52 protein-coding genes and 2 pseudogenes (1 of these 54 cut by a window edge) are annotated in these 57486 nt (G+C 61.6%); 26 read left to right on the plus strand and 28 right to left on the minus strand.

Translation table 11 applies throughout. The features are described from left to right. The first annotated feature begins 181 nt into the window (after positions 1–181). The 6 genes from P3T42_RS29375 to P3T42_RS29400 all read left to right on the plus strand — a co-directional run bounded on the left by P3T42_RS29375 (position 182) and on the right by P3T42_RS29400 (position 6749). Entirely contained in the window at positions 182–2743 is a 2562-nt protein-coding gene (locus P3T42_RS29375; protein WP_429308021.1) for a type VI secretion system Vgr family protein, read from the plus strand. 23 nt (positions 2744–2766) lie between these two features. After that, positions 2767–3726, plus strand: a complete 960-nt coding sequence (locus P3T42_RS29380) for a VRR-NUC domain-containing protein (RefSeq protein WP_429308022.1) — start codon at positions 2767–2769, stop codon at positions 3724–3726. A 13-nt stretch (positions 3727–3739) separates the two neighbouring features. Further along, positions 3740–4765, plus strand: a complete 1026-nt coding sequence (locus tag P3T42_RS29385) for a type VI immunity family protein (RefSeq protein WP_429308023.1) — start codon at positions 3740–3742, stop codon at positions 4763–4765. 52 nt (positions 4766–4817) lie between these two features. Beyond that, complete coding sequence (locus P3T42_RS29390; protein ID WP_429308024.1) at positions 4818–5843, plus strand: type VI immunity family protein; 1026 nt, start codon at positions 4818–4820, stop codon at positions 5841–5843. A 181-nt stretch (positions 5844–6024) separates the two neighbouring features. Continuing rightward, a complete protein-coding gene (locus P3T42_RS29395) occupies positions 6025–6306 on the plus strand; it encodes a hypothetical protein (protein WP_074301128.1) in 282 nt (93 codons plus the stop codon). Next, the gene (locus P3T42_RS29400) at positions 6303–6749 is read left to right on the plus strand and encodes a DUF2471 domain-containing protein (protein WP_253190234.1); all 447 of its coding nucleotides are present in this window, start codon (positions 6303–6305) and stop codon (positions 6747–6749) included. The genes P3T42_RS29395 and P3T42_RS29400 overlap by 4 nt, the downstream gene beginning before the upstream one ends. Before the next feature lie 136 nt (positions 6750–6885). On the opposite strand, the gene P3T42_RS29405 is transcribed toward P3T42_RS29400, so the two are convergent. Continuing rightward, complete coding sequence (locus P3T42_RS29405; RefSeq protein WP_074301129.1) at positions 6886–7371, minus strand: GNAT family N-acetyltransferase; 486 nt, start codon at positions 7369–7371, stop codon at positions 6886–6888. A gap of 268 nt (positions 7372–7639) precedes the next feature. On the opposite strand from P3T42_RS29405, the gene P3T42_RS29410 reads away from it, so the two are divergent. From P3T42_RS29410 to P3T42_RS29430, 5 genes and pseudogenes are all read left to right on the plus strand, one after another. After that, entirely contained in the window at positions 7640–8302 is a 663-nt protein-coding gene (locus tag P3T42_RS29410) for a GntR family transcriptional regulator (protein WP_171991758.1), read from the plus strand. Beyond that, positions 8286–9476 (plus strand): annotated as a pseudogene (locus P3T42_RS29415) (dicarboxylate/amino acid:cation symporter); the annotation flags it as partial. The gene P3T42_RS29410 and the pseudogene P3T42_RS29415, both read left to right, overlap by 17 nt. A gap of 322 nt (positions 9477–9798) precedes the next feature. Next, positions 9799–10314: a hypothetical protein gene (locus tag P3T42_RS29420; protein ID WP_429308025.1), complete on the plus strand. Its 516-nt coding sequence runs from the start codon at positions 9799–9801 to the stop codon at positions 10312–10314. Between the two features lie 81 nt (positions 10315–10395). Beyond that, positions 10396–11055 carry a PadR family transcriptional regulator gene (locus P3T42_RS29425; protein WP_429308026.1) on the plus strand — a complete coding sequence of 220 codons (660 nt, stop codon included), beginning with the start codon at positions 10396–10398 and terminating at the stop codon, positions 11053–11055. After that, positions 11052–12401: an FAD-dependent oxidoreductase gene (locus tag P3T42_RS29430; RefSeq protein WP_074301132.1), complete on the plus strand. Its 1350-nt coding sequence runs from the start codon at positions 11052–11054 to the stop codon at positions 12399–12401. The genes P3T42_RS29425 and P3T42_RS29430 overlap by 4 nt, the downstream gene beginning before the upstream one ends. Positions 12402–12408: 7 nt before the next feature. Here P3T42_RS29430 and P3T42_RS29435 read toward each other — a convergent pair whose 3' ends face one another. The 5 genes from P3T42_RS29435 to cadR form a co-directional block, all read right to left on the minus strand. After that, positions 12409–13191: an ABC transporter substrate-binding protein gene (locus P3T42_RS29435; protein ID WP_074301133.1), complete on the minus strand. Its 783-nt coding sequence runs from the start codon at positions 13189–13191 to the stop codon at positions 12409–12411. A 76-nt stretch (positions 13192–13267) separates the two neighbouring features. Then, positions 13268–14422 (minus strand): pyridoxal phosphate-dependent aminotransferase, encoded by a 1155-nt coding sequence (locus P3T42_RS29440; protein WP_429308027.1) that lies wholly within the window; start codon positions 14420–14422, stop codon positions 13268–13270. 306 nt (positions 14423–14728) lie between these two features. Beyond that, positions 14729–16129, minus strand: a complete 1401-nt coding sequence (gene dbpA / locus P3T42_RS29445; RefSeq protein WP_429308028.1) for an ATP-dependent RNA helicase DbpA — start codon at positions 16127–16129, stop codon at positions 14729–14731. Positions 16130–16163: 34 nt separating this feature from the next. Further along, a complete protein-coding gene (locus P3T42_RS29450; RefSeq protein WP_074301136.1) occupies positions 16164–16364 on the minus strand; it encodes a hypothetical protein in 201 nt (66 codons plus the stop codon). A 99-nt stretch (positions 16365–16463) separates the two neighbouring features. Further along, the gene (gene cadR, locus P3T42_RS29455) at positions 16464–16895 is read right to left on the minus strand and encodes a Cd(II)/Pb(II)-responsive transcriptional regulator (RefSeq protein WP_074301137.1); all 432 of its coding nucleotides are present in this window, start codon (positions 16893–16895) and stop codon (positions 16464–16466) included. A 79-nt stretch (positions 16896–16974) separates the two neighbouring features. Between cadR and P3T42_RS29460 the strand changes: the two genes are divergently transcribed. After that, the gene (locus P3T42_RS29460; protein ID WP_429308029.1) at positions 16975–19386 is read left to right on the plus strand and encodes a heavy metal translocating P-type ATPase; all 2412 of its coding nucleotides are present in this window, start codon (positions 16975–16977) and stop codon (positions 19384–19386) included. Here P3T42_RS29460 and P3T42_RS29465 read toward each other — a convergent pair. Beyond that, complete coding sequence (locus P3T42_RS29465; protein ID WP_429308030.1) at positions 19367–20494, minus strand: helix-turn-helix domain-containing protein; 1128 nt, start codon at positions 20492–20494, stop codon at positions 19367–19369. The genes P3T42_RS29460 and P3T42_RS29465 overlap by 20 nt on opposite strands. A 157-nt stretch (positions 20495–20651) precedes the next feature. Between P3T42_RS29465 and P3T42_RS29470 the strand changes: the two genes are divergently transcribed. The 3 genes from P3T42_RS29470 to P3T42_RS29480 all read left to right on the plus strand — a co-directional run bounded on the left by P3T42_RS29470 (position 20652) and on the right by P3T42_RS29480 (position 22876). After that, a complete protein-coding gene (locus P3T42_RS29470; RefSeq protein ID WP_429308031.1) occupies positions 20652–20804 on the plus strand; it encodes a hypothetical protein in 153 nt (50 codons plus the stop codon). A gap of 11 nt (positions 20805–20815) precedes the next feature. Further along, positions 20816–22336, plus strand: a complete 1521-nt coding sequence (gene adh / locus P3T42_RS29475) for an aldehyde dehydrogenase (RefSeq protein WP_429308032.1) — start codon at positions 20816–20818, stop codon at positions 22334–22336. Between the two features lie 147 nt (positions 22337–22483). Next, positions 22484–22876: a DUF779 domain-containing protein gene (locus P3T42_RS29480; protein WP_429308033.1), complete on the plus strand. Its 393-nt coding sequence runs from the start codon at positions 22484–22486 to the stop codon at positions 22874–22876. A 30-nt stretch (positions 22877–22906) separates the two neighbouring features. Here the strand turns inward: P3T42_RS29480 and eutC are convergent, their stop codons facing one another. Genes eutC through eat form a run of 3 tightly spaced genes read right to left on the minus strand, consistent with a single transcriptional unit; the run spans position 22907 to position 26545 of the window. Further along, a complete protein-coding gene (eutC, locus tag P3T42_RS29485) occupies positions 22907–23707 on the minus strand; it encodes an ethanolamine ammonia-lyase subunit EutC (RefSeq protein WP_429308034.1) in 801 nt (266 codons plus the stop codon). Continuing rightward, positions 23704–25098: an ethanolamine ammonia-lyase subunit EutB gene (locus P3T42_RS29490; protein ID WP_074301142.1), complete on the minus strand. Its 1395-nt coding sequence runs from the start codon at positions 25096–25098 to the stop codon at positions 23704–23706. Before P3T42_RS29490 ends, eutC begins: the two co-directional genes overlap by 4 nt. Before the next feature lie 43 nt (positions 25099–25141). Further along, positions 25142–26545 carry an ethanolamine permease gene (gene eat / locus P3T42_RS29495; protein WP_074301143.1) on the minus strand — a complete coding sequence of 468 codons (1404 nt, stop codon included), beginning with the start codon at positions 26543–26545 and terminating at the stop codon, positions 25142–25144. Positions 26546–26869: 324 nt separating this feature from the next. On the opposite strand from eat, the gene P3T42_RS29500 reads away from it, so the two are divergent. Beyond that, on the plus strand, positions 26870–27724 hold the full coding sequence (locus P3T42_RS29500; RefSeq protein ID WP_429308035.1) for an AraC family transcriptional regulator: 855 nt from the start codon (positions 26870–26872) through the stop codon (positions 27722–27724). 335 nt (positions 27725–28059) lie between these two features. Here the strand turns inward: P3T42_RS29500 and P3T42_RS29505 are convergent, their stop codons facing one another. Beyond that, positions 28060–28971, minus strand: a complete 912-nt coding sequence (locus P3T42_RS29505; RefSeq protein WP_429308036.1) for a LysR family transcriptional regulator — start codon at positions 28969–28971, stop codon at positions 28060–28062. A 99-nt stretch (positions 28972–29070) separates the two neighbouring features. Here P3T42_RS29505 and P3T42_RS29510 point away from each other — a divergent pair, with 99 nt between their 5' ends. Genes P3T42_RS29510 through P3T42_RS29520 form a run of 3 tightly spaced genes read left to right on the plus strand, consistent with a single transcriptional unit; the run spans position 29071 to position 32065 of the window. Then, entirely contained in the window at positions 29071–30375 is a 1305-nt protein-coding gene (locus tag P3T42_RS29510) for a CitMHS family transporter (protein WP_429308094.1), read from the plus strand. Positions 30376–30390: 15 nt separating this feature from the next. Further along, positions 30391–31752: an acyclic terpene utilization AtuA family protein gene (locus P3T42_RS29515; protein ID WP_429308037.1), complete on the plus strand. Its 1362-nt coding sequence runs from the start codon at positions 30391–30393 to the stop codon at positions 31750–31752. Position 31753: 1 nt separating this feature from the next. Beyond that, positions 31754–32065, plus strand: coding sequence for an AtuA-related protein (locus P3T42_RS29520; RefSeq protein ID WP_074301147.1), 312 nt, complete (start codon positions 31754–31756; stop codon positions 32063–32065). Between the two features lie 31 nt (positions 32066–32096). On the opposite strand, the gene P3T42_RS29525 is transcribed toward P3T42_RS29520, so the two are convergent. Beyond that, complete coding sequence (locus tag P3T42_RS29525; protein ID WP_429308038.1) at positions 32097–32681, minus strand: DUF3592 domain-containing protein; 585 nt, start codon at positions 32679–32681, stop codon at positions 32097–32099. Between the two features lie 285 nt (positions 32682–32966). Here P3T42_RS29525 and P3T42_RS29530 point away from each other — a divergent pair, with 285 nt between their 5' ends. Then, complete coding sequence (locus P3T42_RS29530; RefSeq protein ID WP_429308039.1) at positions 32967–34304, plus strand: reverse transcriptase family protein; 1338 nt, start codon at positions 32967–32969, stop codon at positions 34302–34304. Positions 34305–34415: 111 nt separating this feature from the next. Then, entirely contained in the window at positions 34416–35288 is an 873-nt protein-coding gene (locus tag P3T42_RS29535) for a hypothetical protein (protein ID WP_143788500.1), read from the plus strand. An 84-nt stretch (positions 35289–35372) separates the two neighbouring features. On the opposite strand, the gene P3T42_RS29540 is transcribed toward P3T42_RS29535, so the two are convergent. The 8 genes from P3T42_RS29540 to P3T42_RS29575 form a co-directional block, all read right to left on the minus strand. After that, positions 35373–36047 (minus strand): hypothetical protein, encoded by a 675-nt coding sequence (locus P3T42_RS29540; RefSeq protein ID WP_429308040.1) that lies wholly within the window; start codon positions 36045–36047, stop codon positions 35373–35375. Then, positions 36044–36511 carry a hypothetical protein gene (locus P3T42_RS29545; protein WP_429308041.1) on the minus strand — a complete coding sequence of 156 codons (468 nt, stop codon included), beginning with the start codon at positions 36509–36511 and terminating at the stop codon, positions 36044–36046. The genes P3T42_RS29540 and P3T42_RS29545 overlap by 4 nt, the downstream gene beginning before the upstream one ends. Before the next feature lie 45 nt (positions 36512–36556). Further along, positions 36557–37450 (minus strand): WD40/YVTN/BNR-like repeat-containing protein, encoded by an 894-nt coding sequence (locus P3T42_RS29550; protein ID WP_429308042.1) that lies wholly within the window; start codon positions 37448–37450, stop codon positions 36557–36559. Positions 37451–37551: 101 nt separating this feature from the next. Continuing rightward, positions 37552–37893: a hypothetical protein gene (locus P3T42_RS29555; protein ID WP_074301154.1), complete on the minus strand. Its 342-nt coding sequence runs from the start codon at positions 37891–37893 to the stop codon at positions 37552–37554. Positions 37894–37968: 75 nt separating this feature from the next. Then, positions 37969–38745, minus strand: coding sequence for a class I SAM-dependent methyltransferase (locus P3T42_RS29560; RefSeq protein WP_429308043.1), 777 nt, complete (start codon positions 38743–38745; stop codon positions 37969–37971). Positions 38746–38783: 38 nt separating this feature from the next. Then, positions 38784–39209, minus strand: coding sequence for a hypothetical protein (locus P3T42_RS29565; protein WP_143788502.1), 426 nt, complete (start codon positions 39207–39209; stop codon positions 38784–38786). Positions 39210–39332: 123 nt separating this feature from the next. Then, entirely contained in the window at positions 39333–39794 is a 462-nt protein-coding gene (locus tag P3T42_RS29570) for a hypothetical protein (protein WP_429308044.1), read from the minus strand. A gap of 34 nt (positions 39795–39828) precedes the next feature. After that, entirely contained in the window at positions 39829–41313 is a 1485-nt protein-coding gene (locus P3T42_RS29575; protein WP_429308045.1) for a fatty acid desaturase, read from the minus strand. A gap of 49 nt (positions 41314–41362) precedes the next feature. Here P3T42_RS29575 and P3T42_RS29580 point away from each other — a divergent pair, with 49 nt between their 5' ends. After that, entirely contained in the window at positions 41363–42088 is a 726-nt protein-coding gene (locus P3T42_RS29580) for a hypothetical protein (RefSeq protein WP_429308046.1), read from the plus strand. After that, a complete protein-coding gene (locus P3T42_RS29585) occupies positions 42028–43221 on the plus strand; it encodes a hypothetical protein (RefSeq protein WP_429308047.1) in 1194 nt (397 codons plus the stop codon). The genes P3T42_RS29580 and P3T42_RS29585 overlap by 61 nt, the downstream gene beginning before the upstream one ends. Here the strand turns inward: P3T42_RS29585 and P3T42_RS29590 are convergent. Continuing rightward, positions 43180–44145 (minus strand): hypothetical protein, encoded by a 966-nt coding sequence (locus P3T42_RS29590; protein ID WP_429308048.1) that lies wholly within the window; start codon positions 44143–44145, stop codon positions 43180–43182. The two genes, P3T42_RS29585 and P3T42_RS29590, sit on opposite strands and share 42 nt — an antisense overlap. Positions 44146–44182: 37 nt before the next feature. Next, the gene (locus P3T42_RS29595) at positions 44183–45007 is read right to left on the minus strand and encodes a metal-dependent hydrolase (RefSeq protein WP_429308049.1); all 825 of its coding nucleotides are present in this window, start codon (positions 45005–45007) and stop codon (positions 44183–44185) included. A 147-nt stretch (positions 45008–45154) separates the two neighbouring features. Between P3T42_RS29595 and P3T42_RS29600 the strand changes: the two genes are divergently transcribed. From P3T42_RS29600 to P3T42_RS29610, 3 genes are read left to right on the plus strand one after another with little or no spacing between them, the layout of a single operon-like run. Further along, positions 45155–46093 carry a fatty acid desaturase family protein gene (locus P3T42_RS29600; RefSeq protein WP_429308050.1) on the plus strand — a complete coding sequence of 313 codons (939 nt, stop codon included), beginning with the start codon at positions 45155–45157 and terminating at the stop codon, positions 46091–46093. After that, positions 46093–47679: a GH3 family domain-containing protein gene (locus P3T42_RS29605; RefSeq protein WP_429308051.1), complete on the plus strand. Its 1587-nt coding sequence runs from the start codon at positions 46093–46095 to the stop codon at positions 47677–47679. The genes P3T42_RS29600 and P3T42_RS29605 overlap by 1 nt, the downstream gene beginning before the upstream one ends. Positions 47680–47682: 3 nt before the next feature. Further along, positions 47683–48813 carry a Rieske 2Fe-2S domain-containing protein gene (locus P3T42_RS29610; protein WP_429308052.1) on the plus strand — a complete coding sequence of 377 codons (1131 nt, stop codon included), beginning with the start codon at positions 47683–47685 and terminating at the stop codon, positions 48811–48813. Between the two features lie 29 nt (positions 48814–48842). Here the strand turns inward: P3T42_RS29610 and P3T42_RS29615 are convergent, their stop codons facing one another. From P3T42_RS29615 to P3T42_RS29640, 6 genes and pseudogenes are all read right to left on the minus strand, one after another. Then, positions 48843–49766: a fatty acid desaturase family protein gene (locus tag P3T42_RS29615; RefSeq protein WP_429308053.1), complete on the minus strand. Its 924-nt coding sequence runs from the start codon at positions 49764–49766 to the stop codon at positions 48843–48845. A 56-nt stretch (positions 49767–49822) separates the two neighbouring features. Further along, a complete protein-coding gene (locus P3T42_RS29620) occupies positions 49823–50083 on the minus strand; it encodes a PAAR domain-containing protein (RefSeq protein WP_429308054.1) in 261 nt (86 codons plus the stop codon). 12 nt (positions 50084–50095) lie between these two features. Then, positions 50096–51568 (minus strand): type VI lipase adapter Tla3 domain-containing protein, encoded by a 1473-nt coding sequence (locus P3T42_RS29625; protein ID WP_429308055.1) that lies wholly within the window; start codon positions 51566–51568, stop codon positions 50096–50098. 128 nt (positions 51569–51696) lie between these two features. After that, positions 51697–53865 carry a T6SS effector phospholipase Tle3 domain-containing protein gene (locus P3T42_RS29630; RefSeq protein WP_429308056.1) on the minus strand — a complete coding sequence of 723 codons (2169 nt, stop codon included), beginning with the start codon at positions 53863–53865 and terminating at the stop codon, positions 51697–51699. A 20-nt stretch (positions 53866–53885) separates the two neighbouring features. Next, a complete protein-coding gene (locus P3T42_RS29635) occupies positions 53886–56666 on the minus strand; it encodes a type VI secretion system Vgr family protein (protein ID WP_429308057.1) in 2781 nt (926 codons plus the stop codon). Between the two features lie 601 nt (positions 56667–57267). Beyond that, a pseudogene (locus P3T42_RS29640) lies at positions 57268–57486 on the minus strand (PAAR domain-containing protein) (it continues 32 nt past the right edge of the window).

Here is a 57486-nt window from a genome sequence, read left to right on the forward strand (position 1 = left end):
GACATCGCGTCAGGTCTCGAAGATGAGCCCCAACTGGTGAGCGTCCTCGCCAGTTTGCGAGACATGCGTCTCCGATCCAATCTCACCATTTGCGATGACGTTTTCACGCGCGTGTCCACTCGCGTCGCTTTAGCGTTTGTGTCTTTCCGGCACGTCATACCTGCTGAGGAAAATGCATTTCATGAAATCGATGGTTGTGCCGTCTCAGGCTTACGAGGTCAAGCTCGCGCCGCATCCGGCGCCGTTCTCGGTCTTCAGGTTCGAAGGCGAGGAAGCGCTCAGCCGCCTGTACAGGTACGAGATCGAGTTCACGAGTCCTGTGGCCGAGATCCCGATGGATCAGGTACTGGGTCGGCCTGCGAAGTTCATCATCGATCCCATTGATCCGGATGCCGACTATCTGCGCAGGATGTTTGGTGAGAACGCGGAGAAGTTCAGCGACAAGCCGCCGGCGTGCACGATCCACGGCATCGTGACGGACTTCGACGAGTTGGAGACGTCGGTAGACGAGACACGCTACAGGCTGGTGATCAGGCCGCGTACCGCTGACCTCGACCGCGCGGTCACGAGCCGTCTGTTCCAGAAGCAGTCGGTGCAGGAGATCGTCACCGACACGTTGCGTCACTACGGCTTTCGCGAGGGCGTCGATTTCAGGTTCAACCTGCGGGCGAAGTACAGGCGCCACGAGTACATCACCCAGTACGACGAAACCACGTTCGCGTTCATCCAGCGTATCTGTGCCGATGAGGGTGTCTGGTTTCGGTTTGAACAGGCAAAGGACCGCGAGGTGATCGTCTTCGGTGACGACCTCGACGCGTACCTGCGCAATCAGCGTACCGTGCCGTTCCGGCGTGATGCCGGGCTGAACAGCGTCGGGACCGAGGCCGTCAAGTCGCTCAGGCGTCACATGCAGCGTGTGCCTGAAGCGGTGCAGGTGAACGATTACAACCATCGTCGGGCGGACGTGTCGCTGCTTGTCGAAGAGAACGCGGTGCGCGATGACAGGACCACGAACGCCGTGGATTGCCGCTGGGGTGAGCACTACGAGACGCCGGAAGAAGGCAGGCGCATTGCCCGGCTTCGGCATGAGGCGCATCTGGCGCAGCAGATCGCTTACACGGGTAGGGGCAACGTTTTTGCTATCGAAGCAGGCGAGGTACTTCGACTAGACCGCAATCCCAAGGATGCACCGCATGGTCTCTTTATCACCTCGGTCTCATCTAGCGGTGGGCGGCGTGAAACGTATTCGAACACCTTCACCGCGATTCCGTCGGACCGTGTCTGGCGCACGCCGGTTGATCCGTGGGCGCAGCCGGTCATCAGCGGCATCCTGCCGGCGCGTGTCACATCGCCCGGGGACTACACCCGCGCGTATCTGACACCGGAAGGCTGGTATGTGATCAAGCTGCCGTTCGACCTTGACGAATGGAGCCCGGGCGGCACCAGCCGACCCGTGCGCTTCGCGAAGCCGTACAGCGGTGACAACTACGGACACCACTTCCCGCTGATCGACGGGGCGGAAGTCGCGATCACCTTTACGCAGGGGAATCCGGACAGGCCCGTCATTATCGGCGCGATGCATGACAGCCTGCATCCGGATCTGGTGAACAACCTGAACCACACCCGGAACCTTATCCGCACCGCGGCGCAGAACGAGATGCGCATGGAGGACAAGGAAGGCAACGAGCATATCCACCTGACCACGCCATTCCAGACCAGTGAGCTGAACCTTGGGCATATGGTTGACGCCGACCGCAAGGAGCGGGGGCAGGGAGCGGAACTGCGCACGGATGGGCACGTCGCCGTGCGAGGTAAAAAGGGGGTACTGATCTCGGCGGATGCGCAGTCCTCGGCAAGCGGCAAACAGCTCGATATGCAGGCGGCCGTCCAGGAGTTGGAACAGGCGATGCAACAGATGCGCGCATTGGACGACGCAGCGAAAGCCGCACAGGCACTCGCAGCCGATGTGGCCGGGCAGCAGGCACTACTGGACGACACGCTCAAGGGACTGGCGCGCGCGGGCGTGCTGATGAGCGCTCCTGAAGGCATTGCCATGGTCTCGGGCCATCACCTGCAACTGACGTCGCAAAGGAGTCTGTTTTTTACAGCCGGTGGCAGCATGGACATCGGAGTACTAAAGAAATTGACGGTCGCGGCCGGTGAAGCGGTGTCGCTGTTCGCGCAGAAACTCGGAATGAAGCTCTTCGCGTCGAAGGGTAAGGTGGAGATTCAGGCGCAAGGCGATGAAATGGCGCTGGCGGCACTGAAGGACGTCACGATCACCAGCACTGAGGGCAGGCTGGTACTGAGTGCGAAAAACGAAGTCTGGATTGGCGCAGGTGGGTCGTATATCCAGATCAACGCCAATCACATCGAAAGCGGTACCCCTGGCGATATCTACGAGAAGTGCGCGTTCTGGGGCAAGCAGGGCGCGGCATCCATGCAGCCGACTTTTCCCATCATGCCTGACGGCAATCTCTACGAGCAGGACTTCAAGCTGGTCAACCACGCCGATGGCAGTCCACTTGCAGGTGCCGCGTATCAGATTACGACGGCGAGCGGCAGACGGTTTTCCGGGACGGCCTCAGAAGCCGGCGTGACCAAGCTGGTCGTCACTAGCCCGGCAGAACGACTTCAGGTGAAGGCTACCGGCACGGCGATTGACGATTACCACCTGCACTATTGCGACGGTCGTGGAAACCAGGTCTGCGATGGTGACAACACCATTAACCGCATCGACTGACACGTATTTCTTCAAGGACAGACATGGGATCTCGCCCTCCAAAACGTGCCGAAGAACCGCAGTATGGTGGTGACCAGACGCGGCCTGAGGCCACCACGCCGGTGGCGCCGCTCGCCAACCCGCTCGATAAGGGCTACCTCTGCGGCAAGTGCTGCCCTGCGCTCCTTGAGCCGATGACCAATCGCCGCGGCTATCCCATGTATCAGCGCACGGTGACCCGCTCGATATGGGATGACAACCGGCTCAAGAAGCAATACTGGCGATACAAGGGTGAGGTGGGTTACGACATGACCAAGGAACCGCCTGCCCCGATCATGTCAGCAAGCGAAGAAACTCGGCCGAGCACATTTCCGCTCTCGGCATTGCAGTCCATCAATCGGGCCGCCCAGGCGGCGGCTGAAGCCGCTGCCGATGCGGCCGGGGATCCGCTTACCCGGCAGGATCTGGAGGCGGCTGGCGGTAAGTCCCTGCGCATTCCTGACGTGATCGTCCTTAGGTGTCCGTCTGAATTACTAGGGGAACTCAAGGCCGGCACTGCCGATATCCGGCACTTCATCCCGGTGCAACAGAACATCGAGCGCATCGTCGAAGTCAAGTTTGACGGTGATTCTCTCGACGAGTTGCAAGCAAAGGCGTACGCGACCATAGCCGGCGAAGGCGAATTCAACCTGCTGCAACCTGAGCACCCGGACCCCGAACTGGGTTGCCGATGCCGCACGAGACGGCGGCAGCCTAAACAGGTTCCGGTTTCGGTTCCGTCACGTGCGCCCGCGCGTGCAACCGCAAGGCGTCTGGCCTTGGTACGACCGCAGCCCGTAACGTATCCGCAGGGGATGCGTCCGCTCGGTGAAACACTGAGTGCAACGCCGACCAGCCACGTGTCCGGCTGGCCTGTCGTGCTGGCCGGCGCACTGGTTGTTCTCGCGGTCGCGGCCGCTCCCGAAACCGGCGGCGCTTCGCTGGTGCTACTTGCTGCTCCCTGATCCAAGGTTCCCCATGACACCCAAAGAGCTTTCCGATTACGCCTATGACTGCGACTACATCGCCCCAGACAGCCCGGAGCCTGACTATCACTACGTTGTCAAACTGGTGCTGCGCGTCACATTGTCTTTCCGCGACGGGCATACGCCGGCGACCCGACAGGCGCTCAGGGCTTGCTTTGACGACTACTTCGCCGTTTTCGGCAAGGAACTGCAATGGGGCTGGGATCCGCAACCCGCCGGAGGCAAACCCACCCCGTGGTATTTCGATGAGCGCCTGGTCGAGCTCACTAACGAGGCTTTCACTGACGTCAAAGCGAACGATGGCATGGTCCTTGGCTTCATGAGCGGCCTGAATCCCGACTACGTAGGTGATTACGGGATCAAATGCCTAACAGTCCCAGACTGGGAGCAGGCCATCGGACGTGATGGCTCTTATCTCAGCTTCTGGGTCGCATGCGACACGGTTCAGAAGGGGCAATGGGATGGAGGGAAATTCCCGCTGCATGACTTTCTGCTCACTTGCTGCAACCGACTTAACGCAACGCACGGGTATGCAGGCTTCGCGCTCGCCCTGCCCCATGAATACGCCCGTTGGGAGCCTTATGAACTGGCGCTTGCGCAACGGTACTGCGCGCTGGAAATCGACAAGACAGTGACAACTGCCGTGATGACAGAGGGCTGGAAGGGCATCAAGGGGGTGAACTGGTACACAGTGCTCGGCGGACATTACGTGGAGAAGCTGGGCGGCAGTCAGGCGATCCGTTCGCACCTCACCGATCCGGCATTCCGGTTCTACGATTTCGCGGGTGGAGGGCTGCTGATCCGAGCAGGCGATGGCCCGGAAATGGGACCGGTTGCCCATGGCGCTCCGCCGCTGTACGTCGCCGTCAACCAGGTCGTCCGCGACGTCAGGACGACGGTAATCCGTTCGATGGGGTTTGGGTCAAACGCTGGCGAGCTGCGTTTTAACCGCCACCTGACCGACCTATGGCTGCGCCGATTCGATGCCCCCGGCATCTGGCCGCCGCATCAACCCTGACGACTATGCCGAGATGCGTTATGACTCGCCTCTCCCTGATCTAACGTTATCCATGACACTCACCGAGCTCTCCGATTACGCCTATGACTGCGGCTACGTCGCCCCAGACAGCCCGGAGCCTGACTATCGCTACGTTGTCAAACTGGTACTGCGCGCCACGCTATCGTTCCGCGACGGGCATACGCCGGCGATCCGACAGGCGCTCAGGGCATGCTTTGACGACTACTTCGCTGCTTTCGGCAAGGGACTGCAATGGGGCTGGGACCCACAGCCTACTGGAGGTAAGCCGACCCCGTGGTATTTCGATGAACGTCTGATCGAGGTCACACGTGATGCTTTCACCAACGTTAAAGCCGATGACGAATTGGAGCTCGGCTTTATGGGGAGCTTTAACCAGAACTACGTTGGCGACCATGCAATCGAGTGCTTAACGGTCCCAGACTGGCAACAGACCATGGGTGATGATGGTTCTTATCTCAGCTTCTGGGTCGCGTGCGACGCGGCTCAGAAGGGACAGTGGGATAGCGGCAAATTTGCCCTTCATGACTTTCTGCTCAAGTGCTGCAACCGGCTCAACGCGACGCATGGATACGCAGGTCTTGCGCTTGCGCTGCCCCATGAATTCGCCCGTTGGGAGCCTTACGAATTGAAGCTTGCGCAGCAGTACTACGGGCTGGAAATCGACGATCCAGTCTCTACTGGCCTAATGACGGAAGGCTGGAAAGGCATAAAGGGCGTGAACTGGTACACGGTGCTGGGTGGGCATTACGTCGAGAAGCTGGGCGGCAATCAGGCGATCCGTTCGCACCTCACCGATCCGGCATTCCGGTTCTACGATTTCGCGGGTGGAGGGCTGGTGATCCGAGCAGGCGATGGCCCGGAAATGGGACCGGTTGCCCATGGCGCTCCGCCGCTGTACGTCGCCGTCAACCAGGTCGTCCGCGACGTCAGGACGACGGTAATCCGTTCGATGGGCCTAGGCTCAAACGCTGGCGAGCTACGCTTTAACCGCCACCTGACCGACCTATGGCTACGCCGCTTCGACGCCCCCGGCATCTGGCCGCCGCATCAACCCTGAATCACACAAAAACTAGCTTCCGAGGAAGACGAGTCCCACCGTTCGTCTGCACGCCCTACCCGCGAACCGCTCGCCCGCATAACCTCCAAACAACCCCGCCACCACCCCAAATCTCCAATCCCCTTGCATCCCACCAAAATACTGTATAAATTTACAGGTGCATGCATATACAGGGTCCGCCATGAACCACCTCATACGCATCTTGAACGACGATGACAGCGAAACGCTTGCCTGGTTGTGCAAGCACGTTGGGGACGTACGCGTGGCGAGTGCCGCGCGGCATCTGGGAGGTCACGGCAAGCCGTATCTGTCCGCGGTGTGCCGCTATCTGGGGGTGCGGCCGCCGGCGCCCAATCAGCGCAGCCGTCCTGTAGAAGACTGCACGGTCGGTGATAGCTACCTCGCCCAGATCCGTCAGTTGCTCGCGCAGCGTGGCGAGACACCGTTAAAGCGTCACGTTTGACGCAATCCGTTGCCCAGCCTTTTGACGAAAACAACATCATGATCAACGCCACTGCACTCGAAACAGAATCCGGTAACGTCAATCAAGTCGCCCTGGAACGTGAACTGCGAGCCGCCTCCCTTGACCTCCAGCAGGTCATCGTCACGGTGGCGAAGCGTCATATCGGCAGTGGCCGGCGCGCCTATCCGAGCGGCTCGGGGTCGCCCACCTGGCGCACGCTGCAAACCATAGACGAGCAAGTGTTCGAGAATCCGGGCTTCCGGGCACGGAACAAAGAAACCATCCGAATGATGTTCGCCAGGTTTGACGACAGTCGCCTGTGCAGTGGCGATCTCGACGAGCCCGTCGACTGGCGGCGCGACGATGACGACCTGCCGGCGGTGTATCTGATCGTGCGAGAGTTAGTGCAGTCCGAGGCAACCAGCACGGCGATGTCTGACTAACGGAATCATGGTGCGCCGAAGTTCGGCGCATCAGAATAGATTTGTCCAGGTGGCGAGTGCCACCTGGACGCGTGTTCGCGCATCGCCATCAACCAGCGCAAACGCGCCCACGCCCCAAAAAACTAAGCAACCCGAATCAATCCACATCCGGCCCGTGCCCACCGGGCAGCACATGGTGCATTTCATAAAACCGAACACCTGCTCTGGACGGCAACGTGAACGGCGGCGTGAAGGAAACGAAGTCCAGCAGCTCATAAAATTTCCGGGCAGTCTCTCTCGCGGTACACCAGGCCAGTCTCCCGCCTTCCTTTTGAACGTGATCGAGACACAGCTTGACCAGTAAGCGGCCAAGTCCATATCCGCGCAACCCTTCCTCCACGGCAATGCCGCGCAAGCGCCATTCGGCGTCGCTAACCGAACCGCTTAGCGCTTCGCGACACACCGTCGCCACCGCAACGATTCGTTCATCCTGATAAACCGCGAGGTGTAGGGTCGACGCCTCATCGTCTCCGCGAAAGCGGCACGAATCGGATCGCCCCTCCAATAAGACGGCGCTGCGTAGCGGATAAACCCATTCAGCCGGAACGGAGCAAACCGAGAAAAGCGTGCGATGCTGGGACATGGTTCGAGAATATCCACGCTGCAAGGTGGAGCAGTTGAGTGACCGATAGCCATCTAGTGCATGGCGAAATTTTCACCTGCCGGCATCGAATGAAATAACCCGAGCGAACTTACCGGGTCCGCTTCAACAGCGCAATACCGTCCAACAAACTTCAGCAGCCGCATCGGGCCATCCTGTCAGGGCTGACAGGTTCGCTTGATCACGCCATACGTTACGCTTGGCTCGTCTCAAATTTGTCCTATAAGAAATTCAACTGAGATCTCAGATGCTGGAAAACGCCCCATCCGATACGCAAGCCGCATACGCCCAGATCCGCTCACGCATTCTGGATGGCAGGCTCGCGCCTGATCAACCGGTATCGCCACGGAGCATCGCAGACGAACTGATGCTCGGGCATACGCCGGTGCGTTCTGCGATACAACGTCTGGTTGTCGAAGGACTGGTGAAGGTGGTTCCGCGCAAAGGCACCTACGTCGCCGCGCCGGACACGAACGACCTGCGCGAAATTTTCGAGGTGCGTCTCGCCCTCGAGAGCACGGCCGCTTATCTCGCTGCGATCAACGGCGCAACTGAAGGAATGATCAAGGCGATCGACCAGTTGCGGCAAATCATCAATACCGAAGCGATCGACCTGATGCACGAGCAGCGAACCGGCTGGACGTTCCATCAAGAGATGTTTGCGGCTTCGCGAAACGAGCGCCTGTTCACGACCTACGCGGGGCTACGGGCTCAAACCGGTCTGGCGCTCAACGAGTTGCCGCGCAGCGACGCCGCTACCGTGCGCCGGGGCACGCTGGAGCATCTGAACATTTACGCCGCCATCGCCGCCAAAGAGCCGGAAGAAGCACGACGTCATATGTGGAATCACATTGTGGATGGAACCGATGCGCGAATCCAGATCATCCGAGGCCAACATGAATCTTCGAACTAAAGGAATCTCCGTTCCGGCGCAAATGCTGATTGCATTGGTGTTAGGCGTACTGACCGGAATTCTTGTTCCGAGCGTAGGCAGCAAGCTTGCGTTTGTCGTCACCATTTTTGGACATGCGATCAAGATGGTCGTCATGCCGCTGATCCTGTTGTCCGTCACTGTCGGCGTGTTCAAGATGGGCGTGGAACGCGGACGTCTGGGAAAAACCGCAGCGTTGAGCATCGCCTTTTTCCTGGTGATGACCGTGGTGTCCAGCGTCCTCGGTCTCGGCTTGAACATGTTTTTCCGGCCGGGCCTTGGGGCGGGTCTCACGCATACCGCCGCGATGCCTGCGAACCTGGCTAGCAGCCTCGACTGGACGCAGTTCGTTGTCGATCTCGTGCCGGCCAATATCGTCGGGGCGCTGGCGGCCGGCAACTCGTTGCCGATCCTGGTCTTCGGTGTCCTGCTGGGCTCGGCGTTATCCGCGATCGAGGAACGGGCCGTGCCCTTCATCGCGGTACTCGAGTCCATGCTGGCGGCCCTCTTCAAAATGACGCAGTGGATCGTCGCGCTCTCGCCGCTCGCAATTTTCGCCGGCATGGCCACGCTGCTGGCATCGAAGGGACTCGCCGGCATCATGCCGTTGCTCAAGCTGCTCGGCGTGGCCTATCTCGGCATGGCCATTCTTGCCGTGCTACTCAGCGCGATCGTCAAGCTGATCGGCCGGTCGCCCATCGCGCTCATCAAGCACGTGAGCGAGCCGCTGATTCTCGCCTTCACCACGCGTTCGTCGGAAATCACGTTTCCGGTTCATCTCAAGAAACTGACGGACATGGGCGTGCCGCCCTCCGTGGCGTCGACCATTCTGCCGTTGTCCTACATATTCAACCGGGACGGGGCCGTTCTCTACACGGCGCTGGCGGTGGGTTACCTGGCGGACGCCTACCACCTCGTCTGGACATGGCCGCTGATGCTGACGGTGGTCGTATTGACGATCATCACGATCGATGGCGCGGCAAACGTTCCGTCCGGAGCGATCGTTGCGATCACCATCGTGCTGACGGCGGTCGGTTTGCCGGTTGAGGCCGTCGTGCTGATCCTCGGAATCGACGCATTCTTCGACATGGGTCGAACCGCCCTGAACGTGTACGGCAGTTCGGTTGCGACCGTCGTCGCAATGCGAATCTCCGGCGTGGACCAACCGCGGTCGGATCAGGACGGATACGCCGGCGGCAGGGAAGCAGGGCTGGGCGACATCCCGGCGGTGGGCGAGTTTTCAACCGCGACACGGTTGGACCGTCGCGCCTGACACCACCCGGCCGCTCACGAAGCATCACGCGGCGATCGGCGTCACGGCAGCAACTGGCAAGCACACCCTCGCGCGACGTCCCAAGGCAAAGCTGCCACGGGCGTTGCGATGGAGAGGTATTGCCCGAGTTTTTGCGGCATAACGGACGGCGCGAAGGTGGCGACCCGAAGCAATCTGACCACGAACGCTTTAACGCGAGAATCCCATGGCTTCTTTTTTTCTCCAGCTACCTGACGCAAGCTCGCCGCGCGGCGCACACACTGCGTTGCAAGGTGACCTCGCGACCGTCCCGCCTCGTGTCTCCGCTCTACGGGATGCCCATCCTTCCATCGACCATGTGCACTTCCTCTGCCGCGACGACCGCGCGCTGCCGCTCTACGGCAAGATGAAAGATGCGCCCCACGGACTCTATCTGGGGCTGCTTCATGGCCGCAACCAGCTCGATACGCCACTGGGCGGACTGGGCTACCCGGGCCCCGCGATTGGACCGCTGTGTCACGTCAGAACCGCGTACGCCGCCCATCTCTACCTGCGCTTCGCGGATCCGGCCACATCGAGACTGTTCTTTCCCGCGCCGAGCGAGACGGAAGGAGAAGACGCCCTGATCGGTGTGCAGGACGAAGTCGTCATCGATATCGTGAACAGCACCATTCCGTACGACGGACGGTTCTTCGGCGACTGGATGGTCTTCTACCACGGCGACCCGATAGAAGAACAATAAAAGGACGTACTCGGAGAGCGCTTGCCAAGCTTATCTCGATAGTTATATTATGACTAGATACATTCACACTAGTCATAGCCCATGGTTCGTCATTCTCCGCTCGCGCTTGCTGTCCTCGCGATGCTCACCGAAGCCCCGATGCATCCCTACCGGATGCAGCAGCTCATCAAGGCGCGCGGCAAGGACGAGGTCATCAACGTCGGCCAGCGCAACAGCCTCTACCAGACCATCGACCGCCTGCTGCGCGGCGACCTGATCGCGATCCGCGAAACCGGGCGCGACGGCGCCTTTCCGGAGCGCACGGTCTACGAAATCACCGAAGCCGGCCGCGACACCGCCCGCCTGTGGCTGCGCGAACAGCTTGCCCAGCCCGCGCGTGAATTCCCGGCCTTCCCGGCCGCGCTCTCCTTCCTGCCGCTGCTGTCCCCCGACGACGTGCGCCGCCAGCTCGAAACCCGCGTCGGCGCGCTCGAGCGCGAACTGGTCCGCATCGACGCCATGACCGACGAAGCCAACGCCGTCCAGGTGCCGCGCCTGTTCCTGCTCGAAGGCGAACTGGTACGCGCGCAATTGACAGCGGAACTGGAGTGGGTACGTACGGTAGTCGCAGACCTGAAGGCCGGCACGCTGACATGGAGCCCTGAGTGGCTGGAAGAAATCGCCCAACGCTTCATCCTGCCCGCCGACGCCACCACCTACAAGCAAGTCAAACCCGCCGCCAGGAAGGAGAGCCCGTCATGAGCCGCGAACCTTTGAATGTCATCATCATCGGCGCCGGCACGGGCGGTTTGTGTCTCGCGCACGGGCTAACGCAGGCCGGCCTCAAGGTCGCCGTCTACGAACGGGATCGCAGCCGGGTCGACGGTCTGCAGGGCTATCGTGTCGGCATCAACGAACAGGGCGTCGCTTCGCTGAAGGCGTGTCTGCCGCCCGATCTGTTCGCGACCTTCCTCGCGACGTGTGCACGCACGCCCCACCACTTCAATATCCTGACCGAGCGCATGACCGAGTTGTTGTCCGTACCGATCGACGACGAAGCGCTGAGCGGCGGCAAATCCGTGAGCCGCATGACCTTGCGGCAGGTTCTGCTCACCGGCCTGGAGGAGCAGATTCACTTCGACAAGACCTTCACCGCCTACGAACAACACGCGGACGGCAGCGTCACCGCGCATTTCGCCGACGGCACCCACGCCACTGCGGATCTGCTGGTCGGCGCGGATGGCGCGCGCTCGAAGGTGCGCCGTCAATTGCTGCCGCACGCGCGGCTCGCCAACACCGGCATCGTCAGCATCGCGGCCAAGGTGCCGATGAGCGCGGCGACGCGCGCGCTGCTGCCGCCCAAGGTGCTGGACGGCATCACGCTGATCAATGCCCCGAAGGGCTTCGGCGGCATCGTTCACGTGATGGAATTCCCGTGGGGAGTGGACGGGCTGAAGGAAGGCATTGGCAGCAGCGACGCCGACCTGCTCGCGCGCTGGCCCGGTCTGCTGTTTGACAACAGCCGCGACTATCTGATGTGGGGTGTGTGGGGCGCGCTGCGCAATCTGCCGGCCGATCCGAAGTCGCTGGGACAACCGGCCCTGCTCGCGCTCGCCACCGAAATCACCGACGGCTGGCATCCCAACCTGCGCGCGCTGATTCGCGCGTCGGATTCGAGCACGGCCTTCAGCGTCGATGTCCGCACCTCGCTGCCGGTCGACGCCTGGCCCACGACCAACGTGACCGTCCTCGGCGATGCGGTGCATCTGATGACGCCAGGCCGCGGCATCGGCGCCAACACCGCCTTACGCGATGCGGCGCTGCTGGCGGCCCGCCTCGGCGACGCGCAACGCGGCAGGCTGTCGGGGCACGACGCGGTCGCGGGATACGAGGCGGAGATGCGCCGCTACGGATTTCACGCGGTCGCGGAATCGCGCAAGCAGTTCGACGATCGCGGTGCGCTGCATCGTCCGGTGGTCGGGCGCGTGGCGCTCGGCGCGATGCGTACCGGTCTGCGCGTGGTGAACAACGTGCCTATGCTCAAGCGTCGCCTGATCAACGCGGAAAACGCGTTTCGCAGCGCCGATCAGACTCCGCAGAACGCATGAGGTCAGCTTACTTCGGCGAGACGTCGATATTGCCCAGATACTTCTGGGCCAACGTCTTCACTGTGCCGTCGGCCTGCACTTTCGCGATCGCCGCGTTCAGTTGATCGCGCAGCGCGGTGTCGCCCTTGCGCAGTCCAAACGCGATGCCGCTGCCAAGAATCTTATCGTCGCGCACAGGCTGTCCGACGAAGGCGAAGTCCTTGCCGTCGGGTCGCGACAGGAAAGCCGCTTGCCCTGCCGGCGCCAGCAGGAGCGTCGCATCGAGGCGGCCGGACACCAGGTCCGCGTAGATCTGGTTCTGATCCTGGTACGACACGACGTTCACGCCCGCGCCTTCCCAATGCGTCTTCGCGTAGGTTTCCTGGATCGACGCCTGCAGCACGCCGACGCGCTTGCCTTTTAGCGACTCGGGTGTGGGCACGAGGCCGCTGCCGTTTTTGGCAATCAACTGCGTCGGCACGCGGTAGATCACGCTGGTGAAATCGATCGCCTGGCGGCGCTTCTCGGTGGCGTTCATCGCCGAATTGATCGCATCGAACTTGCGGCCCTGCAGCGCGGGAATCAAGCCGTCGAACGAAGTTTCGACCCACTTGCACGTCAAGTGCGCCGTGGTGCACACGGCCTTGCCGATGTCGACGTCGAGGCCTTGCAACTCACCGCTCGGCCCTTTCGATTCGAACGGCGGATACTGCGCTTCGAGACCGAAGCGCAAGGTGCCGGCATCGGCGGCGAAAGCAGAGACTGACGCCAGCGCGCATGCCAGCGTGAACAGGGTTTTGAGCAGTTTCATCGTAGCTTCTTCACTTTGAATTTGACGTCGCATCGAATCTGCCGCCCTCGGTGCCGGCGGCGTGATCCGACGTTTCTCAGATCTCACACAACCGCCGCGCGCCTTCGATCAGCGTCGCATCGTCCTTCGAAAAGCTCAGGCGAATCAGGCCGGAATCGGTGCCGTCCGTGTAAAACGCCGAGAGCGGAATCGTCGCCACGCGCGCATCGCGAATCAGGCGCAACACGAAGTCGCTATCGCTTTCCTCGGAGAAGCCGCGAAAGCGCGCGAGCATGAAGAAGCTGCCTTCACTCGGCAACAATTCGAAGCGCGAGTCGCGCAACGCATGCGCCAGCAAATCGCGTTTCTGCTGATAGAACGCCGAGAGCCCGAGATAGGTTTGCGGCTTGGCGAGTGCTTCGACGAACGCGTATTGCATGGGCGTATCGGCGGAAAACACCATGAATTGATGGACCTTGCGGATCTCGTCCATCAGTTCGGCGGGAGCGAGACAATAGCCGACCCGCCAGCCCGTCACGTGATGCGTCTTGCCGAACGACGACACGATCACGCTGCGTTCCGCCAGTTCGGGATAGCACGCCATGCTCTGATGCTTCGCACCATCGAACACGACGTGCTCGTAGACCTCGTCGGCCAGCACCACGATATCGGTGTTGCGGGTCACGGCTTTGAGGCGCTCGATGTCAGCATCGCTGAACACGGTCGCCGTCGGGTTGTGCGGCGTGTTGATGATGATCATGCGCGTCTTCGGCGTGACCGCCGCGGCCACCTCGTCCCAGTTCACCCGGAAATCGCTGAGCGACAGCTTGATCGGAATCGGCGTGGCGCCTTGCAGGCGCACGATCGGCGCATAGCTGTCGAAAGACGGCTCGAAGTAAATCACTTCGTCGCCGGGATGCACGAGCGCGCTAATCGTCGAATACAGTCCCTCGCTCGCACTGGCGATCACGGTGACTTCGGTAGCCGGGTCGTAACGCACGCCGTATAAGGTCTCGACCTTGTCGGCGAGCGCTTCGCGCAGCGCACCGATGCCCGCCATCGGCGCGTACTGGTTATGTCCGGCGCGCATGGCGGCGGCGACGCCGTCCACCAGATGCGGGTCCGGTGCGAAATTCGGCGCCCCCTGCGACAGGTTCAACGCTTCGTGTTGCGCGGCCAACTGGCCGATCACGGTAAAGATCGTGGTACCTACATCGGGCAATTTCGAGCGGGCGTGCAAGGCGCTCTGCATAACGGTTTCTCCATCGGACGGCGAGGCTGCGGAGCGCCTTGTCCCATGCGCTCCAGCCGGTCTGACGATTAGGCATCAGCCAAAGCGCGGTCACAATCGATACTTTGTCATGCGCGGCATGCGTTTACGTCATGGCGAGCGCCAGGCCCTGTGGGGCGGAGGAAAGCAGGAGAGGCTCAGGAGAATCAGGCAGAAACCGGCGGAAGCGGGGCGAACGGCGGATGGCTGCGAGCGAGCCGTGTCATGCAAAAAACGCGAGGGAAACCATCAGGGCTGCGCCCGTGCGAGCGCAGCCGTTCCTGCCGCCTACTCGTCCATCAGACGGACTTTCACCTTCTTGCCCTTCACCTTGCCGGCGCTGAGCTTGCGCAACGCGTCGCGGGCGACGCTGCGCTCGACGGCGACGTAGGTCGAGAATTCCGTCACGTTGATCTTGCCGATCTGCGTGCCGGTGAATCCCGCTTCGCCAGTCAGCGCGCCGAGCACATCGCCCGGGCGGATCTTTTCCTTGCGGCCGCCGAGAATCTGCAGCGTTTCCATCGGCGGCAGCAGGCGCTCGTTGCTGGTCGAGGTCAGCTCCGATAACGGATGCCACGCCACCTCACGCCCCTGCGCCTGCTCAAGACCGCCGACGCGGCCCATCTCGTTCATGCTCGCAAGACTCAGCGCCCAGCCTTCCTGGTCGGCGCGGCCCGTACGGCCGATGCGGTGCACGTGCACTTCCGGGTCCGGCGTCACGTCGACGTTGATCACCGCTTCGAGTTGCGCGATATCCAGACCGCGCGCCGCGACGTCCGTGGCCACCAGCACCGAGCAACTGCGATTCGCGAACTGGATCAGCACCTGGTCGCGTTCGCGCTGATCGAGTTCGCCGTGCAGTGCAAGCGCATGGAAACCCTGCGCGCGCAGCACGTCGAGCAGATCGCGGCACTGCTGCTTGGTATTGCAGAACGCCAGCGTGCTCACCGGACGATAGTGATTCAGCAGCAGCCCGACCGCGTGCAGCCGGCCGTCTTCCGTCACTTCGTAGAAACGTTGGCGAATCTTGCTGTTGTCGTGCCGCTCTTCGAGCTTGATTTCCTTCGGACTGCGCAGGAACTGCTGGCTCAGCTTGCCGATTCCGTCCGGATACGTCGCGGAGAACAGCAGCGTCTGGCGCTCCTTCGGACATTGACGCACAACGGTGGCGATGTCGTCGAAGAAGCCCATGTCGAGCATGCGGTCGGCTTCATCGAGCACCAGCGTGTTCAGCGCCCCCAGCGCGAGACTGCCACGCTCGAGGTGATCCATGATGCGCCCCGGCGTGCCGACGACAATGTGCGCGCCCTGTTCGAGGCTCGTCGTCTGCGGACGCATGGGCGTGCCGCCGCACAGCGTCAGCACCTTGATGTTCTGCTCGGCGCGCGCGAGGCGGCGGATTTCCTGGGTGACCTGATCGGCAAGTTCGCGCGTCGGGCACAGCACCATGGCCTGCACATCGAAATTGCGGGCATCGAGGCGCGACAAAAGCGCAAGCGAAAACGCCGCGGTCTTGCCGCTGCCGGTCTTCGCCTGGGCAATCAGATCGTGGCCGGCCAGCGCAACCGGCAGACTCGCGGCCTGGATCGGCGTCATGTCGACGTAGCCGAGCTGGGTCAGATTGGCGAGCACGGCAGGCGGCAACGACAACTGGCTGAACGGCGCGCCGGCTTGGGTGGGACTATTCATAAGGATGGCTCGCTATCGGCTGAAGGCTAAGGGCTTATTCGGCCATGGGGCCGAGGGACGGACGGCCTTCAATCTGCTCGTAGACCACCGAGCCATCGTCCGCGTCGAAACGTTCGACGTAATTGCGCGCGCCGCACATCGGACAGCGGAACAGGAGCCCCTGGCCCTCGTTCTTGATGACGACATCCGATTGCTCCCACTGCGCTTCGCAGGACTGGTTTCTACACTTGAACACGTTGCTTCTCCAACTTCGATTCGTTTGTTGATTCGGCCCTGCAGCGCTGAGCGCAGAGGCGGCAGGGCGATAAATTCGGCGCGGCGGGGCGATGCCCGCTCAACCCAGATGGGTATGCCGGGAACGGGGTGCGCTCACTTCCATGTCGGTGAGGCCATGGACGATGCCGCAATCCTCGACCGCCTGTTCGGTCTGACATTGCTCGCGCAGCGTGGTCAATTGCGCCTTGAGTTGCTTGAGCTCGTCGATCCGCGTATCGACGTGCGCAATATGCTCGTCGATCAGCGTGTTGATCGCGCCGCAGCCGTCGGCCGGGGCGTCGGTCAGGCGCAGCAGGGCGCGGATCTCGTCGTGAGTCATGTCGAGCGCCCGGCAATTGCGGATAAAACGCAGGCGTTCGACGTGCCGCGCCGTGTAGCTGCGGTAATTGGCTTCCGTACGGTCCGCTTCGGGCAACAGGCCCTCTTTTTCGTAAAAGCGGATGGTTTCGGTAGTGCAGTGGGCAATCTTCGCGAGTTCGCCGATTTTCATGGAGCCTCCCGATTGCGTCCTTGACCTTGTAGTGGCTTCAAGGTGTTTACTAGACCACAAATCTAGCCAGGAAGCCACCATGCCTAACGCCAGCCCCGCCGAAACACACCGTCACGAGCCCGGTGAATCGTGCGCTCATGCCCACCCAGAAAGGGTTTCGGGCGATGTGCGTGTGGATAGGCATAAACATGAGGGCAGTCAGCCGCACGACCATGCGCATGCCGGACATCACGAGCACGCTCATACAGGGCATGACCACGGCCATGACCATGACCATGGCGACGGCCACAAGCATGGCCACGACCACGACCACGCTCATGCCCACACCGACGCCTGCTGCACCGCCGCTCCACCCGTTCTCGCCAAGCTCGCGGGACCGGAAACCATCGGCGACAACGTGCGCACCTCGATCCGCATCATGCAGATGGACTGCCCGACCGAAGAGGCGCTGATCCGCAAGAAGCTCGGCCGCATGCCGTACGTGCGGAGCCTCGACTTCAACCTGATGCAGCGCGTACTCACCGTCGTGCATGCGCCGGACGCCCTGGGTTCGATCCTGGCGAGCCTGCGCTCGCTCGATTTCGATCCTCAACTGGCCGACGCCGCCACGCCGCTCACAGGCGTCCCGGCTGCACCGCCCAAGCCCTGGTGGCCGCTCGCGCTGGCCGGCGCCGCAGCCGTCGGCTCCGAGGCCGCCAGTTGGCTCGGCGCGCCGAGCTGGCTCGCGGCGGCGCTCGCGATCGTCGCCGTGGTTTCCTGCGGCCTCACCACCTACAAAAAAGGCTGGCTCGCGATCCGCAACGGCAACCTCAACATCAACGCGCTGATGAGCATTGCCGTCACCGGCGCGCTGGTCCTGCGCCAATGGCCGGAAGCGGCCATGGTGATGGTGCTGTTCACGATCGCGGAGCTGATCGAAGCCAAATCGCTCGACCGTGCCCGCAACGCCATCAAGGGCCTGATGCAACTGACGCCCGAGCAGGCCACCGTGCAACAGCCCGACGGCAACTGGCGAGCCGTGGACATCAAATCGGTCGGCGCCGGCCAGATCGTGCGCGTGAAGCCGGGTGAGCGCATTGGCCTCGACGGCGAGATCGTCGCGGGGCGCTCCAGCGTGAACCAGGCGCCGATCACCGGCGAAAGCCTGCCCGTCGACAAGACCGAGGGCGACGCCGTCTTCGCCGGCACGATCAACCAGGCCGGCTCATTCGACTACCGCGTGACCGCTGCCGCCAGCAACACCACGCTCGCGCGCATCATCCACGCCGTCGAAGAGGCCCAGGGCGCCAAGGCGCCGACGCAGCGCTTCGTCGACCAGTTTGCCCGCGTCTATACGCCGATCGTGTTCGCCATCGCGCTGGCCGTCGCCGTGGTCCCGCCGCTGCTGTTCGGCGGCGTGTGGCACTACTGGGTCTACAAGGCGCTGGTGATGCTGGTGATCGCCTGCCCGTGCGCGCTGGTGATCTCCACCCCTGTGACGATCGTGAGCGGCCTCGCCGCGGCCGCGCGCCAGGGCATCCTGATCAAGGGCGGCGCGTACCTCGAGCAGGGTCGCAAGCTGAAGTGGCTCGCGCTCGACAAGACCGGCACGATCACCCACGGCAAACCGGTTCAGACGGACTTCGAACTGCGCGCGGATCTCGAACCCAGCCGCTGCCGCAGACTTGCCGCGAGCCTCGCAGGCCGCTCCGATCATCCGGTGTCCCAGGCGATTGCGAACGCGGCCAAAGCGGACGGCATCGTCTCCTCGCCCGTAGAAGCGTTCGAAGCCATCCTGGGACGCGGCGTCAGCGGCACCATCGACGGCATGCCGTATCTGCTCGGCAACCACCGGCTGGTGCATGAACTCGGACGCTGTTCGGCGGAGCTCGAAGCCCGGCTCGAGACGCTCGAGCGCCAGGGCAAGACCGTCGTCATGCTGATGGACGCCGAGCGCGTGCTAGGACTATTCGCCGTCGCCGACACGGTGAAAGACAGCAGCCGCGCCGCCATCGCCGATCTTCACACGCTGGGTGTGCAGACGGCCATGCTGACCGGCGACAACCCGCACACGGCGGCAGCGATTGCCGAGCAGGTCGGCATCGACCGGGCGCACGGCGACCAGTTGCCGGAAGACAAGCTCAAGGCGGTGGAAGGGTTGGCCGCACAAGGTGCGACGGTCGGGATGGTCGGCGACGGCATCAACGATGCGCCGGCGCTCGCGCGCGCCGACATCGGCTTTGCGATGGGCGCGATGGGCACCGACACCGCCATCGAAACGGCCGACGTCGCCCTGATGGACGACGACCTGCGCAAGATCCCGCTGTTCATCCGCCTCTCGCAGGCGACGCATTCGGTACTGGTGCAGAACATTACGTTGGCGCTCGGCGTGAAAGCCGTGTTCCTGGCGCTCACGCTGATGGGCTACGGAACGATGTGGATGGCCGTGTTCGCCGATGCAGGCGCGAGCCTGCTGGTGGTGGGCAACGGTCTCAGGTTGTTGCGCAAGTAAGTACGCTGTCGTGAACGGCGCGAACGAGTGGCGCGTCCCGTCCGCTCATCGCCGCCTTCAAGGTCTCCGAAGGCCGCACACCGAACAGCTTGCGGTAGTCGGTGGCGAACTGGCTAAGGTGCCAGAAACCCCAGGCCGCGGCGACGTCCTGAACCGGCCGCGGGTCACTCAACGCGCCGCACAGGTCGCGGCGCGCACCATTCAACCGGATGATCCGCAGATAAGCGGCCGGCGCCATCCCGAGCACATCCTGAAAGCAATACTGCAACGTGCGCCGGCTCACATGCAGCCGTTCGCACAACTCGGGTACATTCACTGCGCGCTCGCGATTGGCGAGCACATACTCGCGTGCTTCGGACACGATCCATCGACGGCGCGGCCGCGTTGGAATCGCTACGGGTTCGCACGACGTGAGCGAACCCAGATCGAATAACGAGGCCAGCACGGACGCCTGCAGGTTATCGCGCGCCAACGCGGACAAAGGCACCGTATTCGACGCGCTCTCATCGAGCATCTGCCGCAACGAGGCGCACAACTGCTCCTTGCGCGCGAGGCCAATCCGCATGACTTCGGTGTTGGGCAGATGCTCGGCGAGCGCGAGCTGCTCGACCTCGGCCGCATAGCGGCGCAGTACCTCACCCTTCACCACGACGCCGAAAATCTCGAATCCCTCCGGCGTGATCAACTCGAATTCGATGCCACCCGGCCGGCACGCCAGCGCGTCGTCCGCGATCACGCTGGCATCGACGCGTCCGGTTCGTCCGAGGGCGTGTTCGCCGGTTGCATCGCCGCCTGGCTCGCGATACGTCGGAATGCCGAACCAGTACGCGTCCGATTGGACCTCGCAGGTTTGCCGCAGCGTGTGGCTGGTGGTTTCGCAGAACACCTGCATGTGATCGAGCGGCAACTCCGTAATGGTGCCGACGAAACGGCCTGTCGTCAGTTGATCGTAGGTCTGGCTCCAGCCGTGCAGGTTGCGCGCCTGTTCGTCGGCATCGTGCGCGACGCAGGTCTGCACACGAAAACCCGATGCAGCGAATGGCGCTTGCGCCGATACCGCGTCTGCAGCAAGCGGATCAGCGTCAATGCAGGAGAACTCTATGGTCATACCGGATCTGCCAGGAAGCGGAGCACGCAGGAGGTGGAAGCCGAACGCAAGTCTTGTGCCGAACTCGCCTGGGCAGCGGTCGAGCAAAGGCGGACCGCCAGTTGCTCACTTCCTGAACATCCCATGCACACCGTGCTCAGAAACAGCACGCGCCGTCATGAACACCCTGAACAGTGCGGGCCGCGACGCAGCGCGATTGTGCCCACTGGGCCAGCATGACTCCCCAATCGTGTGCATTGGCACGTTTCTGGCGTATGCGACGGGCGGCAAGCGGATCACCGCGCCGGGTTTTCACCATTCGAACATGTGAGGAGCAGACAGATGAATCACGCTGAGATGCAGTTTCTGACCACCGAATTCCCGTACAAAAAGCAGTATGCGAATTTTATCGGCGGTGAATGGGTCAAGCCGGTTGGCGGCGAGTACTTCGACAACATCTCGCCCATCACCGGTGAGCCGTTCACCTCGATTCCACGTTCGCGCGAAGCCGATATCGAACTCGCACTCGACGCCGCGCATCGCGCCAAAACGGCGTGGGGCAAAACCTCGACCACCGATCGCGCCAACATCCTGAACCGCATTGCCGACCGGATGGAAGCGAACCTGCAGAAGCTTGCCGTCGCCGAGACGATCGACAACGGCAAGCCACTGCGCGAAACGATGGCGGCGGATATCCCGCTCGCGATCGATCACATTCGCTACTTCGCCGGTTGCGTACGCGCCCAGGAAGGCTCGATCTCCGAGATCGACGACGACACCGTGGCGTACCACTTCCACGAACCGCTAGGCGTCGTGGGACAAATCATTCCGTGGAACTTCCCGATCCTGATGGCCGTATGGAAGCTCGCACCGGCACTGGCCGCCGGCAATTGCGTCGTGCTGAAGCCGGCAGAGCAGACACCCGCTTCGATCCTGGTGCTGCTCGAACTGATTCAGGATCTGCTGCCGGCCGGCGTGATCAACGTTGTGAACGGCTTTGGTCTGGAAGCCGGCAAACCGCTCGCCTCGAACAAGCGCATCGCCAAGATCGCCTTCACGGGTGAAACGACCACTGGTCGCCTGATCATGCAGTACGCGAGCCAGAACATCATTCCGGTGACGCTCGAACTCGGCGGCAAGAGCCCGAACATTTTCTTCGCCGACGTGATGGACCACGACGACAGCTACTTCGACAAGGCACTCGAAGGCTTCGCGATGTTCGCGCTGAATCAGGGTGAAGTCTGTACCTGTCCGTCACGCGTGCTGGTCGACGAGAAGATCTACGACCGCTTCATGGAACGCGCGCTCAAACGCGTCGCTGCGATCACGCAAGGCCACCCGCTCGACAGCAAGACCATGATCGGCGCGCAAGCCTCGCAGGAGCAACTCGAGAAGATCCTCTCGTATATCGATCTCGGCAAGCAGGAAGGCGCGCAATGCCTGATCGGCGGCGAGCGCAACACGCTCGGCGGTGAGCTGAGCAAGGGCTACTACGTGAAACCCACCGTGTTCCGCGGCAACAACAAGATGCGCATTTTCCAGGAAGAAATCTTCGGACCGGTGGTGTCGGTGACGACCTTCAAGACCGAAGACGAAGCGCTCGAAATCGCCAACGACACGTTGTATGGTCTCGGCGCCGGCGTCTGGACGCGCGACGGCACGCTTGCCTACCGCATGGGACGCGGCATTCAGGCGGGCCGCGTGTGGACCAATTGCTATCACGCGTATCCGGCGCATGCGGCGTTCGGCGGCTACAAGCAGTCGGGCATTGGCCGCGAGAATCACAAGATGATGCTCGACCACTATCAGCAGACCAAGAATCTCCTCGTCAGCTACAGCCAGAAGCCGCTCGGCTTCTTCTGATGCCCCCAAACCTGGCGCTCCGCGCCAGGTCTCCCGAGGGGGTCAAGAAAACTTGGGGCGGCCCGGCGTCTTCTTCAGCGCCAGACGTTCCAGATGGGCGGCGGGCCGCCTCGTGCGGCTCGCTCTCTTTTCAGGTGAGGAATCGTCATGGCTGGCAAGGAAGTGGAACGCGTGATCGTGACGCCGGCGGCGGCGGAATTGATCGGGAAGTTACGCGCCGAACATGGGCAGATGCTGTTTCATCAGTCGGGCGGATGCTGCGACGGCAGCGCGCCGATGTGTTTTCCGCTCGGCGACTTTATGGTCGGTTCATCGGACGTCAAGCTCGGCACGATTGCGGGCGTGCCGTTTTATATGAGCGAATCGCAATTCGAATACTGGCAGCACACGCAGTTGATCATCGACGCCGTGCCGGGCAATGGCGGCATGTTTTCGCTGGAGCGGCCGACAGGGCTCAGGTTTCTGACGCGCTCGCGACTCTTTGAAGACGATGAGAATGCGTGGCTGGAAACGCATCCGGTCGAGCGCGCGGATGCATGAACGGGCGGTTCGTTTGAATCTGGTTTCGCGTTACTCCGCCGCTGCTGTGCCGCTGACTGCGGGCGTCTGCGGCGCCGCTTCCAGCAACGCATCGCTATCGTCTTTCAACCCCACTCCGGTGAGACCCAGGCGACGCGCGTGCGTCAGCAGATAGTGCAGCTTGTGCGCCGCGCCTGCATAGCTCAACCCCTCCGGCCGCACGTTCGAAATGCAGTTGCGCTGCGCATCGCTACAGCCCGCTTTGGGTGCATAGGTCAGATAGATGCCGAGGCTATCCGGCGAGCTCAAGCCCGGACGCTCACCAATCAACATCACCACCAGCCTGGTACGCAACAGCTCGCCAATCTCGTCGCCCAGCGCCACCCGCGCTTGCCGCGCGACCACGACCGGGCCGATCTTCCAATCCGTGAGTTTCGGGCACACCGCCTGGATTAGCGGAATGGACTGCTTCGCGGCAGCGAACGCCGATAAGCCGTCGGCGATCACGAACACCACATCCGGCGACTCGGTGCCGGCCTGCGCCAGGGCAAGCACCTCGCGACTCTCGTCCGCCAAACGCCGCCCCAGGTCGGGACGCCGCAAATAATGCTGCCGGTCGGGCGCCGCGCTATGGACATCGAGCGTCGTGAAGCCGCTGGCGCGTAACTGCTCGTGCAGCGAGTCCGCATCGAGCGGTTGATGCACCGCATCCCGAGCTTGCGCATGCGACAGATTGAACGCCAGCAGCGGCTCGGTCGGCAGGCTGTTGCCGGCGCGGCCCAAGGCAATGCGCGCGTTGGTGAACTGCCGCAACGCGCTCCATGGATTCTTCTCGAGCAGGTCCTTGCTCATGCGATCCCCATCCATTCGCGCGCGCCTTCCAGCAAGGGCTGCCGCGTCGCGCCGTTGAGCAGGACGCCGCGCGCGTCCGCGATCTGCATGGACTCCAGCCATTCTTCGAATTCGGGCGCTCGCCGCAGGCCCAGCACGTCGCGCACATACAGCGCATCGTGGAACGACGTGCTCTGATAGTTCAGCATGACGTCGTCCGCACCGGGCACGCCCATGATGAAGTTGATGCCCGCGACGCCTAGCAGCGTCAACAGGTTATCCATATCGTCCTGATCCGCTTCCGCATGATTCGTGTAGCAGATGTCGCAGCCCATCGGCACGCCGAGCAGCTTGCCGCAGAAGTGATCTTCGAGACCGGCGCGCGTGATCTGCTTGCCGTCGTACAGATACTCCGGGCCGATGAAGCCGACCACCGTATTGACGAGGAACGGATTGAACTTGCGCGCCACCGCGTACGCGCGCACTTCGCAAGTCTGCTGGTCGACGCCGTGATGCGCGTTGGCCGAGAGCGCACTGCCCTGTCCGGTTTCGAAATACATCACGTTGTTGCCGACGGTGCCGCGCTTGAGCGACAGCGCCGCTTCATACGCTTCCTGCAGCAGCGCCAGCGAGATGCCGAAACCGGCGTTGGCTTTTTCCGTACCGGCGATCGACTGGAACACCAGATCGACCGGCGCGCCTTTGTTGATCGCGGCAATCGTGTTGGTCACGTGAGTCAGCACGCACGATTGCGTCGGCACCTGGTAACGCTGCCGGAAGTCGTCGATCATCAGCAGGAGCGTGGTGATCGCCGCGAGGCTGTCGGTGGCGGGGTTGATGCCGATCATCGCGTCGCCGCAGCCGTACATCAGGCCGTCGAGCATCGAGGCGGCGATGCCTTTGACGTCGTCAGTGGGATGATTCGGTTGCAGACGCACCGACATATGACCCGGCAAGCCCACCGTATTGCGAAACCGCGTGATCACCGGCCGCTTGCGCGCCGCCGCAATCAGATCCTGGTTGCGCATCAGCTTCGAGACCGCCGCCACCATCTCCGGCGTCAGGCCCGCTGTGATCCGGGTGAGCGCCGCGGCATCCGTCTCGCTGCTGAGCAGCCAGTTGCGAAAATCGCCCACCGTCAGATGGGCGATTTCGGCGAAGGCCTCGGGCGAGTGGTCGTCGATCACCAGCCGCGTGACTTCGTCGCTTTCGTACGGAATCAACGCCTCGTTGAGGAAGGTCCGCAGGGGCACCTGCGCGAGCGCCATCTTGGCCGCCACGCGCTCTTCCTCGCTGGCCGCCGCGACGCCCGCGAGCTGGTCGCCCGAACGCAGCGGGCTCGCCTTCGCCAGCAGCGTTTTCAGATCGGCAAACCGGTAGGTGCGACTGCCGATGATCTCCGTATAGCTCATCTTCACGACTCCGTCGCCGCGGCTCACGCAGCGGCTTGATCCGTCAATCTTCGAGCAACGCATCCGCCGGGGCGACTTCGCGCTGGTGACGCGTCAGCAGGAAGTAGACATAGCCCAACGCCAGAAAGGCCGCGAACACGACGGCAACGAGAAAGTTGAAATACACCATCGTGCCCAGCGAAATCACCGCGGCCACCAGCGCGAATGCCGGAAAGAACGGGAACAGCGGCGCGCGGAACGGCCGCTCCATGTTCGGCTCGGTGCGGCGCAGCTTGAACAGCGCCAGCATGCTGATGATATACATCACGATAGCCCCAAACACGGACATCGTCACGATGTTTGCCGTCAAGGTCTGGCCGGCGAACTGGATCAGCTCGTCGCTGTAGATCGCGGCAATGCCGATCACGCCGCCGGCGAGAATCGCGCGATGCGGCGTCTTGAAGCGCGGATGCACCTTGGAGAGCCACTCCGGCAGGTAGCCGGCGCGGGCCAGCGCGAAAATCTGGCGCGAATAGCCGAGGATGATGCCGTGAAACGACGCGACGAGGCCGAACAGGCCGAGCCACACGAGCATGTGCATCCAGCCGCTGTGTTCGCCGACGATGAACTTCATCGCTTGCGGCAGCGGGTCGTTGATGTTGGAAAGCTTGGTCCAGTCGCCTGCCGCCCCGGCGAACACCATCACGCCGATCGCCAGTGCAACGAGCGTCAGAATACCGGTGACGTAGGCAATCGGAATCGAACGCTTTGGGTTTTTCGCTTCTTCGGCGGCCATCGCCACGCCTTCGATGGCGAGGAAAAACCAGATCGCAAACGGAATGGCCGCAAACATGCCGTGGAACGAACCCATGCTGAAGGTATCCGCCCCGGACCAGCCACCCTTGGTGAAGTTGGCCCACTCGAAGCCCGGCGACACCACGCCCATGAACACCAGCAGTTCGAAGATCGCGAGTACCGTCACGCACAACTCGAAGGCCGCCGCGATCTGCACGCCCACGATATTCAACGCCATAAAGACCAGATACGCGCCCATCGCCGCGTGCTTCGGTTCGAGACCGGGAAACTGAACATGCAGATACGCGCCGATGGCAAGCGCAATGGCCGGCGGTGCAAACACGAATTCGACCAGCGTCGCGGCGCCCGCCAGATAGCCGCCCGTCGGGCCGAAGGCGCGGCGTGCGTACGCGAAGGGGCCGCCGGCTTGCGGGATCGAAGTGGTGAGTTCGGTGAAGCTGAAAATGAAGGTGGTGTACATCGCGGCGATGAAGATCGCCGTGAAGACGAAACCCAGCGTGCCGGCGCTCGCCCAGCCATAGCTCCAGCCGAAATACTCGCCCGAGATGACGAGTCCGACAGCAATCCCCCACAGTTGCCACGTGCCGAGCGTCTGCTTCAACTCGTGATGCGTAACCTGTCCTACGTGCTGACTTTTCGACTCTGCTTTCATTCGACGCTCCCTGGTTTAGCCGCTTGTGGTGCTACGAGCCGCCGTGGAAGGCGCGGCGCGCGAGCGGGCAGGCGTCAGCCGATGGTAGTAAGCCATTAATCGAGGCGTTATCGAAAATCGGCAAAGTTCGGGGTGGGGCGAGATATTGCCTGTTTTCACGCTATTGCCCTGACTTTGTTGCACTGCAATGCCAATTCAGGAGAATTTTGATTGGGCCGTTCGGGTCAAGTCCGCAGGATTTGGTAAATCAAGGCGTGGTACTTTTGTTCGCACTCACCTCTTGCACTGCGTTGCTCTATTCCTGACGCACAGGACCTCACGCACATGAACGATCTCAGTCACCGGGAGCGCTACGAAACACGCCTGAACCGCGTGCTCGAGCATATTTACGATCACCTCGATGAACCGCTCGATATCGAGCGGCTCGCGCAAATCGCCTGCCTGTCGCCGTATCACTGGCACCGGATCTATCAGGCGATGCACGGCGAAACCGTGGCGTCGACGGTGCGCAGGTTGCGTCTGCATCGGGCGGCGGGCTATCTGGCGAATGGTTCGATGCCGATTGCAGAGATCGCGGAACGCTCGGGATACAGCAGTTTGCAGTCGTTTTCGCGGACTTTTCGGGCGGTGTTCGGCATGCCGCCGGCGCAGTATCGCAAGCAGGGTACACATAGCCGGTTCAAGCCGGCGTTATCAGGAGACGATCAAATGACGACGCGCGAAGTGGAGATTCGGGAAGTCCCCGCCATGCAGGTTGTGACGCTCGATCACACGGGCTCGTATATGCAGATCGGCAAGGCGTTCGATGCGCTGGTGGGATGGCTGGCTGCACGCGACCTGCTGTCGCCTGAGATGCGGATGGTGGGCATCTACTACGACGATCCGGGCGTGGTCGCTGAGGCTGCGTTGCGCTCGAAGGCGGGGGTGGTGTTGGCACGGACGGTTGAGGTAGCTGCACCGGTTGCATTGACGGTGGTGCGCGGTGGGCCGTACGCGGTGTTACGACACAAAGGACCCTACGCCGACATGGCCGGCGCCTACCAATGGCTATATGGGGAATGGCTGGTGCAGTCGGGACGGGAGGCCGCCGATGCGCCGGTCTTCGAAGAGTATCTGAACAACCCTAAAGACACGGCCCCGTCTGAGTTGGTGACGGAGATCTGCCTACCGTTGGTCTGAGGTCTTTGTTTTGAAGAGCTCGTTAGCGTCTTGCCAAGCATTTGCGCGCTCTGGCCGCAGCGTAGTGCGGGCCCTGTCTTTGTCTTTCACTGTATACATATATATACGTAGTAATAGTTAACAAGGGTCGCCTCTTTCTGTGGATAACTCCGATCTTCATTGACGGATCAAGGCTCTACGGATTCGATAACCCTAGGTGCCGTTCGTGCACAGCCGTCTTGAGCCAGGGACAACTTTTGACGCGCATGAACGGCTCGACGTTTTATCAAAGTTCGGCCCACAGGAAGTTAGAGGCTTTATCCCGGAGTTGTCCAGATGCGCGTGTGGATAACTCGCTACTTGCCCTTGCCTTTCCTCGTGCCTTCGAGCGCGGGCGCAAGCGCAGTCACGAACGCTTCCGTCACCGGCGGCAAGGTTCTGCCTCGCTTCTTGATCAGCGCAATGCGCCGTACGAAACGGGGATCGTCGATGACGCGCGCCACCACGCTCGGCTCGGCATGAATCTCACGCGACGAGCCGGGCAGTATCGTCAGGCCTAAACCGGCACGCACCATCGCGACGGCGGTCATCATGTACATGGGTTCGCAAGTGAGGACGGGCGCCACGCCAGCCTGCTCGAATGCTGCGTCGACGACTGCCCGCACGCTCGTGCCCGCAGCGGTGAGCACCAGTGGGTACCCCACCAGGTTTTCCAGCGTGATGCGGCGTTTCCTTGCGAGCGGATGGTCGACGGGGCACACGACGCAAAGCCGGTCCTCGCCCGCATGAAGCACCTCGAGCGACGGGTCGACCACCTCGCCGCCGGTGAGCCCCAGATCGGCCTCTTCGCTGCGGACAAGCCGATTGACGACGCTCGCCACCACATCGCGAATGTCGAAGACCGCGCCCGGCACCTGTTGTCGAAAGTCACGTACGAGGTCCGGCAGCAGGCTCGCCGCGAACGACGGCAAGCAGGCAATTCGCACCGTGCCCGTCGAGCCGTCGCTTAACGCACGGGCGTCGAGCAGCACATGCTCCATCTCCCGCAGCGATTTCTGCAGGACCGGCAGCAGTTCCCTGCCGACCGGCGTCAGCGCGACGTTGCGGCTGTTGCGATCAAAAAGACGCGCGCCCAGCGTCTCCTCGAGCCGGCGAATCTGCACCGTCAGCGCCGGTTGGGACAAATGCAGCCGCAGCGCCGCCCGGGTAAAGCTGCCGGCTTCGGCGACTGCGATAAAAGCGCGGATTTCGCGGAGATTCAGATCCATTACGTAGTGTGATTGCTGCGATCAAATCATTTCAATTGCTCTATTCATGCGTGGAACCTACGCTTGTCGACACTAAAAGACAAGATCGGAGACGAACACGTGCTGCCACTATTGGGTCTGTTGACCATCGTCGTCCTGCTTGCGGCGATCCTTTCCAAACGGATGTCGCCGCTCGTCGCGCTGATCATCGTGCCGATCGCCGCGTCGCTGATCGGCGGCTTCGGGCTGCAAACCAGCAAGTTCGTGATCGACGGCCTGAAGAGCCTCGCGCCGGTGGTCGGCATGTTCGTGTTCGCGATTCTCTACTTCGGCACGATCACCGATGCGGGGACGCTCGACCCGATCATCGACCGCATCCTGCGCACCGTCGGCACGCGGCCGACGCGCATCGTGATGGGCACGACGCTGCTGGCGTTGCTGATCCACCTCGACGGCTCCGGCGCGGTGTGCTTTCTGGTGACGATTCCCGCCATGCTGCCGCTTTACGACCGTTTGAACATGGACCGGCGCGTGCTGGCCGCGGCGGCGTCGATGGCGGCCGGCATCAATTTTCTGCCGTGGACCGGGCCGATGATTCGCGCGTCCGCTTCACTGCATCTGCCGATCTCGGCGCTCTTCAATCCGCTGATTCCCGTGCAGATCGTCGGTTTGGTGTTTGTCTTCGGCATGGCGTTCTGGCTGGGTCGGCGTGAGGAACGTCGGTTAGGCCTAACGGCCGCGGCGGGCAGCGTTCCGATGCCGCAGCGCGAACTCACCGAGGAGCAAAAGGCGCTGCGCCGACCGCGCAACTTCTGGTTCAACATTGTGCTGACCGTCATCGTGTTGGGATCGATGGTGGTGATGGGTGAGAAAGTGCCGCCCGCGCTCGTGTTCATGGTGGGGCTGTGCGTGGCGTTGCTGGTGAACTATCCGAACGTCGACATGCAGCGCCAGCGCATCGATGCGCATGCCCGCGCTGCGTTGATGATGGCGGGCATTCTGCTCGCCGCCGGCGTGTTCACCGGTGTCATGCAGGGCAGCGGCATGCTCAAGACGATGGCGCAAACCGCCGTGGGTTTTGTACCGGCGACGATGGCCTCGCATATTCCGGTTGTGCTCGGCCTCGTGTCGATGCCGCTGAGCCTGCTGTTCGACCCGGACTCGTTCTACTTCGGTGTACTGCCTGTGATTGCAGAAGTAGCCGGTCAGCTCGGCGTGCCGGCGGTGAAGATCGGTCAGGCGGCATTGCTGGGACAGATGACCACCGGTTTTCCGATCAGTCCGTTGACGCCCGCGACGTTTCTCGTCTGCGGGCTGACCGGCATCGATCTGGCCGATCACCAGAAATTCACCTTTCCCCTCCTGTTCGGTGCGTCGATCGTGATGACGATCGCTTGCGTCGTGCTGGGCATTTTTCCTCTTTGATCGGGTTGAGCCGCGATGAATTCAGCGCATCCTCCTCGTGTGGTCCGGCTCGGTGCCGGCGCCGGTTATTCGGGCGACCGCATCGAGCCCGCAGTAGAACTCGCGATGCACGGCGCGCTCGACTATCTCGTCTTCGAATGCCTGGCAGAGCGCACCATTGCGTTGGCGCAGCAGGCGCGCCGCCTTGATCCCGAGAGCGGGTATGACCCGCTGCTTGAAGCGCGGATGCGGGCGGTGTTGCCGGTGGCGAAGCGCAATGGTGTGCGGATTGTCTCCAACATGGGGGCGGCGAATCCGTTGGCCGCAGCGCGCAAGACGGCGGCGATTGCTCGCGAGCTTGGGCTTGCCGGTCTCAAGATCGCGGCAGTGACGGGTGACGATGTGCTCGATGTGGTGCGGCAGGGTGATTACCGCTTTGAAGAATCCGGTGATCTTGTGGCCGCGTTCGATGAGCGGATCGTATCGGCCAATGCCTATCTTGGTGCCGCACCGATCGTTGCGGCGCTGCAGGCGGGTGCGGATGTCGTGTTGACCGGACGTGCTGCTGATCCTTCGTTGTTCACCGCGCCGTTGATTCACGAGTTCGGTTGGAGCTTCGACGATTGGGAACGGCTCGGGCAAGCCACCGTAGTCGGGCATCTGATGGAATGTGCCGGACAGATCACCGGCGGATACTTTGCCGATCCGGGCTTCAAGGACGTCGCCGGTCTCGCGCGGTTGGGTTTTCCGATTGCTGAAGTTGCAGAGGATGGCGCGGTGGTGATCACCAAGGTTCCGCACGCGGGTGGTTTCGTGACGGCGGCGACTTGCAAGGAACAACTGCTCTACGAGATCCACGATCCGCAGCGCTATCTGCAGCCCGATGTCGTGGCCGACTTCACGCAGGTGCGAATCGCAGAGGAAGCGAAGGATCGTGTGCGGGTGTCCGGCGGACGAGGCACGGCGCGCACGGCGACGCTCAAGGTCTCCGTCGCTTACGTGGATGGGTATATCGGCGAAGGACAGATTTCCTATGGCGGACCCGGCGCAGTGGCACGCGGACGACTCGCGTTGGAGATTGTGCGGGAGCGGCTGGTGATCACTGGCGTGGATGTCAGCGAGTTGCGCTTCGATTTGATCGGCGTGGATTCGCTGTATGGATCGACACTCGGCAGCAGCGGCGGCGCGGAACCCTATGAAGTGCGAGTACGAGTAACCGGCAGGACGGCGTCGAAGGCTGAAGCGGTTCGGCTCGGCAACGAAGTGGAAACGCTTTATACGAACGGCCCCGCAGGCGGCGGCGGCGTGACTAAAAATACGCGCGAGGTTGTGGCGGTGCAATCGGTTCTGCTGCCGCGTGACCAGGTGAAGCCGACGTTCGAGATCGTGGAGGTTTGAGATGAAGTTGCGAGAATTCGCGCATTCGCGAACTGGGGATAAGGGCAATACGCTGAACGTATCGGTGATCTGTTACGACGAGCGGGACTACGCCCACTTGCTAATGCATGTCACTGAGGAACGGGTGAAGGCTCACCTTAGCGACGTCGTGCACGGTGACGTCACGCGCTATACATTGCCGTTGATCAGTGCGATGAACTTTGTTCTGAGAGATGCGCTAGGTGGTGGTGTGACGCGTTCCCTTGCGCTCGATGCGCATGGCAAGTCGCTTAGCTCGGCGTTACTGGATCTGGAGATACCCGAGCGGGAATAACGCCCCTGCGGCCGTCCTCATGCGCGCTTCCCTATTTCCGTGAAGCACGCGTGCGCGGCGCGGGTTCCTTGACTCTCGTGTTGCCGCTCGTCGTGGCCACGACCTTCGGTTTCCCGCGCAACAAAGACCAGGCGAGCGCGCCCAGCCCCACTCCCATCAGCACGCAAACCACACCACCACCCAGGTCCCCCTTCCAGTCACCGTTATCGACCGCCTCGCTTCTGCGTGCCCGCGTTGCATTGCTGGGCGACACGCGCAAGGTAGCCGCTACCTGCCGGTCGCAGAAGCGTTTGATGAGCGCCGACGCTTCGCTCGCACTCATGAGATCGACTTGCGAGCGAGTGTAGGTCGGCGAGTCGTCGGGCGACCAGATATCTTCGAAGTGTTGCGCGAGTCCCGCCCCGTAACTGAAGTCTGCCGTCACCTGCCACGATGCATCGTTCTTGCTATAGCGAAGCTGAGCGGTACATCGGTCCAGATGGGCGGCCACCACAGGCCAATTGCGCGCCTGTAGCAGCGTGACTGCGTCGTGGAAGACAAACACACCGATCAGCAGAAACATCAGTCCGAACAGACTCAGGATCGCGGAGCGCAGGCAAGAAAACAGGAATTTCATTGTTGCAGGTGTAGTGACGGATTGGCTGGCGCGTCAAAGGATATCCCGAAATTGCTCGACACCCCTAAGCATTGACACAGGTTCCTCGCTCGACTATCGTCAGCTCGCGGGACAGCGGGTCAAGCTCGCCAAGGGACAGGCAGTCGATGTTCCCGGCACTACGGGGCTACCCCGTGGATCAGCATGATCTCCGCAGTTCGTCGCATGAGCCCGCGTTGCGCGGTGCGCAAATCAGCTCACGCAGCACCAGACGCGTTGACTCGCTGGCCCGCCTCCTCTAACGCTATGCGCTTATCGTCGCTCCAACACGTTACCTACGCCATCGCCGACGCCATGCTTGCCGGGCCGGCGGAACCTGACTCGATTGTCGAGCGCATGACCCGTTGTTTAGGCGGTCGTTCGGAATGGATGCGGGGATTGGCACGCAAGGTTGCGAAGCGTTTCGGCGCGCGCTGGGATAGTGTCGATCGTAAAGAAGTGTCGATGGTTATTGCAGGCACAGCGGGGTTTGTTGCCGCTTGGCAAAGCGATATACGACCTGTGATCGCGCAGGTGCTGCGCCGGCCTCCCACGCAACAACCGCCGCCACCGAGTTTGCGTGAGGTCGCGCTGCCGCAGTTGCCGACGCTTGGCGATCTGGCTTCCTGGCTGGAAGTAGAGCCGGCTGATCTCGAGTGGTTTGCGGATCGCTGGCGTGTCATGCCGCAGAGTGCAGGCACACCGCTTCATCACTATTCGTACAAGGCAATCGAAAAGCGCGACGGCCGATGCCGGCTGATCGAAATGCCGAAGTCGCGCTTGCGGAGCATGCAGCGCAAGATTCTTCATGGTCTGCTTGAACGGGTGCCGCCGCACGATTGCGTGCATGGGTTTCGCAAGGGCCGCAATACCGTGACGTATGCGGCGCCGCATGCGGGTAAGGCCGTAGTGGTTCGATTCGATCTTGCGGATTTCTTTGCGTCCGTGCATGCCCCGCGCGTTCATGCGTTGTTGCGAACGCTGGGATATCCGCAGGAGGTCGCTCGGGCGTTGACTGCGGTGTGTACGAATCGGGTGCCGAGTGCGCGTCTGCTGGCGGCGGATGTGCGGGGCAAGATGGAATGGCAGGAGCGGCAGCGGTATCGCACGAGGCATTTACCGCAAGGCGCGCCCACGTCGCCGGCGCTCGCCAATCTCTGCGCGTTTCGGCTCGACCTTCGGCTCGCGGGTCTCGCACGTGCGCTCGGGGCCACTTACACACGCTATGCGGACGACCTGGCGTTTTCAGGTGATGAGGATCTGGCGCGGGTCGTCGAGCGTCTGTCGATTCGTGTCGCGGCGATTGCGCTTGAGGAGGGATTCTCGATCCAGTTCCGCAAGACACGCGTGATGCGGCGCGGTGCCAGGCAGCACCTGGCAGGGGTTGTGGTGAACCAGCATCCGAACCTGGCACGGAGCGAGTTCGATACGCTCAAGGCGATTCTGACGAACTGCGTTCGACATGGCGCCGCTTCGCAGAACCGCGCGGGTCACGCGGATTTTCGCGCCCACTTGCAGGGACGGGTTGCGCAGGCGGTGATGTTGAATGCCGCGCGGGGGGCGAAGTTGAAGGCGATTTTTGAGCGGATCGGGTGGTCGGAATAAAGTGCGTCGACGCATCTCGCGATGCATAGAGCATCAAGTCATGACCCGGATTTCTCATTCGATCTTTTTGCTGGCATGATGCCCGACAGATCAATGACGCCCTCCAGGTTCATGCTTCTCAAACAACATCAACGATTCGCGCAACTGATATTCGGTGCTGTCGTGCTAGTGGGCCTGTGCGATGCGCCATGCGCGAGCGCAGCGGCCGCTACGTTGCCCGCGCAAGCCCGAGACCTCCCAGCCGCCGGCACGACCTGGTGCTACAGCATCGGCGCAGGGCGCGTAACGCCCATGACGCTCACAGGCGTGACATCCAACATTGCGAGCTACGAAGCCGGCGGCGGTAGTGCGCCGATCAAGATCGACGAACAGGTCGACACCTACTCCACGCTCAACGCCACTCGCCACGGTCAGCGCAGACTCCTGGACTTTCCGGTCGTGAAGGACAAGCGATGGTCGGACGAGTTCGACGAAACCGTGACTTCGCAACTCGGCCACGACGCGTCATGGCAATACCACTACCATGCAGTCGCGCTAAGCCAGGTCGGCGCGACACAGAAACTGAAAGTGGGTGCGGGCACCTTCGATACGTTCGTGATCGAGCGGACGACTGCGTGGACCAAAAGCGATCCTCACTCGTCGAGTGCGATGCTGCACGCGCAACATTGCGACGATGCATCGTGCTCGGTTTCCGGATTCAGCAAGGAAGTGTTCTGGTATGCGCCTTCGATCGGGCGAGCCGTGTTGCGTGCGTATACGCAAAGCGGTGATTCCAGCTATGTCGCCAATCAAACGCCCGACGACATGCTGCACGATGCCGGGACACTCGTGACCGAGCTGGTCGGCTATGGCGACAATGCAACGTGTGCGGCGCCCCATGCGTCATTGCAGGCAAGAACGCCATCGAGTCCGTGGTATGGCTTTGCGCTCTGGTCCAACGATACGTGGGAGTTTCTGATGACGCGGGATATGGCGCGGGAGTGAGTCTTTTGAGTTCGGCAGCGGGATGCTGGGCACAGGTCTCCAATGAGGGGTTCAATACATCCGTTGTATTGAACGCTCGCTTCCCTAGTCATCCCCGTTGGTAAATAGCTGCTCGCAACCATCCGGTCGCACGACTTTCTTCCTCGTCTGCAGATCCCAGATGCCCGGGTACGAGTCATCCGTACAGTCCATTGATCCGTTGGCGCTCACGTATCGTCCATCAGGAGAGATTCGCCCGGGCATTGAATCGTCGTAGTCAAAGCCCTCTTCCTGAATCTTTTCGAAGCGCTTCTCCGGCATATACATACCCTGGAAATCCGCAAGCGGAGTCGTCTTCCCGAGTCGCGCCACGGTCGCCGCGAAGGTGAGAGGACCGGCGCTGACTGCGTCGAGGGACAGGTAAATATTCCTCTTGAGATTCACGTCGACGACAAAGCCCACGCGGGCAGGAATCCGCGAGGCGGAGACCTTCCCACCGCGGCATGCGAGGACGTCGGCGACGCTCACGTAATCGACGTCCGAAAGCAGAATGACCTGCTTGTTCCAGTTCAGGTGCGGCGAGATGTTCTTGATTTGCCGGTCAAGTGCGCATTGCGTGGCGCTGTTGTTCGCGTCGATGAGCGCGACGGAATGACTCGAGTCCACGTACTTGACTGAGGCCAGTTGGTCCGCGTGAGCGCTAATCGACGATGCGCATGCGAGGAGGGAGAACAGGGAAGCTGCCAATCGTAGGAAGAACGTTTGCATGTCGTCGCTCATTTCTCTAAGCCGTGTGGCCCATAAGACTTTCCATCGAAGGTGTAACGCTTCGAGGCGTTGCCGGACGCAGTGCCCGCCAGAATGATCACGTCCGCCAAACCGTTGTGAGACTTCGCGGAAGGTGACAGGGCGTAGCCGCCGGTCGAGAGGATCACCGTCGCGCCCAGGCCTATCCTGTCTTCGACGAGCCATATCGGTCCCAAGGCGGCGCCCCAACCGCAGGCATCGGCGGTCGTGACAAACCATGTTGTCGTTGATTGATCGGTGGAGAGCGAAACCGCTTTCCCCTTGATCTTGCACGCCAGGCTTTTGAAGGCCCCGAATGACTTGTTGGCCGTCACCTTGGCGGCGACTTCCTGAGGAACGGGCCCGAGATCCCCGCTCTCGATCGAGGTGGCCGATTCAGCACAGTAAGCCGAACGGGTCAGCAACATCGTTGCCAGAAATACCAGTGCAAGTCGCATGAGATGAGTTCGCGTGATGGTTTGTCGGGGCTGGGTCATGCTACGTTAATTCATCTCCTTCGCGTGTGCCCGTATTTGCCCTTCCAGCCAGAACGGCGGAATGTCCTTGATGAGAGGATCGCCCCACTTCAACGGCGCCCAGCTCTTTCCGCCGTCCTCGGAATGGACGATCAAGGGGCCGTCGTCGAGCGCGAGCGTGCTGTCGACCGCGGCAAGCCAGATATGCTGATCGTCGGCCACATAGGCACTCACGGGTTCAGAGATCTGTTCGGGTAGTTTCACGACCGACCAACGCGCGCCGTCGTTCGAACGCAGTAGCGTGGTCTCGGTCGATCCCACGATCCACCAGTGCCCTTGCGGGGACCATCCAAGCTCGACGAGGTTGTCGGGATTTCCCAGATCGGTCGATGCCACGATTCGGCAGGACTCCGGTTCAATCTTCACCGTCCGATAGCGGGTGTCCGATGGCTCATTGCCCACGAAGGTAAGCAGACCGATCAGCGGTCCGCTTGAATCGACAAAGCGGATGCTCGTGTTCTTCAACAACTCGAGCGCGCGGGCATCTTTCGTCTGGATCCCCAGGCTTTTCAGCGTGAGCGTGCACGTCTCTTTGCCTTCAGCGATGTGAAACGCCCTTCCCGAAACGTCAGACTCGATCCGGTAGTGAGGGCCCAGGATCACCCGCTCGAGCTTGTGGTCGTCTGCGATGAGGCGTCCTGTGTCAGCGGAGAGAATCTTGTCGCCGATATAGAACCTGCCGTGACTGTCCGTCGCGATCTGTGGCCAAAAGGCACCGCCGCGATCGTCGACACGAATCGACTTGCCGTCTTTCAGATCGAACTGGATGTATGAGCCGGACTGCTGCTCGATCTTGAGGCGCCCGATATCCAACTGTTCGACCGGATTGGCGAGCGCCGAAGACTGCGCCAGCGGCGACACGAGAGCCGCCATGAGACAGGCGACGATCATAGGCTTGCGGAATCGCATCATGCGGATCTTTTCCGATGCTCAACTGCCAGCATGGCGGGCAAGAATCGATCTCATCGTGTGAACCACTTAAAGATCGCAGCAAGAATGACCGCGACGACGAACAGCAAAGCCATCATCCTGTAACGCGCCTTCGGACTGAGCGGCGCAGCTTTACCACTCGCGCCGGCTGCATCACGAACAGCCGTCGGTACACTCACAATGGTTGCGATCAGAAAGACCAGCAGCACGTCTGAGAACTGCCACTCCACCGTCCCAGCGGACATGTTCAGGTTGCCACGGAAGACCATGTTCACGATGCAGACGATCGCGCCAGCAGCGGAGAATTTGGCCAGGGAGAGCAGCCATTTGCTGCTGGGGATGTCTTTCTTTGTCGCTTCTATTCCTTGGGGCATGCAGCGGGGTCTCCGTTAGAAGTTGATTGTGTCAAACAAGGTTGCCGTTTTCGGCTTCGACGTGCCACAGCACGATCACGGCTGCCCGATGATCAGTCGCAGTGATCCATCAAACAAGGGCTGCGTGCGAAGCGACCCATACTGCGCATCCCACGCCCCATCCTTGAGGTCGCGGCTCAGTCGATCGACAAAGCACTCCTCGACGCCCGCCTCGACGAAACTCCACGCGGAGTTAGCGCGTCGTGCGCCGGGTTCGAGCAGTCTCTCCGGTCTGCCGTAATAGGCTTCGCTGAATCCATCCGTACAGTTCAGCGGAATCTCCACCGGCTGAACGATCGTCTGCCCTCCCAAGCCCTCAACGATTGCAGAGATGGGTGGATATCGCCGTGCCTCGACCGCGATCATCTCGGGCGCGTACGTCGCCAGCCACGAGCAATCCAGTCGAGCGGGATCGCAGGTCAGAATCAGAACGGCGCCACGCGTGACGCGCCGCATTTCGGCGAGCCCGGCCTTAAGGTCCGGCCATTGATGAACCGTGAACGTGGCCATGCTTGCATCGAAGCTGGCGTCGGCGAAGGGCAGGCTTTGCGCTACCCCGTCGATTGCAACGGGCAGGTGTGCCGGCCGTTGCGCGCGCATGGAAGCCGACGGTTCGACCGCCACGACATTGCGGTCCACAGGCTCATACGATCCGGCGCCGGCACCGACGTTGAGAACCGAACGGGCATCGCCGAGTGCGTTCCGGATGAACCCCTCAATGTGGGGATCAGGTTGCCGGTATGAGGTGTAACCAATCCCTATCGTGCCGTAGTTGGCATCACCTGCGCTGCCGTCGTTAAATCTGTTATTCACGTGACTAGTCCTTTTCTTTCGTTAGACGAAGGGATCCGTCAGAAATTGTCGATGCCGGAGCATCGCTTGACGCCGGGGGTGATGGTCAGATGCGTCGCCATCGTCGACGACTGTCCGCAAAAGTCGCTCAACGATACCTTCGAGAAATCGAACACAAATTGCTTGCCTTTCTTCGACACGGTGACTGTATCGTCGTTTGGCAACGCGAACACCTGAGCCCCGTTGGATGACTGGGTCACCTTCGCCCCGTTTGAAGCCACCAGGCAGTTGTTCACGCTACCGGCTACCGGTGTCGAGCTGGAGTAGTCGAACGTGCTGATCGTCCCGTTTTGAATCGTCACTTCCATGAAGTGGTCCACGGTGTTCCTGGTGGCGTGACAGGAAAATGTCTCGGCCTGGGCGACGCTGACGTTGCATGTGAGCAGTCCAGCGGAGATAGACAAGGCAATAAGAGGCTTGAGCATTATGTTCAGGTTTGCGTGAGTTGTTTGGATCCCAGTTGCCGTGGCAACTGCCGTGGTGTTCGCAATGGTCTTGTCGCCGGTGCCGGTGCCGGTGCCGGTGCCGGTGCCGGTGCCGGGAAAATTTCACCCTTTTCCAGCATTCCAATCATAGAAATCCCATCCCACGCCTGGTTTGGTGATGCATCCACCTACGTGAGCATTTTCTATATCCACTCCGGCATATCTCGGCCGTCCGGCAGTGTCCACCGTAATGGTCACCTGACCATTTGCACCATTGTCCTTGAAGACGTTTATATCAACCCCCTCGCCGTCCGGCAGGAACGTCGAGTCATCCCCCGCCGCGTCCTTCTCGGAGTAGAACTTTGCCACCCCTGAGATCGCCGATTTACACGTTTTCGACGCAAGGCTAATTTGGTAAGAAAAGATCCTCTTGCCCGCTGTGTCTTTGCCCACATCCTTCAACGTGATCGTCGCTGGATAGGGCACGTCATGCGACGTCAGCGTTACACCGCGATCGTCCGCCCAGGAAGGCAGCATGAATGTCGAAATGATGAATATAAAGCTCGTTTGTTTCAGGAATTTCACACCGGCCCCCGGTCATCGTCTTCATGGAACATCTTCACGGCCTGCGCCCCGCTCGCGCCCGGGGCTTGAGAGGCCATCCCAGCCAGAGCAAGCCTGGAAGTTCACGCGACGACAGCATCGGATCGTCGGATCGGATCTCCGACGGCAAGTCGTGCCACGCGACATTCGGATTGCGGTGGTGCTGAAGATGCAAATTGATGTGATAAGGCCAGATGCACAGTCGGCTAAGCCATCTCACGCGCCACGCATAGGTCCAGTTCTCCCAACCCGGCGTCACGCCCGGGCCGCCGCTATGCTCGGCGAAGCTGCGGATTTTTTGCAGCAGCACACCCAACGTAAAGAGCGGTCCAAACCAGAGCGCGCCTAACAGGAGCAGCACGCGCATTCCACAGAGATAAACCAGCAGCGCGACGATGACAGCCCACACAATCGTTGCGCAGAGCAATGGACCCGTCGGACGCACAACAGCGCCACCCGCGCTCCTGTAAGCGCGCATCGTGCGCAGGGTGTTGACCAGCAGAAGGTCGCCGAGCAATTGCCTGACAAGACGCACGGTATCGAGCGGCTGAAACTCCCACGGCTGCTTCTGATACAGAAAGCGGCGCTCGGGATCGTGAGCCGTGCCGACATGTCGATGATGCTCAAGATGCAACGGTCGATAGAACTCAACCGGCACGGCACCCGGCACACCAATCGCGAGGTTGATCAGAAAGTCGTTGGTGAAGCGATGCCGGCTGATATGGTAGTGCGTGGCGTCGTGATACAGGATGAAGAGCGCATGCTGGCGCGTCGCGATAACGAGGCAAGCGAGCGCATAAAGTCGCCAGTCGCCGACAGCAACGGCCACGCGCAGCGTCACGACGATCGCTAACCACTCCAGCAGGATCATCGTCATCGAGCGCAAATTCACCCGGGAATACTGCAGCGCAAATGTGACCGTGCCGGCGAACACGCCCACTACGAAGCCATACGCCATATCGGCAAACAGATGCTGTCCGGTGGTCAACACGGTCAACATCAACACCATGCTCCACAATCCGAACCACCACGCAACGCGCTTACGCAGCGTCGCCAGCACCACACTGATAGCGACCGGCAGCGCGACGTGACCACTCGGCGACGCGGCAAGCGGCGAGTCGATACGATGCAACCATGCGAGCCAACCCGCGTCAGCCACGGGTCGCACAATCTCAGTGGGCCAGAACAAATGACTGACGAGACACAGTCCCGTGGCGAGAGCACCGGCAAAAAACGCCGGCGGCAGCCAACGCTGTCCGCGACCGCACCACACCAGAGTGGGCATCACTAGCAAGTAGCTCAGATAGAGTGGTACGGTGGCAGGCAACACCGGTACCCATGCATCAATCGCGGAAGGCGTGATGATCCGCACTGTGCCGAACGGGAAGTGCGTGACGAAGAAGTACAGAGCGCCGGATACGGCGAGGTACACGATCAGCCACGTGAGCGACCCGACCGCCGACGGCGCGCTTACGGTGGGGCGGGTCGATGACGTTTCCATGGATTAAAAGATGGATGCTCGGTCGAGTATCATAACAACGTGTTCAGTCATGCAGAAGTCACTCATGCGCCTTAGCGCCATGCCCGTTGAACGCGTCACCTTGAGCGCGTTTGAAATCGACCGGATGTTCTCGCTCTACTCGGCATCCTATTGCGATGCCCAGCGCGAACTGTTTGATCAGGACCTCGAAGACAAAACGCATTGCATTATCTTGCGCGATGCAGACGGCATAATTCAGGGGTTCTCGACACTCAAGCTCTACACGACAAGGTGGCGCGATGCGTCGCTGCGTGTGATCTTTTCGGGTGACACAATCATCGATCCGGCGCACTGGGGTAGTCAGCAACTCGCCTTCGCATGGATTCGTCTCGCCGGTGAACTTCAGCGCCAGGCGCCCGATATGCCGTTCTACTGGTTCCTGATTTGCAAAGGCCATCGTACCTACCGGTATCTGCGCGCGTTCGCGCACGACTACGCGCCGCGCGTCGACGCGGTGACGCCGCCGGCTACGCAAGCGCTGATGGATCACCTGGCAGTCCAGCGGTTCGGCACGGCCTACAACGCTGAGAACGGCGTGCTGTCGTTCGCCAAGCCGCAAGGTCGCCTCACGCCCGCGCTCGCCGAAGTATCGGAAGCGCATTGCCGTTTGCCCGACGTCGCGTATTTTCTGAAGCGCAATCCGCACTACGCGCGCGGCGACGAGCTCGTCTGCCTATGCGAACTGTCGTTGACGAACCTGCGGCCGATGGCGCAACGCCTGTTCCGCCGCGCCTGATGCAATCGACGCAATCGCTGCAGATTCGTCGCGCTTACGCCGCCGACAATTCACGCATCCTCGATTTCCAGGCGCAGCACGCGATGCAAGGCGCATTGCCGCTGCGCTTCGACCGTGCCCCCGACTACTTCGCGCTGCACCGTTGTCATGCCATCGATCATCGTACGTGGTTGGCCGAGAATGAACGAGGTGACATGAGAGGGGTTGCGAGTCTCGTCGTTCGGCACGGCTATCTGAGCGGGCTGGTGCGGCCGGTTGCCTATCTGGGCGACTTGCGCCTCGTGCCTGACCGGCAGCTATCGCGCGCATGGATGGAAGAAGTGCGTGCCCGTCTCACCGATCTCGAACAGGAGGCGGGCGTGCAACATGCCTACTGCTGCATGATCCGCGACAACCGGCTGGCTTCGCAGTCGCTGTTGGGCGCAAGACGAGGCGGCCGACTCCCGCTGACGCATTGGCGTGGCTATAGCAACGTATCGATCTACGGACAACGCGGCTGGCGCAGCGCCGCTCGCACTTCAGATTCGCTTCGCATCGTGCAGGCGCAATCGCATCATGCCGACGCACTGCGCGCCTTCCTCGATACGCAATCGGCTGACCAGCCGTTCGGCTGTGTGTTCTCCGAAGACGAGTTCGCGCGGCGCTTGCAGACGTGGCCCGACTTCGGCATCGAAGCATTCCTGCTCGCGCTCGATGCACGCGGCAACCTGCTCGGCTGCCTCGCGCCATGGGATGCCGCGCAGATCAAGCGAATCGTGCTGGAGCGGCTCCCGCGTCCTATCGGGGCCCTCCGACTTGCATTCAATGCGATGGCGCCTGTGTTTGGCCGTCCCCGGATCGCCGCGCCGGGTCAGGCGTTGCGCGATATTTACCTAACCCATCTGCAGGTGAGACAGCGTGACCCTCATGTATTCGCCGCTTTGCTCGACGCGGCCTGGGCGCGCGTACGTCACGAGTATGCGCTGATGCAGTTGTGCCTTTACGATGACGATCCGCTCTGGCCCGCCGTGACGCGCTACCGTTCGACGCGCATTTCCATGGATCTGTACACCCTATCGACTGCCGGCGCGGCGTCGCCGATCGACGCTGCGTCAGCCGCGCTCATACCGGGTTTCGAAATCTATCTGGTGTGACGCACCAGCGCCCCGCCGAGAATCATCCCCGCTAGTCGCGTGCAGCAAATCGGCCAACGCGAGCCAGAAGCGGCCGGCATCGAAGCCCAGTCCACCTAGCACCGGCTGTCCATGATCGAGACGCGGCAGGCACACCTGCGGCACGCCGGTCAGCACCTGATGCTCGAGGTAGAACTGCCCATCATGCGCACAACCTGGCCGGCGCGCATTCAGCCGCTCGTGATAGGCGTCGAAACGCGAACTGCGCTCGATCGACCAGCTGACCGCGTGGACGCAGTGCAAGTCAGTGGGAATGCTTGCCAGCATTGCTGCGACGCGCGGATCGCGTCGACTGCTGATGTCCCGCGTGCCGTCAGCGACCCAACGCGTGCGCAGCAACCGCCGGCCGACGCTGTCCTGCCAACGCATGGCGTCGAGCGGAGGCGTCGCGCCCCAGCCCAGCATGTCGTCCACCAGCGACGCCGGACCGACGGGCGGTTGCACCAACGCGATGCCATCGCAACGCGTGCGTAGCGACGCGTCGCTGACGCAAGCGGCAAGCGTGTCGATGCCGCCCTTGCTATGCGTCAACGCAACGAAGCGGTGACCGTCCGACAAAAAGGCATTGAGCGTGGCGGCGATATGCCGGCCTTGCTCGACGACACCGCGGGAGGAACGCACCGGTACGCGCAGCACCGAATATCCCGCGTCGCGCAGCGCGTGGAGCGCGTCGCGATGACAGCGCGGCAGCCACTCCGAATACAGACCCGCGACAAGGACGACGACCGTGTTCCGCGGCAGCCGCGAGCTCGAGCGATTCCAGCAGTCGATAAACCGACCGGTCCAGTCAAGACCCTCTGCGGCGGGCACGAACGGCGTCGCGGGATAATAGCGGCGCCAGTCGTCGAAGCTGTGGGGTGTCCAGCAAGGCTTCGCTGTCATCATGCGTTTCGCATAGGTGGCCTGAAGACGATTCTTCCGTTCAGCTTTGCTCTTCGAGTGCGCGGCGGGCGGTCTGCAGAACCGCCCGGCTATCGATGCGGTTCGGATGAAACCACGGTGCGAACCAGAAAAGCCATGCCGGCAGCACGCGGGTGAATATACCGGGATGCACGAACAGCCACCATTGCAAACGACACCACTCGCGCCAATTGCCACGTTGCCGGTCGCAAGCCGCGAGGCGATAGACGAAGTAGGTCAGGTCGATCACGAAGTACACCGATACACCGAGCATCGCGCCACAACGAACCAGATAGCGCCGTAGAGGTCTCGGTTCGGTCGCGGCGAAGACGTCGAACGCCACGGCCTTGTGTTCGGTTTCTTCGATCGCATGCCATTGCCAGATCGCGGCCATGGCCGGATCGGCGCCGTCGAGTATTTCCGGGTGACGCAACAGCTGGTCCGCGAGGATGGCGGTGTAGTGCTCCAGACAGGCCGTCAGCGCGAGCCGTGTCGCAGGCGAGACCCTCTGCAAGCTGTTCTGCTGACGGAGCTGGATCAGCGCCTCCAATGCATCGATCGGCGCGCCCTGGGCCGCGAGACGCAGGTTGTAGAGGCGATGCTCGCGGATATGCGTCCCTTCCTGATGGATGAAGCCGGTGATCTCGGCCGCTAGCGGCGTCTCAGCGGGTATCTGGTCGCGAAAGTGCTTCACGCTGTCGATGAAAAATTTCTCGCCGAGCGGAAACATGATCGAAAACGCATCGAAGAAACGCGTGACGTGGCACCAGCCGCGATACCAATAGCGCGGAACCGTCGCGTCGAGCGTGAAACGCATGTCGCGCGTGGGAATATCGGCGGGTGGCATCGTTACGCGAGCAACGTTCGAGCGTCTGTTAAAGAAGGTCATGTCGATTGAGCGCGCAGCAGACTATGCGGTATGCATTCCTCGAGATTGGATAAAACACAGGTATCCGATGTATTCTTCGCGTACATCAAGGCCTTCATCTCCCGTATGCCCAAACCGAACGTGCAAGACGACGCCACTTCATCACACCGCTTCGACCGCGCGAATCTGCTTGCGCTGATGCTGCAGACTTCAGTGTGGGCGGGCGTTCTCACGTGGCTATCGCATACCGGTGTGGGTCCGCTTAAATGGCTGGTTCTGATCCCGTTTTGCATCATCATGCAGGGTGTTTTTTCGATGATGCACGAGACATTTCACGGCTTCGGACATCGCCATGGTCGCGTGAATTATATGATGATGTGGTGGGCCTCTACGATGTTCGGCGCTTCTGCCACACTGATTCACATTAATCACCTCGGTCATCATGTGCGCAATCGCACGCGTGCCGAGCGCGCGGACTTCGCCAGTCCGGGCGAGTCGTTGCCGCGCAAGTGGGCCGAATACTATTCGGCGATTCTCGGCGGGATCTGGCTCGGCGGCCTTGTGGGCAGCATCGTGCTGGCGCTGCTGCCGGCGGGCGTGGCGAACAACTGGTCGAAGCGCGGTGACGACAATACCTACGCTGCGGCATTCAAGGACTTTTCGCTGCGCGATTTCCAACGCATTCGTTTCGAAGTCCTGGGCGGCATTGCAGTGTGGCTATTCGTAGGATGGCTGCTGGACTGGAAACCGGTGGTCGTGTTGATTGCGTACGTGGCCTTCGCGTTTTCCTGGTCGTCGCTGCAATGGGTTTATCACATGCGCACGCCCCTTGACGTCGTCGAAGGCACTTACAACATGCGTGCACCGATCCTCGTCCGCTGGGCGTTTCTGAACTTCAACTACAACCTCACGCATCACCGGCGACCGGGGTTGCGTTGGCAACAGTTGCACGCGGCATCGAACGCCGCCGAGACTCGTCCGCTCTGGTTCGGCTGGCTGCAGATCTTTTTGCCGCCGCGCCGGCTTCCGGCCGATCTGAGCCAACTCGATAAAACCTACTTTTGATGGCGACGGATACTCACGGCACACGCGCAGCTTGGCAGTCGTTCGCCGCAGCCGCGCAACCCGCGCTTGACGCGTGGGAGGCCGCGCTCGAGACACCGGCTCTCGTCCAGGCGCAGCGGCTGAAGCAACTGCTGGCGGACAATCGCGAGTCGGCGTTCGGACGCGAGCATGGTTTCGCGGATATCGCCAACGTGACGCGCTTTCGTGAGCGGGTTCCGGTGCGCGACTACGCCGGCTTGTCGCCATGGATCGAGCGTGCGCAGCGCGATACGCAAGCGGTGCTGACCGCGCAGCCTCCGCAGTTTTTCGAACGCACGAGCGGCAACAGCGCGCAGCAGAAACTGATTCCGTACACGCCGGCCTTCCTCGCGGAAATGCAGCAGGCCTTGACGGTGTGGCTGGCCGATCTGTACCGGCAGTTGCCTCAGATCGGCGCAGGACGCGCTTACTGGTCCATGTCGCCGCCGCTGCAAACGCAAGGCCGCGCGCCTAACGGCATTGCCATCGGCTCGACGAGTGATCTCGATTATCTCGGCGGCAGTCTCATCGCAGGCCTTGCGCCGACCTTGCTCATTCCGCCGCTTGGGCATGACGACGTATCCGCATGGCGCCGACAGACGCTGCTCGCGCTGATCGCCGCGGACGATCTTGCGTTCATCAGCGTGTGGAGTCCGACCTTCCTCACCAGTCTGCTGCGTCCGTTGTTCGACGCCGACGCGCCCGAGCATGCCGAGACGCTCGCCTGGCTCGACGCGACCCTGGCGGCGCAGCGCAAGATAGCGCTCAAACAGGCGTTCGCGACTGGAACCTGCGATGCGCTGTGGCCGCAGCTCGCAGCGGTGAGCTGCTGGATGGACGGTCCGAGCCGCCAGTATGCCGCGCAGTTGCGCGAACGTTTCCCGCACGTGCGCTGGTTGCCGAAAGGCCTGTTTGCGACCGAAGCGGTGATCAGTCTGCCGTTCAGTTCGGGTGCCGGTTGTCCGCTTGCGATCGAAAGCCACTTCCTGGAATTTTTGTTCGACGACGGCAACGTGCGCGATGCCGACGCATTAAAGCCCGGCGATACCGCGCAGGTCATCGTGACGACGGGCGGCGGCCTGTATCGCTATGCGTTGGGAGATCGTGTTCGCGTCGCTTCGATGGCCGGCCGTACGCCGCGCGTCGAATTCGTCGGCCGCTCTGCGACGCAAAGCGACCTGGTCGGTGAGAAGCTCGATGAGGAGATGCTAGACGCCCTCCTCTCTGCCGTGCTCGATGGGCACGATAGCGCGTGCGTGGCGCCGTGCGCGGCGGGTGAACCGCCGCACTACATGATGCTGATCGCTACCGCCGAACCTCGCGACGCTGAGGCTATACGTGCAGCGGTCGAAGAAGGACTGATGCGTTCCTTCCACTACGCTCATGCGCGCCGTCTGGGCCAGCTCGGACCGTTGCGCGTACGCTCGCTGCGGGGGTCCCCTACCCGTCTCGCCGATGCCCTGCAACAGGCGGCCGAGCGAACCGGTGTGCGAGCGGGCGACGTCAAGCCTCGCGTCCTTATCAATCGGCTGGCTACCGCAGATGCGCTGCTCGCCATGACGGCCTGACCCATGTCGACTACCGATCAACCGTCCGATCACGTTATCGCTTTTCAAAAGAATCCTGCCATCGACACCGATACGACAGCGCCCCGCGACGGACTTCACGAACAGTGGTTCGTCGCTTGCACTGAGCGCGAACTGCGGCGCGGCAAACCGCTGGGCGTGAAGATTCTCGACCTCGGCATCGTGCTGTTTCGTCAAAGCGGTGGCGAGGTCACCGCACTCGTCGATCAATGCGTCCACCGCGGCACGCGCCTGTCCGCCGGCAAGCTCGCGGGCGATTGCCTCGTCTGTCCGTATCACGGCTGGCGCTACGACGCGCAGGGTCGGGTCGTGCATATTCCCACCATCGACGGTATGCAGCCTGCGGCCAAGCCGGCTGACTATCCGTTTCGCCAGCGGCCATTCCCGGTGCGCGAGCAGGACGGTCTCGTCTGGGTCTATCTCGGCACGGACGACGCCGACGCCAAGCCGATCTTCCGCATGCCGTTCTACGGCACCAAACCGTGGCAGTCGTATTTCATGGTGAACACGTTCGATGGCGACATCGGCATGCTCGCGCAGAATTTCATGGACGTGCCGCATACCGTGTTCGTGCACGACGGCATCTTCCGTTCGAGTCGCGGCAGCGCCATGGAAGCGACGGTGGCATTGAAGGCTGAGAGTGTCGAAGTGACCTATCATGACGATCACGACAAGATCGGCATGATGGACTGGCTCACGAATCCGGATCACGAACCGCTGGTTCACACCGACCGCTTCTTCGCGCCCAACGTCACGCGCTGCGATTATTCATGGGGCAGTCGCTCCGGATTCCTGATCGTCAGTCAGATCACGCCGATCGATGCATGGCGCTCGCGCGTCTATACGTACATTGCTTATCGCTTCCCATTGCCGCGCTGGTTGCTGCGCGCGTTGCGGCCCCTGCTCCATCTGTACACCCACGTCGTGATCCAGCAGGATGTGCGGATCATGCGGGCGCATCGGCAGGGATTGGATAACGCACCCGGATTCGAAGCGCACAATGTGCGCGCCGATGTGGTCCATGTGGGCATCGAGCGTCTACTGGCCGCCGTGAGGCGCGGCGAAACGTTGCCGGAAGCGCAGCAGGGCAAGAAGCCGATGCGGTTTGAACTCTAGGTGAGCGGGGACTGCGAACGCTTGCGAGTTCAGGTCTTCGACGGCGACGTCTGCAGACGATCAAGCAGATACCGATGCACCTCAGGCAGATGCTCGAGGGCGAGCGCCGGGTACACGTGATGGACTTGATGGAAGCCGATGTTGCGAGGAAACAGCACGAGCTTGCCGAGCCAGCCATAGTGCCATGTGTGGGTCATCGCCCACACCGCTTCCTGCGAGCGCTCGCCATTCTCGACGGGATCGTGTTCGATCAGCACGCGGTTCGCATTCATGATGCCGCCGAGAATCCACGGCAGTCCGTAGTACGTGAAGAACGGCAATTGCCAATGCACGACGGCCGCAATGGCCAGCAGATAGGCCACGCAGTGAGGCAGATCGGCGCGGGCACACGCGATGATCTCAGCGTGCTGGCGCAAGTCGCGCTTTGAACGTTCCTGCAGGAAACCTCGCGCAAACCACGGCCGGAACGCCGGCCAGAGCAATGCAATAGGTGAGGTCAGCGCACGCAGGGGCCACCAGAGCGGCAGCAAGGCGCCGCGCAACATCATGGCGCGCTTCACCCAACCGCCGCGTGCGGCGAGGTGATGCAGATACGGGTCTTCTGGCGTGCATACCGCGCGATGGTGGCGCAGATGGTGATAGCGCATGGCAGCGATCGACGAGCCGATCGGCCAGCCCGCCAGGGCGTCGACGAAGGCGAGCGGTACCGTTCTGCGGCGTGACGGCAGATGGCAGGCGTCGTGCAGGATCACACCCAGTGCCTGGAGACGGCCTGCGATCAGCAGGAGGCACACGCCATACACGAACGGATTGCGCAGCAGCGCCATCGCAGTCCAGCAAAGTCCGATGACCAGCCAGTCCGTGCAGGCGTAGCGTACGAGCCGCCATGGGCGGGCGGGTGCGGCGAACGGCAGGATCTGGGTCAGTTCAGCGGGCGTCGGAAATGCGGACATGGCGAAGGCTCGATTGAATTAGCTAAACGCGACTGCGCCAATGCGTGTCATGGACGTCACTGGCTGCCGGTCTTGCTCTGGCTTGCGATCAAGGTTGCCCCGCAGGCCAGTTTGTCGCCGTCGCGGGCGACGGGCTGGCCGGCGTATTTGACGTTGCTGTCACCCGTCACGATGGTCGTGGGGCCGTGAATCTGGCATATCGCGGGATCGCCGATCCGGGCAATCGCCTTGCCACCGGTATTGGAGCCAGGCGCACCCGCTATCACTTGACCTCCGTGGCTATGGGTGTCGCCGACAACGATAAACGGCTTGGGCATGGCTGACTGCTCCTATTTCACGCCGTAGCTGAAGAGTTGCGAATGCGCTTGCCGGTATGCGTCGTCAGGTGGGCTGACCATCACAATGCTGGCGTGGTCGGGGTTGCGCAGATTCACCGTCGCGCTGGTACCGCCCTTGGCATAGCCGCGCATCACGGCGAGGCCGATCTGCACCCACGGTGAGGCGGTGCCGGTGTCGCCGACGCGTTGGGCTGTGTTGAAGCCCTCTTCCGGGTCGTCCAGGTCGAGGTTTTGTGCGTTGCCGTGCAGCGCCTGGGTCAGTGTGATCCACGCGTCGGATGATGAGTCCGGGTCGAAGAATACGCGCGCCGGTGCCTGGCCTTCTGGGAGCGTGCCCATGGCCTGCGTCCATGCTTCCTTCAGCTTCGCGACGCGCGCGAGACGCTTCATGGGCTTGCCGTCTTCATCAAGGAACGATACGTCGACCGGGCGATGCAGGTAGCCGAGCAAAGGTGCGTCGTCATACTGCTTCAGTTGCCATTCGGTCCAGCGGATCGGTACCCATGGGTTGGGTTTGAAATCGCCGTGGCCACGGTTGGATACCTGGGTTAGGAGGTCGGGGACGAGTTTTTGCCAGTAGTCGTAGGACATGAAGCCCATGTGATTTTTGTCGTAGACCTTCTCTTGCGCCCAGTAGTAATTCCACAGTTTGATGATGTCGTATTTGGTGTCGTTGAGGTTTATGTCATAAGGGACGTTCACCACGTACGGACGGATGTCGCGGTCGACCCGGTCTTTACGGCTCACGAGCAACGCCACGAAGCTATCGGGTTGTTTGGGTACGAAGTTGCCGTCCTTGGGAACCTCGTTGCCAGGTGTGCGCATGTATCCGCGAGTCAAAGCACCGTCTTCAGCCAGCACCACCACAGCCGGTAGTTCCGGATGTTGCTCAAATACCTGGAATAGCGTCCGTAGAACGCTGTCGCTGTCGTTAGCTTGCAGGGCGCCCAATTGCGTAAATAGCGTGATTCCGAGGCCCGCTCCCTGACGGGCTAACACCACATGTTCGTTGATGCGATCTGCGTACCCATCCTGATCGTTACGCGCCGGACCGATCGCTATTACCGGAATCGGCCAACGCTCTACCCAGCCATTGGGCAGCGTGTATTCCAACGCGTTCCCTTCACGCTGTTGGGCCGCGAAGAGTCGATCGTTCGATGACCATGGGTATGCCTTGGGATCTTGCGGCAACAAGGTGCCCTTGGCGCCTACCTCGTCCAATCGCTCCCATAGCGCCCTCTGACGGTATTTGTCCACTACGACGCCGAGGCCGCGAATTTCGAGCGTGAAACGTGGATCTGACGAGTTCGTTGCGAGCGCCGGCAATGTGTCGGGTGCTTTCGCGGGTGAGCCTGCCTTGTCCTGCGTGGAATTCGACGTGCCTGCAAATGCCGTCTGACCGAGAAACAACGCTAACACCAGGATCAGCGGAGGAGTTACCCAAGCGCGAAGATGTCCACTCATTTGCATATTTCCGTAACTGGGGGCGTGACCGACCACCACGTATTCAAAGACCAACCCCCACAGTGGGATCAGCACTAGCAGCAATCCGAGAAACAGCCGCCACCTTATACCGTTTAGACGCGGCGCGATCATATCGTCCCCCCTGAGGTGTTTGCTGGGGTGCGAGTGGCCTCGCGGGACACCTGATTTTGCATGGTCAGGGTTTCACTGACTACTGGCTTAGGCGGCTTTTCGGGAACGAGATCCGTCGGAAAGGCGCCGCTCGTGTAGTACTCGCACGTCGCCTCGACCAAGGCTCTCATGCCTGGAATCAGTTGCGGATACTTGGCACGACATTTTACTGAGATCATGCCCAATGGCGTTCGCCAGTCAGCGATAAAGCGCAGTAGCGTCCCCCATTCCAGATCATCCAATGCTTTCCCCTGCCCAATCGCAACATCCATCGCGGTGCCATAGCGATGGTTCTTCTGCCCGCTCATGATCGCCGAGTGATAGGAGCTGTCGCCCAGCCGCTTTGGGTCGTTCATGAGTCGAACCTTGGCCTCATTGGGGGTTTCAGTCCGCGTCACATAGCGCACATCCGGCGCCACCGGACTGCCCGCGGTCACATCGAACACCTGGCAGCGATCATCAGGATCAGGATTGGCATCGTACTGTGCCTGCACTTCCGCAACCGATGGTTTGGACGGGTCCACGCCCGCGCCCGGCCAGGGCAATGGCTGATCGGTGAGCGTCTGCAGCTTGAGACGGGTGAGCGCCACCTCCGTCTCCATCTGATCCCAGCTCTGCTTGCCTGGCGCGGTTTCATTCGCATCGATGGGCTTGTTTTCCGTACCCGGAATGACGTTGCCCTGCAAATCCGGATCAAACGGCGGGTTGAGTTCCTCACCGTTCACCTGACGGGTCGCGCCCACCGAGTTGCCGCCCTGCTTGATCTGCGTGTTGATGAAGCCCGTGGTGCCGTGGCTAGTCTCACCCTTCTCGCGCAAGGTGTAGAACTGCGGTGCAGTTCCGACCTTAACCGTCGCACCGTTGCGCTTACGCCTGGTGAACACGCGTTGGTGGAAGCCGCTCGCGATCAGAGGCGTCATCAACGGCATGTCGACCGTTTTGCCTGCATCGGGATCATGGACCGCAGCCGTGTCGGGCACACCGTTGGTACCGATGCCCTGTACGGTTTTAAGGGCGACGGTGGCGTCTTCCGGACAGAAGTACAGATACACCTTGCCCCGGTTATCGCGCTCGGCAAAGACGACTGCCTTGTTGGCATCATCGGTCTTGGGATTGAAGCGCTTGGCTTGTGTCGGCGTCCATGCAGGACCCGCGCGTCCGCGGCAATCCGCGGTATTCGGCAGCAATTGATCCAACTCCGGCGTCGGATGCTTGCCGTCACCCACCAGCTTGACCAGTTCAATCAGCGTTCGTGCACGCGCATACGCCGTTTGCTGCTCGTCCCCGGTTTGGGTCGCGCGGTCCATCCATGGCGCAATCACGCTGTATGGGGAGTCGATCAGCACCAGCGTATCGGCCGGGCGATTGGCCGCCGCGCTGGAGCCGTCGCTGCTATCTGCCTGCATCAATAGCGCCTGCGCCAGCAGACTGATGACGGTGCCCTGACTGTGCGCGATGATCGAGACGGTCTCGTCCGGGTCAATGTTCCGGATCTGCTTGACCAGCATCGCGAGCCGACGTGCGGCCAACACCATGTAGTGACGATTAGGCGCCTCGAGCAGAGGGTGAGTGGGATCGTGCTGCAACTTTTCCAACATGTTCGTTTTGAGGCCACCCTTGAAGTGGGTGTTGAACATGTCCGGAATGTTGGTAGTCGCGTTGGCGAACATGCCTCCGTTCTTGGCGAAATTCTTGTCCAGCCGGTTGCCGTGAATATCCACCACCTGCCCGTTAATGCTCTGCTTGCCGATTTCGTCCGGCGCAGCGCGGTATCCCCAGTAAAACGGAATCAGCACGCTGCGTGTGCCATCCGGTTCACTGCGCCGGTAAAGGACGCCGTCCATGTCCTTGAACAGATCGTCTTTCGTGACCTTGCGGTCTTCGTTCGCCATGCGCCCCTGGGTGTAGACGCCCGCCTTGAGATCGCTGCGGTTGAGCCGTTCGTTGAGGCCCTCGCAAAGGCCAGCTTCGACGGTACCGAAGTCGGTGCCCAAGTCGTTCACGCCGTGAATCAGGATCGCGGTGCCAGGCATTTCCGGCGGGAGTTCCGCGAGGCTGAAGCTGCACCAATTGGGAAGCGTGGTGCTGGTGCGCTGGGCGACGGTATCGAATGGTGAATCGTCCATGGTGATATCTGGCGTTTGGCTCACAGCGAGGGTTTGAGGATGTCGAGCTTGGCGATGTGCATGACGTCGCCCGTCACCGACTGCGTCATGCCCTTCGCATCCGAGACGCCCTGCACGACGCGACCGTCGTCCATGGTGATCTTGTAGTGCTGATTGGCAGCGACGTTAGGGGCGGCTTCGGTATGGCCGGGGTAATGCAGCAGGAACTGCTGTTTCGTGCCGTCCTTGCCGAAGTTCGGTTTGTCGGCCTGCTCCGTCGACGGCCCCTGGAAATCGTGGCTTGCGGTGTGCACCTGCAGCGCGCCGTTGGAGCCCATCGTGATGCCGCCACCGATCTTGATGAAGCTGCCGTCGTCCGCGACGAAGCGGATGCTCTTGGCGGTCACGAGTACCTCGCCCGCGCTCGATGTGACCTGCACGTTCTTCTGTGAGTTGACGACAAGGTCATCCGCCTGCGCTTGCAACAGCATCTTTCCCTGATTGGCGATGGCGGTGAATCCGTTCGCTTGCGCGAATAGCTGCACACCCTGTCCGGCCTGCACGCTGAAGTGCTGACCGCTACTGAGTTGCAGATGCTGCTGCGCGACCGTATCGATGTTCAACCCGGCGTACGTGAGATGGCTCTTGGGCGTCAGGTTGACGGTGCCGTCGGCCGCGCCGATCGCGACGATCGGCTTGCCGTCACCGGTCGGTGTCTGGATGGAAGGCCATGCGGCGAGGTCGGTCTTCAGTTGGGTCTGTCCGGTGAGGTCGACCGCCTGACCGCCGTGCTGGCCGGCATAGTCACCCAGTGCCTTGAACAGTTCGCCGCACTCGTTGAGCAACTGCGTCAGCTCGTCGCGATCGAGCTGATGACCTTCGGCCTTGTTGCGAGCGTAGGTGGTCAGGAGCAGACCTTTGGCAGCGCGAAGCGATGCCGCCGCGTCCGTGCGCAACTCCGTCCCCTCGCCGCGTGCCTGGCCATTGCCGTTCTCGCGCGGTTGGGTCAGGTAGCCAAGATTGAGCTCACTGGCGGCATGCTCGCTCGCCAACTGACTGCTGATCTGCCCCGCCGTATCGTCAAAGCGCAACTGGTTATAGCGGTTGCCGGTGATCTCCTTCGTCTTCATCCCCGACAGAAAGCGATTGCCGGGTAACGACCCGGTGTGGCTGAACGTAGCCGGCATGTTCGGCCCGTTGTGCAGCACACCGGTCACGAACATCTTGTCCGGATCGCCATTCAGAAAGTCCAGCGCGACTTCCATTCCGATGCGCGGCAGCGTGTCGTGTCCATAGTTCGTACCGGCCCAACTGCTGCTCACGCGCACGAACGCGCTGTCCTTGTCGGTGCCGCTGGTGCCGGCGCCTTGCGCATGCGCGTGATCATCCGCGTCCATCCCCTGGATTTGCACCTTGATGCGGCCGAGCTCGTCGCAATACACCTCCTCGCCCGCCGGTCCCACGACCAGCGCCGTGATGGGGTAGACCCGCGGCAGATCGATACGCGGATCGTAGGCCGGGGTGAGCGCCACGCCGCGCTGCACACAGCTGAAGGTGTTTTCGTAGCGGGTTTCGACGGTGTCGCCCTTGTTCGATGCGGGCGACTGACTGGCCGCCGGCGGCGCATCGAAGTGCCAGCGATTCGACTCGAACAGCGATTGCGCGCGGTCGTTCAAGGTCTTCGGCAAACTGTTCTCGCCGCGATGATGCAGCGTCGTGACGATGAACTCGCGTTGCTGCTGGGGATGCGTGTCCACTTCCGGATGACCGGTCAGCTCGAACCAGCGGCCGACGGCCAGGTCGCGCACACCGCTGACCGCATCGACGTTGGCGGCACGCAATTCGTGGGCGAGCATGCGTGTCTTGCTGACCCGCTCATAGTCCGCCCACGAATCCCCTGCGTGCGGCACATCGATGGCCGAGTCGCGCAGCAATTGCCCAAGGTCGTTGCCGGCCTCGCCCTGATCGACGATGTTGGTTTCGTTCGATTGCGCGAGCGTGGCGCTCTTGTAATCCCAACTGGCGCGCTGAATGTTGCCGGGCACGAGCTGACGCGATGCCGACCACAGCGTGACGGAGTCACGCTCTTCGGTGGCGGCATCTCGGTGATAACGGATGGTGCCGGCCGCCGACTTGGGCAGCTTCATCGGATCGTCGAAGAACACCAGCGTGTGGACCGGCGAATCGTTATTGCCGTCGCTCGCGGGATCCTGTCCGCGCTTGCCCGCCGCGGTGAACCATGCAATGCCGTCGCGACGGCAGAGACGCCGGACAAAATCCGCATCCGACTCGTTAAACTGGAAAATCGTTTCACGCACCGGATATTGACTGCGATTCACCGCCGCCAGATCGAAATCGAAGGCGCGCGCCAGTGCGGGGCTCTTTTTCTGCCACTCGCCGAGTAACCGCTCGATCACATCGGGGACGTTGAGCGTGCGGAAGATGCGCGTATTCGTTCGGCCTTCGAGTACCGAGAGGGAGTCGCGTATCGTCAACTGATAGGTGGACAGCGAGCCGTCCGATTGACCCGCGCGAGCGTCCGTCACGATGCCGCAGATGGGGTGCAAGGCGCCACGATCCGTGACCAGTTGCACGGACAGTGGTAGGCCGATGAAGGCTTTTAGCGGTAGGTCAGCGCGCGTGGACAGACACGTCACGTGGCCTTCGATCCCCGCGCATAGGCCTTCGCGGATGTCGATGCGCTGCGCGATCAATACCTGTTCTAGGGTTTGCTGGGACTTGCCCCAATGAAGCCGGAATGAGCGGTTTGCCTGGGACAGTGATGGCGATGCAAACGCACGCAGAAGGTCAGCGGCACTCATGGGCGGGTTCTCTTTTGCTTTTGTTGGGAGCGGGCGAGATGAGGGGCTTGAGATGCAGTGATGCGAGGAGGTGAAGTGGTAGTGTGGTCGAGGTTTTGCGGGCGAGCTTGTGCTTGTGGCTTGCTTGCTCCGCTGATTTCAACCCCGATTATGTTCTGTGCTCCCATACCGCCTCTTTTCTTATTCCGCACGCGCCCCCGCGTTACTGCGGCATATTACAAAGATCGGAGGAATGAGGCAAATTAATGTCAGGGTTAAAGTGTTAAATATTGGTGTTTTTGAACCTGATTTAATTTAATGCGGTTGGCATTTCGGGAAATGTTTCTTGGTGGGGTTGGGATTATGCTTTTTGGATGGTAAAAGTTGCGGGGTGGGTGAGTTGTGGTGGGTTTTTGCAATATTCCGAGTGCGAGTAGTTCGCTGACGTCCCGCAAGGCGGCGTCAGGTGGACTAACCATCACGATGCTGGCGTGCTCGGGGTTACGCAGATTCACCGTCGCACTGTCAGTCCTTGTTGCAGTCTCGCAGCCGGAATTCCGGCGTAGCGCATCGGTCGCAGGAAATTGCCTGCACCCCGTGCGACGCCACCCTTGCCCCTGAGTCAGATAAGACTCGAAATAAGATGGCAGCCGCACGTCGCCTTGTAACCATGACGCGCGATCGGGATACCGCCATCTGTCATCGATTCGTCGCCGTCGAAGATGACGTTCGGTTTGGTGTCAGATGCTTCGGGCACGACACCTCATCCCTTTTACGCGCAACGAACTTGCCATCGAAGCTCATGGTCGTCGACGCAGTGATCACCTTACCGTCGTGGTCT

The organism is Paraburkholderia sp. GAS38 (assembly GCF_050434965.1).
Classification (GTDB): domain Bacteria; phylum Pseudomonadota; class Gammaproteobacteria; order Burkholderiales; family Burkholderiaceae; genus Paraburkholderia; species Paraburkholderia phenazinium_A.

Bases quoted from the DNA above. Each gene is read 5' to 3' on its own strand.
- P3T42_RS29630 (WP_429308056.1), bottom strand. From the start codon at position 53,865: ATGGACGATTCACCATTCGATACCGTCGCCCAGCGCACCAGCACCACG.
- P3T42_RS29580 (WP_429308046.1), top strand. From the start codon at position 41,363: ATGCAGAAGTCACTCATGCGCCTTAGCGCCATGCCCGTTGAACGCGTC.
- P3T42_RS29625 (WP_429308055.1), bottom strand. From the start codon at position 51,568: ATGAGTGGACATCTTCGCGCTTGGGTAACTCCTCCGCTGATCCTGGTG.
- P3T42_RS29525 (WP_429308038.1), bottom strand. From the start codon at position 32,681: ATGAAATTCCTGTTTTCTTGCCTGCGCTCCGCGATCCTGAGTCTGTTC.
- P3T42_RS29440 (WP_429308027.1), bottom strand. From the start codon at position 14,422: ATGCAGAGCGCCTTGCACGCCCGCTCGAAATTGCCCGATGTAGGTACC.
- P3T42_RS29465 (WP_429308030.1), bottom strand. From the start codon at position 20,494: ATGACCATAGAGTTCTCCTGCATTGACGCTGATCCGCTTGCTGCAGAC.
- P3T42_RS29615 (WP_429308053.1), bottom strand. From the start codon at position 49,766: ATGTCCGCATTTCCGACGCCCGCTGAACTGACCCAGATCCTGCCGTTC.
- P3T42_RS29395 (WP_074301128.1), top strand. From the start codon at position 6,025: ATGAACCACCTCATACGCATCTTGAACGACGATGACAGCGAAACGCTT.
- P3T42_RS29565 (WP_143788502.1), bottom strand. From the start codon at position 39,209: ATGCTCAAGCCTCTTATTGCCTTGTCTATCTCCGCTGGACTGCTCACA.
- P3T42_RS29585 (WP_429308047.1), top strand. From the start codon at position 42,028: ATGCGAACTGTCGTTGACGAACCTGCGGCCGATGGCGCAACGCCTGTT.
- P3T42_RS29405 (WP_074301129.1), bottom strand. From the start codon at position 7,371: ATGTCCCAGCATCGCACGCTTTTCTCGGTTTGCTCCGTTCCGGCTGAA.
- P3T42_RS29520 (WP_074301147.1), top strand. From the start codon at position 31,754: ATGAAGTTGCGAGAATTCGCGCATTCGCGAACTGGGGATAAGGGCAAT.
- P3T42_RS29490 (WP_074301142.1), bottom strand. From the start codon at position 25,098: ATGAGCTATACGGAGATCATCGGCAGTCGCACCTACCGGTTTGCCGAT.
- P3T42_RS29620 (WP_429308054.1), bottom strand. From the start codon at position 50,083: ATGCCCAAGCCGTTTATCGTTGTCGGCGACACCCATAGCCACGGAGGT.
- P3T42_RS29575 (WP_429308045.1), bottom strand. From the start codon at position 41,313: ATGGAAACGTCATCGACCCGCCCCACCGTAAGCGCGCCGTCGGCGGTC.
- P3T42_RS29480 (WP_429308033.1), top strand. From the start codon at position 22,484: ATGGCTGGCAAGGAAGTGGAACGCGTGATCGTGACGCCGGCGGCGGCG.
- P3T42_RS29530 (WP_429308039.1), top strand. From the start codon at position 32,967: ATGCGCTTATCGTCGCTCCAACACGTTACCTACGCCATCGCCGACGCC.
- P3T42_RS29390 (WP_429308024.1), top strand. From the start codon at position 4,818: ATGACACTCACCGAGCTCTCCGATTACGCCTATGACTGCGGCTACGTC.
- P3T42_RS29545 (WP_429308041.1), bottom strand. From the start codon at position 36,511: ATGCGACTTGCACTGGTATTTCTGGCAACGATGTTGCTGACCCGTTCG.
- P3T42_RS29460 (WP_429308029.1), top strand. From the start codon at position 16,975: ATGCCTAACGCCAGCCCCGCCGAAACACACCGTCACGAGCCCGGTGAA.
- P3T42_RS29610 (WP_429308052.1), top strand. From the start codon at position 47,683: ATGTCGACTACCGATCAACCGTCCGATCACGTTATCGCTTTTCAAAAG.
- P3T42_RS29435 (WP_074301133.1), bottom strand. From the start codon at position 13,191: ATGAAACTGCTCAAAACCCTGTTCACGCTGGCATGCGCGCTGGCGTCA.
- P3T42_RS29590 (WP_429308048.1), bottom strand. From the start codon at position 44,145: ATGATGACAGCGAAGCCTTGCTGGACACCCCACAGCTTCGACGACTGG.
- P3T42_RS29595 (WP_429308049.1), bottom strand. From the start codon at position 45,007: ATGCCACCCGCCGATATTCCCACGCGCGACATGCGTTTCACGCTCGAC.
- P3T42_RS29470 (WP_429308031.1), top strand. From the start codon at position 20,652: ATGAACACCCTGAACAGTGCGGGCCGCGACGCAGCGCGATTGTGCCCA.
- dbpA (WP_429308028.1), bottom strand. From the start codon at position 16,129: ATGAATAGTCCCACCCAAGCCGGCGCGCCGTTCAGCCAGTTGTCGTTG.
- P3T42_RS29605 (WP_429308051.1), top strand. From the start codon at position 46,093: ATGGCGACGGATACTCACGGCACACGCGCAGCTTGGCAGTCGTTCGCC.
- eat (WP_074301143.1), bottom strand. From the start codon at position 26,545: ATGAAAGCAGAGTCGAAAAGTCAGCACGTAGGACAGGTTACGCATCAC.
- P3T42_RS29425 (WP_429308026.1), top strand. From the start codon at position 10,396: ATGGTTCGTCATTCTCCGCTCGCGCTTGCTGTCCTCGCGATGCTCACC.
- P3T42_RS29375 (WP_429308021.1), top strand. From the start codon at position 182: ATGAAATCGATGGTTGTGCCGTCTCAGGCTTACGAGGTCAAGCTCGCG.
- P3T42_RS29385 (WP_429308023.1), top strand. From the start codon at position 3,740: ATGACACCCAAAGAGCTTTCCGATTACGCCTATGACTGCGACTACATC.
- P3T42_RS29430 (WP_074301132.1), top strand. From the start codon at position 11,052: ATGAGCCGCGAACCTTTGAATGTCATCATCATCGGCGCCGGCACGGGC.
- P3T42_RS29635 (WP_429308057.1), bottom strand. From the start codon at position 56,666: ATGAGTGCCGCTGACCTTCTGCGTGCGTTTGCATCGCCATCACTGTCC.
- adh (WP_429308032.1), top strand. From the start codon at position 20,816: ATGAATCACGCTGAGATGCAGTTTCTGACCACCGAATTCCCGTACAAA.
- P3T42_RS29500 (WP_429308035.1), top strand. From the start codon at position 26,870: ATGAACGATCTCAGTCACCGGGAGCGCTACGAAACACGCCTGAACCGC.
- P3T42_RS29555 (WP_074301154.1), bottom strand. From the start codon at position 37,893: ATGCCCCAAGGAATAGAAGCGACAAAGAAAGACATCCCCAGCAGCAAA.
- P3T42_RS29535 (WP_143788500.1), top strand. From the start codon at position 34,416: ATGCTTCTCAAACAACATCAACGATTCGCGCAACTGATATTCGGTGCT.
- cadR (WP_074301137.1), bottom strand. From the start codon at position 16,895: ATGAAAATCGGCGAACTCGCGAAGATTGCCCACTGCACTACCGAAACC.
- P3T42_RS29505 (WP_429308036.1), bottom strand. From the start codon at position 28,971: ATGGATCTGAATCTCCGCGAAATCCGCGCTTTTATCGCAGTCGCCGAA.
- eutC (WP_429308034.1), bottom strand. From the start codon at position 23,707: ATGAGCAAGGACCTGCTCGAGAAGAATCCATGGAGCGCGTTGCGGCAG.
- P3T42_RS29540 (WP_429308040.1), bottom strand. From the start codon at position 36,047: ATGAGCGACGACATGCAAACGTTCTTCCTACGATTGGCAGCTTCCCTG.
- P3T42_RS29515 (WP_429308037.1), top strand. From the start codon at position 30,391: ATGAATTCAGCGCATCCTCCTCGTGTGGTCCGGCTCGGTGCCGGCGCC.
- P3T42_RS29420 (WP_429308025.1), top strand. From the start codon at position 9,799: ATGGCTTCTTTTTTTCTCCAGCTACCTGACGCAAGCTCGCCGCGCGGC.
- P3T42_RS29600 (WP_429308050.1), top strand. From the start codon at position 45,155: ATGCCCAAACCGAACGTGCAAGACGACGCCACTTCATCACACCGCTTC.
- P3T42_RS29380 (WP_429308022.1), top strand. From the start codon at position 2,767: ATGGGATCTCGCCCTCCAAAACGTGCCGAAGAACCGCAGTATGGTGGT.